The organism is Nonomuraea sp. B208 (assembly GCF_057536035.1).
Genome location: NZ_BAAJOU010000021.1, coordinates 949,316 through 1,006,986 on the forward strand (window position 1 = coordinate 949,316; position 57,671 = coordinate 1,006,986).

The following is a 57,671-nucleotide window of genomic DNA, read 5'->3' on the forward strand; positions in this document are numbered from 1 at the left end:
GGATCAGCGCGGGCGGGCGGCGGGGGAGCAGGCTCGGGCCTGAACTGGACGGCGGTGAGCGCTCTGGCGGGTTCGATCGCGGCCGTGGTCGCGCTCTTCGCCTACCTGATACCGCCCAATCCCACCCCGCCCAGCACAGTGGTCTCCAGTCCGTCCCCGCCCCCATCCTCGCCGGATCGGGTCACGACCCAGCCCTCACCAACTCCCGCGGAATCATCGCCTGAGCCCAGCACGTCCCCACCGCCGACCCGCACGCGAGTGGTCCAGGATTCCCCTCCACCGCTGCCGGAGGTCCGGGCCGCCGGCTGCGACGAGGCGGCGGCGGCCCTGACCGCCTACCGCAGGGACGCCGGAACCAGCAGCAGCGGCCAGGCGGCCGCGGCTCAGCAGACGTACCGCGACCTGATGGGCGCGGCCCTCAACGCGGAGGGAGCGGTAGGGGCGAAGATCAGGCGACTGGCCGCGGAGTTCCAGGAGCTGAGCTTCCGCCTGACCGGCATGACCGGTGGCGACCCCAACCAGGTGATCGCGGATATCAATACGGACGTCACGGAGTTCAACAGGTTGTGTGCCTTCGGCTGATCGCACGACACACGACAGGGGTATCACGCCGGGCGGGAGGCCGGCTGGGCGTGTTCGTTCATCGGGTGATGTCCCTCAGGTCGCGCAGGATCTCGGAGGTGGTGATCGGGTCGAGGCCGTCCAGCCCGAGCTCCACCAGGGTCTGCTCGTCGGCGAAGTCGAGGTAGCCGATCGAGATGCCCGGATCGAGGCCGATCGTGATGGTTCTGCCGCCGGGTACGTCCCGCTCGATCCAGCCCTGCCAGCCGGCGTCCTGGGGCGCGCCGCGCCGCCAGCCGCGCCGCTCCAGGCCGATCACCGCGCGGGTGGGGATCTTGGCGGCTTCGATCTCGGCCACCAGCACCGGATCCAGCTCGTACGTCTCCCTGCCCAACTGCGGGAACGGCTGCAGGATCTCGTAGTCGGCGAACACCTCGGACCAGGCGGCCAGGCCCTCTCCCAGCTCCAGCGGGTGCACCACGCCGACGAGGGCGTCTTCGGGCAACGTCAGCGTGTCGTCCTCGACGTCGGCGAAGCTGCGGTCCTCGGCCACCCGCAGGGTGCCCGTGAGCTCGCCCGACGGGTCGTACAGCCCCCATACGAGCCGCCGTACGATGTGCCAGAGCAGCGGGTGGCCGACCAGCAGCCGGCCGAAGTCGCCGGCGCTCCAGCGCCGCCGGTTCACCATGGCCTGCTCCAGCCGGTGGATGGTGTCCCCTGCCACCGAGCGCACGTCCTTCTTCAGCCCGGCGAAGCGCCGGTAGGCGGCGGGCGCGAGCTCCGGGTCGTCGTTGGCGCCCGGCTTGGGCAGGTTCTTCAGCCGCTTGCCCGAGGCGTCGGCCACGTACGGCTTGAGCTGCTCGTCGAAGCCCACCACGAACTGCCTGCGACCGTAGTCGAGCGTCAGGCTGCCGTCGGCGGACAGCCCGAAGTCGGGCACCAGCCGGTCGGCCAGCTCCTGCGGCGTCAGGCCGAGCTCGGCGGCGACCTCGTCCATCTTCAGCTTGGCCCGGTTCTTCAGCCCGCTGAACTTGCTCTTCTCGGCGATGCCGTGCAGATGCATCAGCGCGACCTCGGAGCCGATGGAGGCCAGCAGGTCCAGGCCGGTGACCGCGCGCGCGTGCCCGCCCTCACCAGGCCAGGTCCTGATGAGCGGGGTCAGCCGCCGTACGGTCTCGTCGTCGCCGAGCAGCGCCTGCGCGTCCATCACCCAGCTCTCCTTGGACGGGTAGCCGGCCGCCTGCCAGCACTGGAACAGCGCCCAGGCGAAGTCGGCGAGGCTGCGGCCGTCGCAGGTCTCCTTGATCACGGCGAGCCCGGCGTACGGGTTGCCGGATTTGGAGATCGCCAGCATCGTCATCACGTGGCGTACCGCCTCGGGAGGCAGCGCGCCCGCGCCGCCGCGCAGGTGGATCGGGGTCGTGATCGCGACCTCCGTCCACTCGGGCAGCACGGGCATCTTGGCGGGCAGCGCGTCGAGCGGGTCGGCCACGAGCAGGTCGGCGATCGCGGCCTCGGCGGCGGGCCCGTACCCTGCGGCGGCCTCGGCCACGGTGTCGCGGTGGCCGCCCGCGACCAGCGCCGCCAGCGCCTGCTCGGCCCGGAGCCTGGCCACGCCGGGCTTGCCGAGAGCCGCCGGGATCAGTGCCCTGGCGGCCGCTCCGGGGTGGCGGTGCAGCCAGGCCAGCGCGGTGGCACGTACGGACTTCAGCCGGGCCAGCCACTCGGCCATCAGCACGGCGACCTCCGGCGCCGCGTACGGCAGCAGCGACGTGGCGACCGAGCCGGGGGCGCGCCGGGCGCTGTCGAGCACCATGGGCAGCGCCGCCGCCCCGAACTCGGCCACCACGCTCGGCATCCAGTCGCCCGCCCCCCACAGGTCGCGAGGGCGCCACTTCCCGAGCAGCGGCGCGGCCAGTTCCTCGGGCCCGGCGACGAACAGGGCGATCTCTTCACGCCAGTGGCCGTCCTGGCCCTTGGCGATCCCGCGGGCGACGTCCTCCCAGCTCCGGCCCCAGGTCCGATCCCATGAACCTTCACCCGCCCGTGGGGAACGCCAGTTGTCCTGCTCGCCCGGCGCCCACACGAGGGCCGGTTCGTCGGTGCAGGCCAGGCCGTTCACCACGACCACCTTGCGTGCCTTGCGCGGCCGGGTCCAGGGCGGGCTGACCAGCACCTCGGGCAGGGCCTCCGGCGGAGCGGCGGCGACGGTCCCAACGGCCACGATCTTGTTGACGCGCTCGGCGGCGGCGTCGCCGAGGCCCGCGAGCACCTCGTCCACCAGGTCGGGATGGGCCGCCACATGGGCGCGCAGCAGCAGGTCCACGACCTTGCCGCCGGACTCGGCCAGCATCCGCATCGCGCGGCGGGGGAAGCGGGAGGCCGCGCGCAGGAAGGCCGGCTGGGTGTACTTCTGCTCGATGCGGTCGAGGAGCGCCCGCATCGCCGTGTCGTACGGCAGGTCGGCGAGCACGCTCAGCAGCCGCTTCCGGCTGTCCGCGCCGTAGGCGTGGTCCACCCAGACGGCCAGCAGCGGCACGGCCGCCTCGCCCATGCCGTCGACGACCGTGGCGGGCAGGGCGAAGGAGTCCCCTATGTAGTGACCGCGCGCATGGTCCGTGATCAGCTCGGCGTGCTCCGGCGTGCTGATGGCGGCGATCAGGCGGTAGGCGAGAGCCGGGAGGTTCTGGCTCACCTCGGCGCAGTCGGCCGTGACCCAGCCGGTCTCGGCAGGCGCCAGGTGGGAGGCCGCCACGCGGTGGTGGAGCCCGCCTTCGCGGCTCACCGCGAGCGCCGCGACGACCTTGGCGTACTCGGCGTCGGACGCGGCGGCCAGCACGGCGCGGACCCGGGCGTCGATCTGCTGAGTGGAGGTCCAGCCGTACAACTGGTTGGGGGCCTCGCCGTCGGCCAGCTGCCGGATCGTCCAGGTGCCGCCCCCGTCGTGGACGTGATCCAGCGAGGCCAGCTCGGTCACGGCCACCGCCGCGAACACCAGGCCGCGTTCGGTCAGCCAGGTCTCGGCGAACAGGGACAGCATCTCGCGCTCGGCCCACGACAGGGACACGGCCACCGCCTTGGCGACCACGGCTGCGCCCAGCGGCGTGCCGGCCGGATCCCCCGCCAGGTACGCCGCGCCCGCGGACGCGAGCTCAGGATCCGGGCACTTCGCCACCATCTCGGCGAGCACCTTCCGGCGTTTGTCCAGCTCGGCGGCCAGTTTCTCGGGCGCGTCGGCGTCCGGCTGCTTCACGGAGACCTTCGCTCCGCCCCGCCGGGGGTGGAGAGCGCGCAACCAGGCGGGCGGCATCGTCAGCTGGTCCTCGTCGTCAACGCCGCCGGCGGCCGCGGGCGAAGCCACCTGCGGCGCGGAGACCGTTTCGTCCTCCGTGTAGCCCTTGCGCAACTTCTCGGCCACCAGCTTGTCCGCGGCCGCCGTGGCGGCGGCGGCCGAGCCGAACGACTTGACCTGCGTCTGACCGGCCGCGCCCAGCCGCCCGTACCGGATGTGCAGCTCCGCGCCGTCCTGACGAACCGCCCAGAACTTGGCCGTACCCCCGCCGACGAACGTCAGCGTGCGCTCCACGCTCATGCCGATGCCTCCACCCTGGATCCTCTTGATCGACAGCGGCGAGTATGGCGAGAACGACCGACAAAGTCGGGCGGAAGGTCAGCCGGGGTGGCCTGACAATGCGTACGACTCCACGCTCCCGGCCATCAATTCCACATGTCTGGTCATTCTGTTCACGGCCGCATCGCGCTCTCGTACTGTCCCCGTCATGAGCGCCCCTTCGCCGACGGCCGGCCGCCGGCACGTCGTCCTGCATCGCTGGCCCACCGCACTGGGACTGGCGGTCGCCGTCCTCTCCCTGGTGACCGGCAGCAACCAGGAGTCCCTGGCCATCACCCTGGCCGTCGCCGCCACGTGCTATCTCGCCGCAGCGGCGCTGGGCCAACCCTGGACCGTGTGGCCGGCCGCCCTCGGCGTCAGCCTGGTCGTCGTCGTCAGCGAGCTGATCGGGATAGCTTGGTGGGCCGGCCTCGGCGGCACGGCCGTCGTCCTCGTCGTCGTCGGCCTTGCCCTGCGGGTGTCACGGTCCGCGCTCCTCGCCCAGGCCCTCGCCGTGGTCGGGTTCGGCGGTGCCGCCGTGATCGCGGTGTTCAGCACACCTCAGGCAGGCGTGGTCGTGGCCGGCCTCGCGCTCGCGAGCCACGCGATCTGGGACGTGATCCACCTCCGGCGCAAGCTGGTCGTGGCGCCGTCGCTGGCCGAGGCCTGCATCTTCCTCGACGTGCCTCTGGGCCTCGGGCTCATCGTTCTCGGGTTCGTGAACTGACCGCCGGTCGTCATGGTGCGGTTCTCTGGCCGGCGAGCCGGAAGCGGTGCCGGTAGGCCGACGGCGGGACGCCGAGCACGCGCAGGAACGCCCGCCGCATCGTCTCGCCCGAGCCGAAGCCGCAGGCGCGGGCGACGTCCGGCACCGTATCCTCGCCGGACTCCAGGAGGGCCTGCGCGGCTTCGACCCGGAGGCGTTCGATGAACTGGCCGCACGTCATCGCGAGCTCGCGGCGGAACAGACGGCTCAGGTGGCGTTCGCTGACCGCGAGCGCGGCGGCCATCGTGGTGAGGCGATGGTCGCCGGACGGGTCAGCGGCCACGAGGTCCAGCGCCCGACGCAGGGTCGCGGAGCGCGGGCCGGCCACGGCGTCGCGGTCACGGAACTGCGACTGGCCGCCAGGACGTTGCAGGAACACGACCAGGTACTTCGCGACCGCACGGGCCCGCTCCTCGCCCCGGTCCTCGCCGACGAGCGCGAGGGCGACGTCGATCCCGGCGGTCACCCCCGCCGAGGTGACGATCGAACCGTCCCGCACGTAGATGGCGTCAGGTTCTACGCGCACCTCGGGAAACGTCTCCGCCAACGCCGCACAGGCCTCCCAGTGCGTCGTGGCCCGCCGACCATCGAGCAGCCCCGCTCGTGCCAGGAGGAACGCGCCCGTGCACACCGAGACCACCCGCCGGGCACCGGCCGCCACCCGCCGCACGGCGTCCACCAGCTCCGGGGCAACGCCGGCGTACTCGTCCCGCGGGTATCCCGGCACCACCAGGGTGTCCACGTCGCCGTCCAACTCGGACAGCGCGAGGTCGACGCTCAGCGAGATGCCGACGTCGGCGCGAACGGGCCGCCCGTCCACCGAGGCCAGCCGGACCCGGTATCCACCGGCGCTGTCGAACACCTGCAGAGGTCCGGCCACGTCGAGCAGCAGAACACCGTCGGACACGGCGAAGACGACATCACCGGTCGCGCTCATCGCCCTCTCCGGGTCCGTCGAGTCCTCCGGCTTCTTGCCCGCCACCGCGGTGTCCTCCAGGTCGATCTCCGCCGATGCCTGGATCACAGTACTCACCAGGTGTGTGTCCTCGATGATCAGGAGGAGAGATCCAGCGCTGAAGGTGGCCACATCCGGGACGCTCAGGCGTTGTAGCCGCCGTGGGCGTCCAGTACGGCGCCCGTGACGTACGACGCCGCGGGGCTCGCCAGGAAGGCGATCGCCGCGGCGATCTCCTCGGGGTGTCCCAAGCGCTGCAGGGACAGCGAGCCGAGCAGGGCCTTGAGAGTCTCGGGGTCCGGCGGCTCCATGCCGCCCGTCATCAGCCCGGCTTCCACGACGTTGGCGGTGATGGCTCGGGGGCCGAGGTCGCGGGCGGCGCCCATGGTGTACCGCTCGATCCCTGCTTTGGTCGCGGCGTAGTCGGCCACGCCCGGGACGCCGGCTCGAGTGCCGAGCCCGGAGCTCACCGTGATGATGCGACCGCCCTCGCGCAGCACCCGGGAGGCGGCCCGGATGATGGCGATCACGCCGAGGTAGTTGGTGGCGTGCATGCGGTCCAGCGCGGCGGTGTCGGCATGCGGGTCGTCCACCGTGGCGTTGACCGAGATCGCCGCGTTGTTGACGAGGATGTCCAGGCCGCCGAAGTGCGCGACCACGTCGTCGATCAGGGCCGGCGCCTGGCGCGTGTCCGCCTGGTCGGACTTGAACGCGACGACCTTCGCTCCCTTGCCGCGCACCTCGTCGACGACGGCCTGCGCCTGCTTGTCGGAGCTGACGTAGGTGAACGCGACGTCGGCGCCCTGTTCGGCAAGCAGCCGTACGGTCGCGGCTCCCAGCCCGCGGGCCCCTCCGGTGACCAGGGCGACCTTGCCCGTCAGTGGCTTGTTCATTCTTCTCACCTCACTGGTTGTCCATCTCGACTGACGTAACAGTAATAGTTACGACTACTGATCGCAACCATGTGTGTTACGACAGGCGTGTCGTAACATCGAGAGTTGCGACCGAGAGGACGAGATCATGAGCGCCAACAGCAGGTTGACCATCGCCGCCCACGCGTTGGCCTGGATCGGCCTCTACCAGCGCCAGGGCCATGAGATCGCTACCTCCGAGCAGATCGCGTCCAGCGTGAACACCAATCCCGTGGTGATCCGGCGGCTGCTCGGCGACCTGCGCAGGGCGGGGCTCGTGGAGTCCAGGCGCGGAGTGGGTGCGGGCTGGTCGCTGGCGCGCGACCTGGAGTCCATGACGCTGCTCGACGTGTACGAAGCGGTGGAACCCGGCCCGCTGTTCGCCCTCCACCGCGCCACCCCGGACCAGGAATGCGTGGTGGGTTACGGCATCCAGCCGGCGATGCAGCGCATCTACGACGGCATCGAGGAGACCCTCCGGCGCGAGCTGGCCCACGTCACGCTGAAGGACGTGCTCCAGGACGTCCTCGCCGCACCTCGCTAGGCGGTCCTGCGCCGGGTCGCCTCGGCCCGGTCCTCCATCGAGCGGACCGCGCCGACAGGGCTTCCACGACGAACGGATCGTTCCATCCGAGATTAGAAACCGCAGGTCAGGGGGACGGGGCCACCATCGCCTCCGCTCCGGTGGCGAAGTGTCGCGCGATGATCCACGGTGAGCGAGGGTTGCAGTCATGCGGGGGCCGGCGGCGATGGTGCGCGACCTGGCGGCGCGTACGCCGGAAAGTCGTGAGCGCAGCGTCGACATGTGGCGCGCGCTGGCCATCTGCCTGGTGGTGTTCGGGCACTGGTTCGTCGTCGCCGTGACCTACCGGGACGGCAGGCTGTCCGGGTACAACGCGCTGGACACCCTGCGCTGGCTGGACCTGGTCACCTGGCTCTTCCAGGTGATGCCGATCTTCTTCCTGGTCGGTGGCTACGCCGGCGGCGCCTCGATGGCCTCGCATCGCGCCTCCGGAGGCGACGGCATCGGTTGGGTGCTGCGGCGGACCGACCGGCTGCTGCGGCCGACGACTGCGCTGTTCGTGGTGCTGCCGCTGGTATCGGTGGCGGCGACGGTAGCCGGGGTGGGCAGCGAGCTGCTCGGCCACGCGGCGTGGCTTGCCTCCATCCCGCTGTGGTTCCTGTTGGCGTACCTCGTCCTGGCGGTGCTCACGCCGTGGCTGCACGCGCTGCACCGCCGCGCGGGGCTTGCCGCCCCGCTGGCGACGGTGGTCATCGTCGCCGTCGCCGACCTGCTGCGGAGGGGCCTGCACGTGCCGGTCGTCGGTCAGAGCACCTACCTGTTCGCCTGGATGGCGATCTACCAGCTCGGCTTCTGCTGGCGGGACGGGCTCCTGCGGCTGAGCCGCGGCAAGGCGCTCGCGGTCATGGCCGGCGGCCTGGTCGCCCTGATCGGACTGACCGTGGTGGGCCCGTACCCGGTCGCCATGGTCGGGTACAACACGGCTCCGCCGACCCTGGCACTGATGGCGCTCGCCGCCACGCAGCTCGGATTGGTCCTGGCCCTTGCGCCCGCGGCCAACCGATGGCTCCGCCGGACCGGTCCGTGGCGTGTGGTGATCGCGGTCAACGCGGTCATCCTGACCGTGTTCCTCTGGCATATGACAGCGGCGGTGGTCGCGGCCGCTCTGCTGTTCCCGACCGGCGTACTGCGGCAGCCCCCGCCGCACTCCACGACGTGGCTGCTGTGGCGGGTGCCGTGGACAGCGGCTTGTGCCCTCGTCCTCGTCGTCCTGGTCGCCCTGTTCGCGCGGATCGAGCTGCGCCGGTCGGCGCTGCGTTCCGCCGAACGGCGCGGTCTGTGGCGGGATGGTGCGACTGTGCTCGGCCTGGCCGCCGTGCTGGCCGGGCTGCTCTTCGTCGCCTTCTCCGGCCCCGGCTACCACGGGCCGACCGGGCTGCCATGGGCCGGGGTGCTCTCGTACCTGTGCGGCGCCGCTGTGCTGCGCGTGGTACGAAACCGGCCCGCCCTGCAGGGCTTCGGTCGCTTATCGCCGCGCCAGGACTACGGAGTGGTGCTTCCCGGCATGGTGTCGTCGTCATCGCCGGTCGGCTGGTCGCCGAGCCGCCTGCGTACGGGGTCGTTCTCGGTGGGGGTGAGGTTGCCCGACGGGGAGGCGGCTGCGGGGTCGGGGCCTGGATCGCGGGGCCCGGAGTTGAAGAGCGACTCCAGGGGGCCAGGCGGGATGGAGGGCTTGAAGGGCGGGGTCCAGGCGGCGGTCGCCTCAGGGTCGGTGCCGGAGCCGGTCCCGGGCTGCTCCGGGTCGTGCGGCGCGCTTGGTTTGGCACTGTCCTGTTCGTCGAGGGCGGTAACGGCCTCAAGGGCTTCGAGGAGTTGCCGCGTCCACGGGTAGTCCTCGTCGGGCTTGGCGAAGCCGTGCTGGGGGACCGGAGCTACGGGGACGGGCTCGACGGGTACGGCGGTGGCCGGGCGCGTCCGGCGGGACCTGACCACGAGCACCGCGAGCACGGTCAGCAGGGCGACCACGAGCACCACGGCCGAGGTGACCAGTGTCGCTGAGGAGGAGCCCGCCTGCTCGGTGGACACCACGGCGTTGAAGTGTGCGGGGACGGTGGCGGAAGCCGTGGCGCTGGGGGCCGGCGGTGGGGTATTGGAGCCCTCGTCGGCTACGGCCTCCGGCGTGGAGGCCGGCGAGGTCGAAGGTGCCGTCGCCGCCGCTGAAGAGGAGGTGGTGGCCGGTTCGGCTTCGCTGGTGGCCGAGGCGGACGGTGACTCCGAGGTCGTGGCGGTGTCTGCGGGCGACGGCGACTCGGATGCCGTGGGGGTGGCTGAAGGCGACTCGGAGGTGGCCGTGGGGGTGGCCGACGGGGACTCGGAGGGGGAAGGCGTGGGGGAGGATGAATCCGACGTCGTGGGAGTCGGGGTCGATGACGGGGTCGCGGTGAAGGTCGGTGTACCCGAAGTGGGCTGCGGGATCATCGTGGGGGCAGGACCGCCTGACGTTGAGGTAGGCGTTGCCGCTGGTGTGCCGGGCGGCGGTGCGCTCTCGTGCGGTGGCGTGCTCTCGTGCGGCAGCGTGTCGTCGGAGGCGTGGGTCGGCTCTGGTGCAGGACGGGTTGCCACGGATGACGAGCCGGCACCCTCATGGTGGGAGCCGCCTTGGGGGGATCCGTTCTGGTACATGCCGTTCTGACCCGTGCTGTCCCGGTCGGGGCCCGAGGGGGTGTCCGGCCTCTCCGGAGAGTCGTGGCCCAGCTCTTGGGAGGCCGTGCCCTTCCCGTGCGCGCTCTGGTGCGTCGCTTGGGTGTCCTGGCGGCCGTCCGTGTCGGTGCGCGGCCCACCATGAGGTTCGTTCTGGATGTCTGAGGTCATGGAAGTGGGGGACCTCCCGGACGAGTCCGGATTTACCCATACAGATCCCTGACAATGGTGATGGCAAGTGATTTATGGGGACAAACCGGAAGCCTGTGGGTAGCGCGAGCGTACCGGATGTTCCCGCAGGTCAACGCTCCGGAAGGGGTGATCGACGGCTCTGGCCGGGGGTGAAGCCCAGGCAAAAGAGGCGCCGGCGGCATTTCGCTCGGACGCGAGAGCGTAAAAAGATCTACCAAAGTCCGCCATGGGAGCAGGAGTTTGCCACGGCAACCACACTGCGCGGCTTCCGCACCAACGGCCCCCGGAGCGGTTTCCGGGGGGCCGCGACAGCGGTGTTGACGCCAGGGCTACGGCGCCGGGATCTCGCGGACGAGCCTGGAGGTCCACGGGCACCAGACGAGGCCGGGCAGGAACGCTCCGCCGGCTTCGTCCAGGTGGTCTTCGACGTACGGGATGGCCGCGTCACAGACCTCGATCGCGACGTCGAAGAAGCTGATCGTGTCGGGGTTCAGCTGGTAGCTCCAGCGCGGGTTGTAGAGGGCGGGTCTCGTGATGATGCGTCCGAGGACGTGGGGCTTGTCCGTGGTGGTGCCGCTGATCAGGTCGCGGGCGTGCTGGATCTTGGCGGGGTCGGTCAGCTGGACGACGAAGTTCTCGCGGGTGATGTCGGTCATCACGAAGTAGGCCGCGACCGCCGCCTGGGCGGGGGCGGGGGTGGCGACGCTGAGCGTCGCCAGGGCGGCGAGTACCGCCATGATCTTGGTCAGGACGTGGTGCATGGAGACCCCTCTCGCAACCTGTGACTACTGTCAGTAGTCATTAACTACGCCAAGTAATCACGCCAAGATGAGAACGGCCTCTTGCGTCACGGTGACAACGTGGTCACCGACCGGCCGACCAGCAGGTCGTCGTCGGCTACGGAAGCTCTTCGGACGCTGGATCCGCGGCAGATGTCGTGTGGCGTCTCCTTGACTGATCTCCGGGCCGTTGCCGTCGGAAGGGGGCGAGTGTGGCGCGGACGATGTCGGCGGCGCCCCAGTCGGGCACGAATTGGGCGATCACTGCCAGGTGCTGGCGTAATTGGAGGATCGGCATGCGTTCGCGCCAGTCGCGATCGAGTCCGGTCAGCTCGGCGTACAGGTCGAAGAACACGTGTGACTCGGGTGGCGGCGCCGTGGTCCACAGGTGGGCCAGGTCGACCTCGGCCCATGTGTACGACACGGCCGGGTCGATGAGCGCGGGTCGCCCGTCGGGGGTGGCCATGATGTTCTGCGCCCACAGGTCACCGTGTGTCAGGCACGCGGGCCTGACCGGCAGGAGCTCGGGCAGCCGGTCGCACAGCCGCTCGAGTGCCGCTCGGTCCGCGGCGTCGAGTGCCTCCCTGACGCGAGGCTCGCCGAGCCAGCGCAGCAGGCGATGCTGGGCGAAGAACTCGTAGCCGTCGTCGTTCCAGGTGTTGACCTGCCGGCGACGGCCCAGCCAGTTGTCTCGGCGCCATCCGAATCGGGGGTGCCGGGTGGTGGTGTGCAGGTGGGCGAGCGCGTGAGCGAACTGCTCCCAGAATGCCTCGGTCGCCGGCCGGGGTTGCAGTGGGGACAGCACGAGCAGGGCGCGGTCCGCGAGGATGATCTCGGGTGTGGCGGCGCCGCCCGCCTCGCGCAGCACGGTGAGCCCTTCTGCCTCTGCGGCGAAGAGGTCGTCCGCTGGCGGCTCGGTCAACGCCTTGACGAATACCGACGTGCCGTCGCCGCGGCGGGCGAGCCCCGCGGTCGCGGCGAGGCCTCCGGTGACCGGCTCGACCGCGACGACGTCGGTCAGACCGGCCGCGTGCAGGCGTTCGAGCAAGAAGGACGTGGTTGATTCCGGCGCGGTGGGCATGAGGTCATCTTGCCTGGTTCCTGGCGCCAATCACCAAGAAGTCGTGTTCGGCCTGGCGTCGACCCATTGGTGGATGTCGAAGGATCGTTTCGAGTGACCTGCGCTCTGCATGACTGACTGGGGTGCGTCAATGTGGCTTAACGGGTGACGCCATCGCCGCGTTCAAGAACTGGCTGAGTGCCAAGGACCGGCTGAAGTTCGCCTCGAAGAAGGTGCAGGAGGCCACCGCCGCGCTCGGCCGCGCCTGTTCACGGCCTAAACGGGCGAACAGCTTCGTGCCCGGCACCCACGTGGTGATGGCTGTGACGGAAGCACCAAGCCGATCGAAAAGGTCCGGGTGGGCGATGAGGTGCTGGCGGCCGATCCCCGGACCGGTGAACGCGGCGTCAGGCGAGTCCAGGCCGTCATCGTGGGTGACGGCGCCAAGAACCTGATCAAGGTCTCGGTCGATACCGACGTGACCTGAGCACGGTCGAGGACACCGTCGAGGCCACGGCCGAACTGGCTGCTCACCAGCGGCCAGACCCGCGTCAGGGTCGCCGGCGTCGCCAAGCGCACGGCGGGTGAGCAGCGTATGCACAACCTCACGGTCGCCGGTCTGAACAGCTACCACGTCGTCGTGGGCGGGGTGGACGTGCTCGTCCACAACGAGGATAAGCGGCCCGGCGAGGACTGCGCGGCCACCGAGAGGGCCGCCGAGTTCAACAAGGTGAAGGAGCGGCGTCTCGAGCAGGAGTTGCGAGAGCGGTACGATCTCGATCCGCACGAGTTCAAGCGTGAAGAGCTCGGACGTGGCGCCAAGGTCTCGAGTTTCGACGTCTACAAGGGATCGGACGGCTACTACTGGCTCATCAGCAAGGACGCGTACAAGTGGAAGTAGCGCATGTTCAACGTGTACCTGCGCCTGGTCGCCGATGACGGTGACCCGGAATCGGTAACCCAGGCGCTCGGTATCGCACCCGACGAGTTCACCCGGCACGGCCTTCCGTCCCCTAGGACGGGCAGGCCGTACGGGTTCAGTTCATGGACCCTCGCACTCGGCCGGCAGGTGAGGTCGGACCAGTTGGAGGAGGTGTTCGGCAGGCTGACGGCGTGGGGTGACCGGGGTGCGCAGACGCTGCGCGATCTCGCCGGCGACCGGGGCTGGGAGGCGACGTTGATCGTGGTGCAGGAGTTCCGCGACGCCGAGGAGCCCCGGGAGAAGGGCATCTCGATCGGCGCGGACCTCATCGGCTGGCTGGCGGAGGCGCGGGCCGGTGTCGAGGTCGATCAATACCTCATGCTTTCGCCAGAATGAGCTTGATCGGCACGCGCGACGCTCGCGAGACCGCCGGGCGCAAGGCGTTGCTGTCCAGGAGGCACGGGAGGACGATGCCCAGCTCGCGTATCTGGAGCAGGTCCTGGTGAAGGACGGACGGCGTCCGAGTCGCCAGACCGGTGCTGGACATCAGCGCGGATTCCCGAGCCGCTCGAACCGCCTCTTCAAGGTCAGCGCCAGCGCCGGAGCCATTCGGAGGACCACCCTGTTTCCCGACCCGCCTCATCATCATCCCCGTCTGGAGGAACGTCTCCGAACGCTCCTGGGGCTGCACGCGATCGGCGTCGGCCGGGCACTGAACATGGGGATCATCGAATTCGACCCCGCACCGTCGAACGCGTTGGCCGACGACAGGTGCAGCGCCTTCGCGCTCCACCTCCAATGTCCCTTCCGCATCACCTACCAGAGCCGGGTGATCCTCGGTTCCGCAGACCTCGCCTGGCGCGAAAGCGAAGTCCGCGACACCGGCAGGCCCGACAGCGAACGAACCATGTACGACTTCATGGCGGACCGCGTCGACGCCACCTTCGCAGAACTCCAACCCACCGTGACCACCGTGCGCATATCCCCCTTCGGCGACCTCCACGTCGAACTGGACCAGGAATTCACCGTGGAGGCATTCCCCGTCAGCTCCGGCCGTGCCGAGGCATGGCGTTTCCTGCAAAGAAACGGCGAACACGTAGTGTTTCCGCCCGAAGAGCCGGCCCACGGCCGATGAGCTTCTCCCCAGGGCCTGACATACCACCGCAAACGCAGGACATCGACGCGACTCAAGCAGAACCAACCGTCCTGTCACCCCACCTTCCACGACGGCCAACACCGTCCGCCTGTGCTCTTGTTCGTCCTCCTCCCAGCGCGCCGCGCGCCCCGTAAGGGCGGCAAGGCCAAGATCAAGTCGGCGTACGAGTGGAAGTAGCGCATGTTCAACGTGTACCTGCGCCTGGTCGCCGATGACGGTGACCCGGAATCGGTGACCCAGGCGCTCGGTGTCGCACCCGACGAGTTCACCCGGCACGGCCGCCCGTCCCCTAAGCCGTACGGGTTCAGTTCATGGACCCTCGCACTCGGCCGGCAGGTGGGGTCGGACCAGTTGGAGGAGGTGTTCGGCAGGCTGACGGCGTGGGGTGACCGGGGTGCGCAGACGCTGCGCGATCTCGCCGGCGACCGGGGCTGGGAGGCGACGTTGATCGTGGTGCAGGAGTTCCGCGACGCCGAGGAGCCCCGGGAGGGCATCTCGATCGGCGCGGACCTCATCGGCTGGCTGGCGGCGGCGCGGGCCGGTGTCGAGGTCGATCACTGCGCAAGGAACTCGCCGAGCAGGGACTGGACGCCGGCCCGGACACCATCGCCCGGCACCTGCGCCAGCACCACGGGCGGACGGTGTCGCGGGCCACGATCAGCCGCTACCTCACTCGCCACGGCCTGGTCGCGCCCGAGCCGAAGCAACGACCCCGCTCGTCCTGCATCCGCTTCCAAGCCCAGATGCCGAACGAGACCTGGCAGGCCGACTTCACGCACTACCGCCTCGCCGACGGCAGTGATGCCGAGCTCCTGTCCTGGCTGGACGACCACTCCCGCTACGCCCTGTCCGTGGCGGCGCACGCCCGTGTCACCGGCCCGGCCGTGCGCGACACCTTCCGCACTGCGGTCGCCGCCCACGGCGTGCCTGCCTCCACCCTGACCGACAACGCCATGGTCTTCACCACCCGACTGGCCGGCGGCCGCAGCGCCTTCGAACACGAACTGCGCCGCCTGCACGTCCGGCAGAAGAACTCCACGCCCAACCACCCCACCACCTGCGGCAAGGTCGAACGCTTCCAGCAGACGATGAAGAACTGGCTACGCGCCCAGCCCGGCCAACCGGCCACCCTCGCCGACCTGCAAGCACTCCTGGACCGCTTCTGCGACGTCTACAACCACCACCGCCCGCATCGGTCCTTGCTGCACCGCGCTACCCCGGCAGCCGTCTACGCCGCCTCGCCCAAGGCCCTGCCCGAAGGCATCCGCGACGGCGACACCCACGCGCGCGTCCGCCACGACCGCATCGATCCCTCGGGCGTGGTCACCCTGCGCGTCAACGGCCGGCTGCACCACATCGGCATCGGGCGAACCCACGCCCGAACCCACGTCATCCTCCTGATCGACGACCTGCACATCCGCGTCGTCAACGCCGTCACCGGAGAACTCCTGCGCGAGCTGATCCTCGATCCCGCCCGCGACTACCAGCCCCAGGCAACCCCGAACAAGACGAACCTCCGAACCCGTAGGTTCGAGGGTTTCCGATGTCCCGAGACATCACATGAGTGCCCCCGGCAGGATCCGAACCTGCGGCAACCGCTTTAGGAGAGCGAGAGCAGTACGACAACATTATGGGGTCTGAGCTGCAGGAATGCCTCGCACATCTCGTAAAGCCTTCAAGATCATCCCGCGCATGTCCCATACGCGCGAGGCGGGCTGGCACCCCGTCCGGGGAAGCTTTCATGCCCTCGACGGCGACCTAACCCTGGACGAGATACGAGTCGCCATCCGCAAGCTTCACACCGGACTGACCCCGGAGGAGCAGGACTGCATAGTTGCGATGCTCCGGTTCATCGCTAACCAGGCGCAGGGTTCATAGATGAGTCAGGTGCCGCTGCAGAGGGGCAAGAAATGTGACGCACTTCACAAATAGGTTTTTGGCATCGTAGCGCCGCGGCATTATCCCTGGTAGATGACCTGTCGTTACACAGCCATTTCCAGTAGTTCCCTTAGCCAGCTAGACAACGGTGCACGATGTCCGAAAATGATCTCGATCGGCAACAATCTCAAAAGACGTGCTCTACTCTCGAACCAGGCTTCTTCTCAACCGTGTCGGCCAGATCCGCGCGGGCTCGACCGGCACGCCAGTCGATGTCCCGGTCCAACAGATGACCGAGAGGATCGAGATGGAAGAGAAGGCGCCATGGTACAGGCGTTGGGAGCCCCCTAGGCCGCAGGATCTCGCGACGATCATTGTCCGCGTGATCCTGATCCTGGTGGAGGTGATCCTCAGCGCAGGTCGCTGAGCCGGAGGCTGCAACCTCTCGACTCAGCGCCACTGCACCAGGGGCGGCCGTCGCGCAGACTGGTTGCGCAGCCGATGTGCGCGGCGTGCCGCCCTCGCCACTTCAGAGCTACGAACTCTGAAGCTGCTCGATTGCCTAATAGGCAAACGACTACTTGACGACTGTACCGCCTCGTAAGGAGAGTCGCACCATGCCTTACGCCGCGGGCTGTTATCGCGCGGCCTTCCGCAACAACATTTCTGCCCGAACATCGCGCACTCCCTTCCTCCCCTTCTATTGATGGACGGGCTGCCTGGCCTTGTAGCTTGTAGCCGGACACCAACTCGTCGCACGCCCACTCCCGGGCCCCATCGCGCTATACCGCCCAGAGTGACCTACTGGCCTGGTGGAACCCACGATCAGCAGTGGTCAGGTGGAGGGGAAGATCGCGGTTATGTCGTCGGCGGTAATAAGCTTGCCTTGGGTCGGCGACAGCAACTTGCCCAACCAGCCGTCCGGTGGCAGGAGTGCCTCAATCTTCGTGCGAGCTTCGCCCCGCGCTTCGGCGTTACCGTCGCCGCACAGCGCATCGTACTGACGGAGACGGCTAGCCAGCAGGTCATAGAGTTTGACTACGGCGCTGTGGTTGATCAGCGTGATTTTGTCGCGGGCGGCTTCCGCTGCATCGGGGTTCACGCTGGTGGCTGGTGTGAGCAGGCAGCCGTACACCAGCGTCTTGGCAGCGCGCCTGGTCTCGACTTCGATTTGCCCGAGGAGTTGGTTGACGTCGCCGCGAGCGAGCGGGTTGGGCTTGCCGGTTTTGACTTCCCAGACGCGGCGCTCGGCGCGCTTGACCGTGGACCAGGTCCAGCGGCAGTCCGTAGCGCTCTGCTCGGTCTTGGGTGGGCGTTCTCCACTTGCGCCAACGAGGCGGGAGAGTATCTTCAATCCTTCGCACTGCTGGTCATGGCTGCCGGTGAGCAGAGTGCGACCGTCGGAGAGCGCGCGGGCGAGGCGGGCACCGGCTTCGCGGCGCCACTCGTCCCAGGCGAGAAAGAAACGGTCGGTGTCGTCAGCGGTCTGTTCGTATCCTTCAAGGTCGGCGACGGTGCGGGCCAGCCGGCGGAACCAGGTAGTGCGCGGGCCGTTGTTGGTAGCGTCTTCCAGGGCCTTGCGTGCGGCGGCTAGGTCCTGAGGACGTCCTCGATCGAAGTGGGCGTGCGCCTCGATGTAGCGCCAGAACGCCGCGTGCTCGGTCTCGCCAGCGTCGCCGAGTTGGGTCGCGGCTTCGCGGGCCTTCTTGGCGGCTGCGGCCTGGTCGCCGATCCAGAGGTCGGTTGCGGCTGACACCTCGGCGTCGGCACTGGACACATCGCCTCGTCCGCCGGTGTTCCTGCCGGGGCGGGCCTTGCGTCGAGGGGTCGGGTTGGCGGGCTCGGTCGGTGCGAGGCCTTGACCGGCCGGTTGCCAGAAGGCGGCGCACTCGCGCAGGGTGCCCTCCCAGCCCTTGTCGTAGAGCTCCAGCGCGGCTCGAATGGTGGGTTCAGTGCCAGCGGGGATCGACCTGCGGACTGCTGGGTCGGCGAGAATCTGAGCGAAGGTGGGGTCCAGCCCCAGGTAAAGCGACCGATCTGTCGCCTCCCGATTGGCGCGCCCGAGGGCCTGGGTGACCCGCTGCCCGACGCGGTGACGCATGAAGCTGGCGTCGCCAAGGTAGGCAACCACGAACCGCTCAAATTCGCTGCTCGCCTGCGGGACCGTCGTGATAATGACGAGCTTGCAGACATCGCCCGCGAGGTCGAGCCCGTCGTAGCGGCCAGCGGTTACGAGGTGCCCGCTCGCGACCCGGCTCCAGGTGTCGACGATCGCGTCGTCGCCGGGGCGAAGCCGGTAGACCGGTAGTCCGTTGGCGGTCAAGACCTCTTGGAGGGTGTCGGCCTCTGCGTGGCTGGCGCACAACCAGGCGGCGCGCCCGCCTGCGGCCTGGGCTTGGGCCAACGCCCAGCCGAGCACGTTTTGATCGTAAGGCTGCTCTCCACTGGGGTTAAGCGCCAGAAGTCGCTCGCCGGTCGCCCCCGATGGAAGCGGTTGCGGGGTCTCGAGGCGGGTGACCGGCCCGCCGCCGACGCGCCGCTGCAGGTCGTCCATCGAGCCCAGCGTTGCCGACAGATAAATCCGCTGCTTGGCCCGGCTGTACCAGGAGTTGAGTGAGGTGGGCGGATGGTAGGGGCGGATCTCGATGCCGGACGGTCCGATGAGAACCCCGCAGCGTCCGAGGTGCTGCCGGACGTTCGGCCAAACGTGCCTGACCTCGTCGTCGCTGATGAGGGGCGACGCCTCGATGGCGTCGCGCGCCGGTATCACGATCGCAGCCCAGTCGCTGAAGGACAGCAGCTCCGGCGGGGTTCCAGGGCGCGCTGTGCCGTCCAGCATCGCTCTCAAGCCGGGGTAGGCGTCGGTGTGCGCGACCACGAGCTCGCAGATCGTGCGATAGAGCAGACGGGCCGGGCCGGGTTTGTCGGGAATGCGGAGGGTCTGCAGTCCGCTGAGAGGCTGCTCTGCAAGGTGTGCGTCATCGAAGATAACCAGGTCGGCAGGTTGCGGGACCGGTTTGCTGTTGAAGTAGACCCAGTAGTTCATGACGCCGACGGCGCGTGCCTGGTGGTAGTCATCGAGCTTGGCTCCCCCGTAGTCCCTCGCGGCGAAGCGGACGACCTCCAGCCCCAGCGCGGAGGCCTCTTCTTCGACGCGTTCGGCGAGTTGGCGCGTGCCAGTTAGGTAGGCGACTGAGCGGCCCTGGTCGAGGGCGTAGTCGGCGATCAGCAGAGCGAGCAGGGTTTTTCCCTCGCCAGTCGGCATCTCGATGGCTACGTCGGCCGTATTGAGATGGTGCTCGGCGTATGTGGCAAGGACCTGGCTCTGTCCCGGCCGCAGTCGAGTGAACGCTGCCGACTCGAATCCCGCGAGGCGCTGGTCGAAGTCGGGTACCGCCGCGTCTGCCACCATTCACTCCTCTCTTTGTGAATTGTGACTCTATGGTGCATGGCTTCGGCCTACTGGGTCGAACCGCCGATCTTCCGCCTTCACGCCGAGAGATCATCCTGCTCGGCTGATTGAGATGGCCATCAGGCACGTGTGGACGGTGGCGCGGATGCGCGGGTGGGGATGCTGCTCTCAGATGCCCTCTTGGTGTTCTGATCTTGCTTGTCTTCCTCGTAACTGCCCGACCAAAGCCGGGGCGCCGGAGGTCAAGACTCGGTTCGCCGACCGCGTAGCTGTCCCGGCCTTCGTGCCCGGTAGGTCGGATGGACACTCGCCTTGGAAGAACCGCCTCCGCGGGGACGGCCGGCAGATGGAGGTTGCTTGTGAACAGGCGACCGTGCTTATCGCGGACCTGGGGTCGGCCAGGCCGTCGATGTTCCCGGCCCCGCAGACAGCATCCAGGTTGTGGCGGCAACCCGAGAACGTCGCGCATGAGCTCGCAGATCGGCGGGCCGGCAGGACCGGGGAAGCCACGAGGCAACCATGTACGCCAGCTTGCCAGCTTCGATCTCTCGGCTCAGAGCCTCCACTGGTATTCGGAAGTGGCCTCGTATCTGCAGAAACCTCACTTCTCAGGCGCTCAAGGTGGTCGCTGACCCAAATGGGTGAGGGCACGGTTACCCCAAGGGACTTGGGTCTCAAAGCAACCATGTCCTTCTGTCGGGCGTGCGCAGTATGATCGGGCCCCTGCGTGGGGGTGCTCGGAGTCGGCCCCTGCAGCTGGACCATGCTTCGGGAGGCGGCAGACATGGACGACTTGCGCGATCGAGTGCGCAACACACTTGTGTCGCTCGACGGACACTTTTCCCAGCCTGTGCGAATCGAAGACCTTGAGGAAATCGCGCCGGGTTTCGTGCTGCTTCGAGTCCGTCACAAATCAGGAGCACCCGATGAAACCCAAATCGCGGTGACTGAACTAGAAGCTGCTCTCGCAACAGCAACGTCTATTGGTCAGGAACTCGTCTCACCCCAAGACATGTTCCTGTGGGTGGAATCCCAACGTATTCACCTCGCGTATGCACATGATCCCTTGTTTGCTGTCTCGCTCAGCGGCGTTAGAGGACTGCCACATCAAATCGAGGCCGTATATCGAAACATGCTCCCGCAGCCACGGCTGCGTTTTGTACTTGCTGACGATCCGGGTGCAGGTAAGACAATCATGGCCGGGCTCCTTCTCAAGGAGCTACGGTTGCGCGGTGCGGTTGAACGATGTCTAATTCTATGTCCAGCTCCACTCACGACGCAGTGGCAAGACGAACTCCTCGATAAGTTCGATGAGCATTTTGAAATCATTGGCAGCGAACGCATGGTTAATCGGTCTGGTCGCAACCCCTGGGATAGATACCCACTTGTCATCGCCAGCATAGATTTCGCCAAGCGCGATTCAGTGCGAGATGATCTACAGCGCGCCGACTGGGACCTGGTAATTGTCGATGAAGCGCATAAAGCCTCAGCGTACACGAAGAGCGAAAAAGACGATTCGGTAGTTAAGACAAAGCGATACAGCCTCGTAGAATCTGTGTCGGAGCGTGCCGAACGGGTACTACTACTCACTGCCACGCCGCACTCTGGAGATGAGGATCGATTCACACGCTTTCTCGCACTACTTGACCCGGATCAGTTCGCCACCCCCGAGTTGGTCAAGAAACAAATAGGAGACGAACATAGTCAGTTTTTCCTAAGACGGCAGAAAGAGGATCTTCGCGATGAACGCGGTGATCTCCTATTCGTCGAGCGCCATGTGCGTACGCAACCATTTCTCCTATCGCCAGCCGAGCACGAGCTATATGAAGATGTCACGGAATACGTGAATAAGTTCCTTGGGGCGACGAGCGGCAGGCGTGGCAACGCGGTAGCATTGGCTCGCACTGTGTTGCAGCGTCGACTCGCGTCTAGCATCGGCGCCATCCATTCGTCGCTAGAGAAGCGTGCTGAGCGGCTAACGGAACTGGCTAACAGTCTCGAAGGGATGAAGCCTGGAGAACGCCGGCGCAGGCTGGAGTCTTTGGGGCGAATGCCAGCCGATATCGACATAGACGAGGCAGAAAGCGGATCTGAAGACGTCGACGAACGTACCGATGAACTGCTCGCAACACAGGTTAGTGGCGCCCGCCAACTTGCTGAGCTCCGAATGGAAATCACGCAGCTGAGAAGGCTTGCCGCCAAGGCATCTCGACTTATGAACCAAGGCGAAGAACGTAAACTCGCCGCGTTGCGTGGCTGCCTAGAGCGGGCTGAGTTTGCCGAGTTGCGGGACGGCCGCGGGAAGCTGCTTATCTTCACGGAACACCGCGACACACTGCATTATCTCGATCGACACCTCCGTGAATGGGGGTATAGCGTATGCACGATCCATGGAGGTCACAATCCCATGGAGCGCAAGAAGATCCAGCACGACTTCCGTGCGAACAAGCAGATATGTGTGGCTACTGAAGCTGCCGGTGAGGGCATCAATCTTCAGTTTTGCCACCTAATGATCAACTACGACCTGCCTTGGAATCCCGTGCGCCTGGAACAGCGCATGGGGCGAGTCCACAGAATCGGACAGACTGCCGACTGTTGGATATTCAATTTCTGTGCGGTAAACACCGTAGAGGGGCAGCTCCTTGAACGCCTAATGGCCAAGCTTGTCGACATGGCAACAGCTCTTGGAGGCCGTATATATGACGTAATAGGAGACCTGCTTGCGCTAAATGGTGTGGACTTCGAACGACTCGTGCGAGACACACTGTCAAACCCGACTCAAGCGAACCGCAACCAGGCATTGGATGCGATCAGTCAATTGGACCCTGAAAGGCTCCGGGAGTACGAGCGAGCTACAGGAATCGCCTTGGCGAAGAAGTATGTCGATGTGGAATGGGTGCGCGGCCAAAGTTTCTTGTCCGAGGAACGTCGGCTGATGCCCGAATACGTGGAAGCCTTTTTTGTTGCAGCTGCGCAACGACAAAAAATGCGGGTCGAACGGCGTGCAGATTCTCTCCTTCGCCTTGAGCACGTTCCAGCTGCCCTTCGTAGTGACGATCTAAGTTCTGTACGTCGAAAAGGGCGTCCCGAACTCGAATACAGGAAAATCACGTTTCGCAAGGAGCAGAGGAATCGAGTGGAGCACGAGGACGCTACCTTGCTGTCTCCGGGGCATCCCCTGTTCAGCGCGCTCACGGAGGTTCTGGAACGAGACCTAGCAAGTGTAGGAGTCCCCCAGGGGGCGGCGGTCTTCATTGATCCTGCTACAGCGCACTCCTATGCAGTCCACTTCTTTGCGTTTGAGGTTATTGGAGAAACCACACAAGGGCAGGTAGAGACAGCATTTGCCGAGATCGTGGCAGTAATCGATGACGTTCACGGTTTCGAGCAGGGACCCGCTGATATCCTTCACACTCTCACCGCGGCTGCAGACCGTGATGCTCAACCACCTAGCACCGAACAGATTTCCTCTGCAATCAATTGGGTTCGTGCGAATATTCAGCTGCAGCGAACAAATATCGAGAGAACTAAGCGCCTAGCGCAGGCCGAGCTCAGTTCAACATATCTCCAGGAAGCACTAGCAGCGCAGGAGCGACGTCTCCAGGATCGCTGGCTGGACTACAACATGCGTGTTGCCGGCGGCGACGATTCATATAAACTGCTGCGGGACAATGCAGAACGTGCACTGGCTGAACTAAAGCATCGGCGAACCTCAAAACTGAACAGCTTGCGTCGCCTTGGGGTCATCCGGGCTGGCAAGGTAACACACATCGGAACCGCCTGCGTGGTGCCCCCCACGGCATCATCGGATTCCGACGCGAATCTCATGCGTGCGAGCAAGGAAGTAGAAGACGCAGCTGTCGCAGTTGCGATGGCATATGAGCGTGCTCAAGGCTGGGAGCCCGAGTATGTGGGCGAGGCACGCGATGGCTCCGGGTTTGACATTCGGTCCACTCGTGCAGGCACCGATGGTGTCTTGGAAGTTCGCCGAATCGAAGTTAAGGGCCGGAGCACGCCAACTGGCGACGTTGGACTGTATCGAACTGAGTGGTACGCGGCTCAACGATGGGGTAAGGCGTTCTGGTTGTATGTCGTCTACAGTGCCACAGGAGAGCAGCCAAACTTGATATGTATCCAGGACCCGTATCACACTCTTCCAAATGTGAGTGAGATACACGAAATCACCGGATACAGGGTGCCGTCTGCTAGCATTAGGGCTCGGGCATGAGGGACAAGGAAAACGGCGTGAACGAGCCAACCAGGCTGATAGAAGACGTGATACCCATTGACGTCATTGGCCGTGCCTGCTACGACGAGAAGCAAGGCGGGAGAAAAGGCCACCCGGCTTCACTACATCTGTGGTGGGCTCGTCGGCCACTGGCGGCTTCACGTGCTGCGGTCTACTCAGCACTAGTCCCAGCGGATAAGCGAGTCAGATCCTTGCACGAAGAGCGAGATTTTTTTGCCGCACTCTGCAAGTGGGATGCTTCCGCGAACATCGTGGCTAGCGCGCGAGATGCAGTCCTGGCGTCGAATGATGGTATTCCACCGCGAGTGGTGGATCTGTTTTCGGGCGGCGGTGCCATCCCTCTTGAGGCAGCACGATTGGGTTGCGAGGTCACAGCCAACGAGCTTAATCCGGTCGCACATCTAATCGAGAAAATGATGCTGGATTATCCCCAGCGGTTCCCGGGCCTCAGCGACGACATCCAAAAGTGGGGAACCCTCTGGGTCGAGCGTGCCTGGGAAGAACTATCTGATCTCTATCCGCCAATACAGGAAGACTCGGAAGATTCCAGTCAACAGGCTTTTCCACTGGGCCTCAGTGATGAACCTCCTACGGGAAGAAGGCGGCCATTCGCCTATCTCTGGACCCGCACCGTGCGCTGCCCCAATCCAGCCCGAGAGCCACATCAAGTTCATCTGATACGTCAAACGTGGCTCGCCCGGAAGGTTCCTACCGCGCTGCGACCAGTAGTTGATCGCCAGAAGCAGACTATACATTATGAGGTTGTAAAGGCATCCTCGGCGGCCGAACTGGGTTTTGACCCATCCGAAGGAACGAGACGCGGGAACACGGTATGCCATATATGTGGCGCCACTGTTGATGATGAGCACATCAAGGAAGAAGGGCGAGCTAAGCGGCTTGGGGTAGCCCCTCTGGCGGCTGTCGTACTTCGGAAACCCGAAAAAGGGAAAAACGGTCGCTGGAAGAAGCCTAAGGGGCGCGAATACCTGCCTGTTGGTAAATACACTCTTCCGGACGATGACTATTGCAAGCAGCGATTGTCGGCGTTGGGGGTCAGCGCCCCGGACGAGCGTATTCCCGACGGCGACACTAGATGGTTCGCCCCGCCCGATTATGGGATGCCAACTTACAGCGATATTTTCACGCCCCGCCAGCTGCTGGCGCTGATGACGCTGTCAGTTGGCGTGCGGCGTGTCTATGGCGCCATGCTAGAGGGCGGTATGGCCGAAGAACGAGCCAAGGCAGTTGCCACGGCATTGGCTATGGTTATCAGCAAGGTGGCCGATCACTGTAGCAGTCTCTGTCGCTGGATTGCTGCCGAGACCTACGAGGGCGCAGCCAACACCTTTTCCCGTCAAGCACTGCCAATGGTATGGGATTTTGCAGAAACTAATCCGTTCGGGGGCAGTAGCGGTGATGTCCGTAAGTACCTGAATGAGACAGTAGAGCTTATCGAACGACTATCCGGGATAGGCAGATCAGTCACCTGTATTAGAGGGTCAGCTGGAGATCTTCCGCTTGCTTCGAACTCGATAGACGCAGTTATTACCGATCCTCCGTATTATGACAATATTTCCTATGCGGACCTCTCCGACTTTTTCTACGTGTGGCTAAAACGGTCACTAGGCGAGCTGTATCCTCTTGACCTCGGGGGCCATGTCACGCCCAAGAGAAACGAGGCTGTTGTATCGCCTTATAGGCATAACAATCAGAAAGATAAGGCGCGTGGCCATTACGAGTCCCTGATGGGCCAGGCATTCGACGAGGCTTATCGTATTCTTAAGCCTGGCGCACCAATGGTCTGTGTATACGCTCATAAAACTACGATGGGGTGGGCTAGTCTCGTAGACTCCCTGCGCGGTTCCGGGTTTATGATCACAGAGGCGTGGCCGATAGATACTGAAATGAAGCAGCGTGCTGTTGGGCAGGATACAGCCGCGCTGGCTACGTCGATCTTTCTGGTGGCCCGTAAGCGATCGTCAGAGGCCGGGGTCGGAATGGAAGCCGACGTACTCGAGGAACTTGACTCGATCATCGAATCTCGGCTAGAGCGTCTGCAACAGCTTGGCATTACCGGTGCCGATCTCGTGATTGCCACCGTAGGTGCTGGCCTCCGAGCACTTACCCGCTACGACCGCGTGGAGCAGGACAACGGGGAGGTGCTCCCGTCAGAACGCTTCCTCGAAATTGTTCAGCTGAAAGTGCTGGATGCCATCTTTGGATCTATTGGCGCGGTGGACTCAGCCACGAGGTTTTATATCGCGTCTCAGTACTCGTACGGCTACTTTTCCGTGCCCTTCGATGAGATGAATAACCTGGCTAGGATGTGCAGCGCTGACCTTGGGAGTACAGCCGGGTTGATGGCCGGGCACAACCCGCTTGTCAACAAGGTCAAAGGTACTGTTGCCCTTCGTGACTATACCGACCGAGGATCTGACGAAAGGCTGGGACTGCCTAACGCGGAGACTGGTCGACCAGCCCCCTTGATAGACATTGTTCATGGCATGCTTTGGCGTGCTGAACATAAGCCGAGCGATATGCGAGCCTATCTTCTCCAGGTACAACCCTACCTCCAACAGGTGCGTCAGGTCGTGCAAGCACTGGCTGGCCGAGCACTTCGTTCAGCCGGTCAAGGGGCAAAGGGACGTGAGGCAGGGGCCGCTGAGACACTGCTAGTCTCCTGGCGAAGCCTAGTTGACAGTAACGCAATGCTTTAAGCAGGATGCTAGCCACAGTCACTAATTAGGAGTCTCCGTGGCCACCCCCGCCTACCACCTGAAGCCGTGGACTCACGTTGTACGGCCTCACGAGGACGTGACTTCTGGCGCATTGGACATGGGCGTCTACGCGGTCAACTTGGCTCGCGTCTTCCGTGAGAGTCCCCAGACGGCGGCCGTGTACCGCGATGCTAGGCAGTTTCACGCGGCAACATATCTTACGGAGAAGATGCACGAGCTCTTCGCCGACGTCACCGGGGCTTTGGCCGGCCAGCCTGGATCGCGTGTGCTGCAGTTGCGCACACCATTCGGCGGAGGGAAGAGCCACAGCTTGGTAGGGCTACTGCACCTTGTTCGCGACCGAGCTGGCTCTGTCGCAGGCAACCCCGAACTGGCCCTCCTCCCTGACCCAGGAGACGTGCAGGTGGCAGTGCTGTCAGGGGAGGAGCTGGACCGCAATACGCCTATTCGGACGGCCGGAAGCATCACGCACACGCTATGGGGAGAGCTTGGGGCTCAGCTCGGTCGCTATGAGCTGGTAGCCGAACATGACCGGACCGGAGCTGCCCCGGGCGGAGCTGTCTTGCAGCAGCTCTTTGGGGAAAAGCCGGTGCTCATCCTGCTGGACGAGGTGCTCGTCTACGTTGAAAAGGCTATGGCTGTAGTGGAAGGCGATTCCACCGCAGGCCGGCAAGCCATGCTGTTCGTTCAGGCACTTACGGAGGCTGTAAACAATCGTCCCAAGGCCGTCATGGTCTACAGCCTCCAGGCAAGTGTCGGGGAGGCAATCGGAGCAGAGGGACTTCTCACGCAGCTCGATCACCTTGTCGGGCGTGTGGACGCGAAGCGGGAGCCCGTATCGGGAGAAGAAATCCTTCGAGTGGTGCAACGCCGTCTATTCGCCGAGCTAGGTGATGAGGAAGTCCGAGCAGAAGTCGCGAGGGCGCACGCTGAGCTTCTGGAGAAGCATCTAGTCTCGAGAGCGGAGACGGCCCAGGCGCGGCGTGAGGCAGTTGAGGCGGCTGAGCACCTGCGTCAGCGGATCATGATTGCGTATCCGTTTCATCCTGAGCTGCTCGATCTAATGAACTTCCGATGGGGATCGCTCCCCAACTACCAGCGCACCCGCGGAGCGCTGCAATTCCTAGCATGTGCAGTTCACGCTCTTTGGAGCAAGGGTTCGAATAGTGCACTGATCGGGCCGGGAGACGTGGATCTCTCGGATGAGGCGACAAGGGGTGCATTTTTCACTCAAGTCGGCGAGCGTGAGAGATACGCTGCGGTTCTGTCGGCGGATGTCACTTCGCCGGAGTGTGGAGCTACGATAGTCGATCGGAGACTAGGCGCAGATAGTCCAGTTGTAGCGCAGCTTACTGTGGGCACTCGCGTGGCCACCGCAGTCATGCTGTACAGCTTTGGCGCCCGGGACGGGGAAGAGCGAGGTGTATTGGAGACCGATTTGGTATCCAGCTTGCTGGCTCCCGGGCTGGGCGGGAATATCCTCGCCGCCGCACTGCGCGACCTTCGCGAAGAGGAACTCTATCTGCATCACGCGGGACGCCGTTACCGCTTTGAGCCTATACCAAACCTGACCAAGTTGGTGCGAGATACGAGTAACTCCTTTCATGGGGAGGAGGTGCTTGCGCAGATCCGCATCGAGTTGGAAAAGCAGCTTCGAGGGGCGCAGGGTGTGCAGCTGTGGCCTTCAGACCCGGGCGCGATAGCTGATAATCGGCCCATCTTCACGGTTAGTTACCTGCATCCTGACTGGTCAAATGCGCGGCAACCAATTAGTCGTTTCATCGAGTATGTAGGTAATGGCACTCCTCGTCGATACCGGAATGCCTTGGCGCTGGTCTTGCCCGATGATACACAGTTTGATCAGGTCCGTCAGGCTACGAGAGTCCGGATGGCCGCTACTGCGCTATTGGACAGCAGTAAACACAACTTCAATTCTGAACAGATAGAGGAACTACAAGAGAAGCAAGCGGCGGCACGACGTGATGCGGCTGCTGGTCTTGCACTGGCGTATCGTACGGTGGTGCTTCCTGTGCGCGACCGTAGTGGTAATGAGCCTTATAAACTCGAGGAATTCGACCTCCGCTCACTCGTGGCAGCGGGAAAGTCGCTGCATGAGCGTGTCATTGACGCCTTGAGTACAAAAGTATTTAGTCGGGTTACCTCTGCCAAGCTGCTGGCGTTGGCTGGACTTAGCGATGGTAAGAAGGTCGTAGTATGTTCGGATCTCGTTGATTGGTTCTATAGCTACTTTGAATTCGTAAAACTGTGGCGTCCGGCTCCCATTGCGGATGCCATCGCGCGTGCTGTTGCAAATGGTGAAGTGGGCTACGTTGTAGGCCTCGTGGCTAACGGCGATAGCGAGATTACGCCTCGCGACGTACGATCTGTGCGATTCGCGACACAGCTGTCTGTCGACGAAATAGACCTATCTGACGACGCTGCCTTGCTCTGGATGGACTACGCTAGCCAATTGGTTGGCGAGGTTGATTTGGAGCAGGCAGAGGGCAAGGGAAGTGCAGATCCGGTCGGTGGTCAAGGCCAGCAGGGTACGGCTCCTCCTGGAAAGGCTTCTGGGGGAAGTGGCCCTATAAATGGTGGTGATGAGCCCACTGGATCCAAGGGCACTACGCCTCCTGAGCTGATCCGGAGCGCTCATGTGAGTGCGCGATTCAGTAAATATGGTCTGTTCGGCCTAGTGCGCGCCTTGTCCAAGCTGCGTGAACTCGATGGAGAGGTCGAACTCGAGGTTAATTTCCGAGTTCGGGGCGAATTTGATAGAACGTTGTTCCGCAACGCCATCATTGAGCCGATCGATGAAGAAGGACATGACGTAAACGTAGAGACTGCATAATTTCATGGGCCTGGCTGGCCTATGGGGTTCGTTTGGTTGCCGTCTCACGGGTCCACGTCGCAACCTCCGCCCGTTTTGCGATGGCAAGGGCCGGCAAGGCCGGTCCGCGGCAGCCGATCGCCCCGACCCCGTGCGTCGAGTACCGAAGTGAGCGATCGTCACGGCCGGACTGAACGATTGGGTAACAGGATCAGCCGGCCGAGGCCCTGCCGGTCGAGGGGAAGGCCATGGCCATCCGTCGAAGTTGGCCGCCACCTACCCCGACTTTGCCAACTCCTTGCCCAACCTCGGCGTAACGTTCTTGGAGTTGGGCCGCTCGGTTGAAGCAGAAGAGATGCAACGAGAAGCCGAACGGATCCGCGTGGGCTTTGGCGATTCCTGATCGCTGCACGTCTGCGGGTCTGGCCCGCCGGAGGTCTATGTGCGCGTGGGCGGTGCTGGCCTGGACCGGCCGAAGAGCCGCAGCCGGGCCAGCTTGCCGTCCACGCGCGGCCGAGGCGCTGCAGGCGGCTCGGCCCTTGAAGACGTGGAGATAAGTCTCATCCGGTGATCTTCCTGTAGGGCGATCACGTATTTGAGCTGGGGATATGTCCCTAGAGTCTGAGCGACTGCCGCGGTCGACGCTCGGCTGTTTGAGGTGGGGGCGGTTCCGTCAAGCGTCTTCGGCTGACGTTGTTCAGAGATCCCCGACATCGCGGAGGGGTGGGTTCACAGAGTCGGCTGAGCTGTCGCAGCAGCCGATGGACTGACACACGACGTCGGAGGTGCTGCTACCTCGTCAGGGTTGCTCCGCGGAAGGCGCGTCGTTGGCCGCGCTGGGTTCAGTGCGTTGGCCGACGAAGCTGCCCAGATTGGGGATCGTGTAGATCAGCTTTTCGTCCCGTAGGCGTTGCATGGCCTTGCGGAGGGTGCCGCGGGCTACGCCGAACTCCTGCATGAGCTGCACCTCGGACAGCAGGTGCTTGGGCCGATAGGTGCCGTCGCTGATGCGCCGGCGGAGGACGTCGGCGATCTGCTCCCACCTGAAGCGATCGGGCTCGAACTCAATCACGCTCTAACCATAGGAATACCTGAACATACACCCCGTACCAGCCCATGTTTTGTCATGGCATGGACAGGGGTGAACAGGGCTTCTACAGTGGCGTTATGGCGACGCTTCCCTGTGACCTCGACGTACTTCGCGCCGCGTTCCCGGACTGGTCCCTGTTTCGCAGTGACGCAGGTGCCTTCTACGGGACGCGGCGCGGTGTCCGCCTTCGGGATGCCGACATCGACAAGGGACTCCTGCAGACCGTGAGCGCGGACGATCTGGACACCTTCGTGTCCTTGCTGCGCGATCAGGGACGAATGGCGGTGGAGCGGTGAGGTATCCGTCTTCGGGCTCGGACCGTCACGGCAATCATCCCGCCCGCTCCCATGACGGGGCGATAAGAGTGCGCTGGCAGGAGAGCCAGGACCGCTGCACTCGGGTGCGGATCAGGGAGCACACGTGCACGTGCTCGCTTCCGCTGTACGAGCTGTGTACGGCGGGTGGCGCATGGTTCGTCCGGCGCATCACCGGCGAGAACCTGGAGATCGTGTCCGAAAGCCCTCGGACACCCGCGAAAGCGGCTCACACCCTGTGGATGCAGATCCTCTCCGGTCAAGCGTGCTGATCGCCGGCTACCGCCTTGAGCTCGGCGTGAGCACTGGCAATCCTTACGGCGATCTCGTCCGGCGTGACGAGGTCGGTCTGGAAACGGTGGCGGAAGGGCGGCTCGGCGTGCGTGTGCAGATCCGCTAGGGTCTCATCCCACGCTTTCAGCCGTTGTGGGGTGTCGTGGTCGCCGCGCTGCCGGGAACGGTGCTCGCACACCTGGCGTGGGATCCACAGGAGGACGGTCATCCAGGGGCCGGCCTCGGTCAGGCGGCGAAGGTCCGCGATGTTGCCGAGGTGGACGACGGGGAGATGCCCAGCGGTGATGAGTCCACTGACCTGGTGGCGGTCAATCGCGTAGGTGTTGCCGTACCGATGAGTCTCCAACAGGAGACGCCCGGCGGCGCGCAGCTGGGCCAGCTCCTCGACGGTGACGAAGTCGTATTCGGTGCCGCGGCGGTCGCCGGCCTTCAGCTTGCGTACGAGGACGAACCGGGGATCGAGCCGGCCGAGGGCGGCGGTGACGGTGCTCTTGCCGCTGGCGGGTGGCCCGTACAGTACGACGCCCATCATGTGAGGATCCGTTTCAGCGTTTCGCGGGTCTGGTCGGCAAGGCTGATCGCGGCGCCGAGGCGGTTGTCGACGGTGATGTGCGCGGTCGGCGGGCTGGTGTCGGTGTTGAGGCCGCTGACGTACGTTGGCCAGTTGGCGAGCTTCCAGGCGTCGCGCGCCGCGCTGCGGAACTCGATGTACTCGCGCATCGACTCGGGATCACAGCGCACCCACACCACGGCCACGTCGATGCCTCTGGCCGCGCAGCGGTTGGTGAGGCGAGAGACCCAGTCGGCGTCAGTCAGCTCAGCGATGAACGGGGCAGCCAGGATCGCCGAGGTGCCGACCTTGAGATTGTCGAACGCGGTCTCCATCAGGCACCGGTACTCCAGCGGGCGGACCTCGCGCAGGTACAGCTCGGTGTGCCGGTCGTGGGGGTCGCCGCCGAGGGAGATGAGTAGACGTTCGACTATGTGGCGGGTCAGAGAGTCTTTGTCCAGGAAGGCCCATCCGGTGATGTCAGACAGGAAGCGGGAGAACTCTGTCTTGCCGGATCCGGCGTAGCCGCCGATGAGGGTGAGGATGGGCTTGGGGCTGCCCTGTCCGTGGCGGCGTCGCCAGGCGTCCACGACGCGGTTGAGAAGAGCGTTCTGCTCGGCGTTGGCGGGGGCGCCGGAGACTTTGATCAGGGCTTGCTCGATGACATCGGCGGCGGCGTTGTCGGCGGCGGGATCGGTGGGCTGAGGCAAGTCCGAGATGGAATTTTCCACTTCGGTTATTTCGCCGGGTAGGGGCAGGCGGAAACCGAGGGTCGGCTCATTCGCCTGATAGAGCAGGCAATAGGCTCGCCGGTAGTGAGGACCGGGATATACCGATCCCTGTTCGTGTGCCCAGAGTGTCTGGAAATTGGCGGCCGGCGCGGTGAGGCCGTGCCGCTGGGCGACCTGGCGTAGTTGGTCACCTGCGGCTTCGAGGGTGAGGCCGTGGGCTTCCCGGTGCTGGCGCAAGCGCAGCGGTTGCCATCCGGGGCGGTGAATTGTCTTCATCGCATCCTTTTGTGCGCTTGAGGGAGCGGGCGCGTGTAAGCGCATGTGTAACCGCCGTGCAGGCAGCAATGCAGAAGCTTAGCTAACGCTCCGTGATACTCACCAGCGCCGATACGCGATGAACTAACGGCATCCCCGCCGGGATAACGACCGACCAGAAAGGGGTGCCGCAGTGACCACAAACGAACGGATTCTGGCCGAACTTCAGGCGATAAGGGAAGAAATGGAGGAGTTGGCGTGCCGGGTCGGCGAGATCACTTCGGCCCTCGGAACACAGCCTTCTCCAACTCCACGATCCTGTCGCCGAGAGCCGCCAGGGTGCTCCGCATCTGAGCGAGCTGATCCATGATCTCCGACGAGGCCGGCTCTTCGGGCGATGCCGTCACACCCTCGCGTACGAACACGCCCTTGCCCTGCTGGCCGACGATCAGGCCTTCGGTGCGAAGCACGCTGATGGCCGCTTTGACCACGCTGGCGGACACGTCGTAGCGCTGGCCTAGCTGGGCGGTCGACGGCAGCGCGGTACCGGGCGCGAGCGAGCCCGTCCTGATCTGCGTACGGAGGTCGTCGGCGATCTGGAGGTAGCCGGGGCGACCGGTCTTCTCGACCATCCCATGCCTTTCGCGAGGTCAGTCTGACCTCTACTTCAGCACACCCCGCACGACATGCCAACCAAGTCCTCGTGGAATCCCTTGACAACTTAGAATGCCAAGTGTTCTATGAATACGAAGAGTCACTTCGCGACTACCAAAGGAACACGCACCATGCGCACCCTTCCCATCCCTGTCGACACCAGCAAGCTCGCCATCACCTGCGTCAAGGCCCCTCGGCCTCGCGTGCTCAACAAGGACACCGGCGAGATCAAGACCGACAAGCACGGCAACACCGTCTACGAGGTCACCGTCTCCGTGGAGGACGAGTTCGGCCGGATCGAGCTCGTCAAGATCGGCATCACCGGAGAGCCGCCCATCAAGGCCGGCGACGCCGTCCACGCGGTCGGCCTTCTCGGCTACGTCTGGGAGATGGCCGGCCGGTGGGGCATCTCCTACCGGGCCACCGCCCTGCTACCGCAGCAGGAGGCCGCCGGTGTCTGACCAGTTCTACCCGCTGCTCGCAGTCCTGGCCGCCTCGGCGGCCGGGCTGTGGGCCTGGCGCCGCTGGCACTACCGCTCCTTCTGGCTTCTGATCGGCTTCCCGATCACCGCCATCAGCGTGTGGACGTCCTGGCGCAAGATCGCCCTCGGCTGCGGGCTGACCAAGAAGCGGCAGCGCTTCTGGTTCACCACCGTTCCCGGCCTGGTCGCCTCGACCGGCGTCGTCCGCGTCAAGCGCAAGTTCCAGCGCGTCGCCGTCGACACCAAGCCGTTCATGTGGCTGCCGCTGCCGACGATGAACGGCTGGCGGGTCACCCTGCACACCCTGGAAGGACAGATCCCGGCCGACTACGCCGCCGTCGCCGAACGTCTGGCGCACTCCTGGGGCGTCCACGCCGTGCGCGTCTCCTCCGACAAGCCCGGCCGCGTACGCCTCGCCGCGACGATCCGCGATCCGCTCGTCCGGGTCGATGACCTGCCGCCCTCGACCGAACTGCTCAAGGTCACGGTAGGACGGTTGGAGACCGGTACGCCGTGGATGATCGACTTCCGGACCGTGCCGCACTGGATCAACGCGGGGGCCACACAGTCCGGCAAGTCCAACCTGGCGAACGCGCTCATCGTCGGCCTGGCGCCGCAACCGGTCGCCCTGGTCGGCTTCGACCTCAAGGGCGGGGTGGAGTTTACTCCGTACGGGCCGCGGCTGTCCGCGCTGGCCACCACTCGCGCCGAGTGTGGCGGCCTGCTGGATGACCTGGTGGCGCTCATGACCGACCGGATGGGCGTGTGCCGGATGGCCGGCGCCCGCAACATCTGGCAACTCCCGCCGAACATGCGGCCGGTGCCCATCGTGGTCCTGGTGGACGAGCTGGCCGAGCTGTACCTGATGGCCGACAAGTCAGAGAAGGACGAGATCGCCAAGACCTCGACCGCGCTACTGCGGATCGCGCAGCTCGGGCGGGCGTTCGGCATCTACCTGTTCTGCTGCGGACAGCGGATCGGCTCGGACCTCGGCCCCGGCGTCACGGCGCTTCGCGCCCAGTGCTCGGGCCGGATCTGCCACCGGGTCAACGATCCCGAGACAGCCACTATGACCCTCGGCGACCTCGACCCCGCCGCGCTCGACTCGGCCCGCGCCATCCCGGCGCAGACACCCGGCGTCGCCATCGTCGCCAACCAGGACGGCCAGTGGTACCGCGCCCGCTCCTTCTACGTCAGCGAACAAGCCGCGGAACACGCCGCCCACACCTACGCCGACCGAGCACCCACCTGGGCCGACGTCATGGCCGCCCAGACCCATCACCTGCCCGACTCGCAGTCCGCCTGAGCGATCGAGAGGAGGAACGAGATGCGCCGCTTCGCCGCCTGGCTGCTCGACACCGGTCCCGTCGTCGTCCTGGCCCTCATCGCCGGGGCCGGCTCCTTCACCCACATCCGCGACACCGCCACCGAGAACGGCCAGGCCGGCTGGATGGCCTGGGCCATAGCCATCTGCATCGACCTGACATGCGTCATGGCGGCCCGCGAACGCCAGCGCGACCGCAAGACCAGCCGAACCCGGCGCGGCCCGATCTCCTGGCCCGTCCTCGTCCTGACCGGAGGCGTCGTCCTGTCCCTGGCCGCCAACCTCGCCCAGGCCACGCCGACCCTATGGGGCTGGATCACCGCCGGGACTCCGGCCGGCGCCTTCCTCGTCGCGGTCTCCATGCTCGAACGGCGCGCTGCCACGACCCGTACTGACCCGTCCCCGGACGTCCTACAGCCGTCCCCGTCCTGGGCCACCGCGTCCCAGGACGTCCCGGAGCAACCCGCAGCCGTCCCGTACGAGGACCGCCCCGCCCTCGTCCCCGCCGACGAGGACGGTCGGAACGAGGGGCCCGCTCCCGCCCCTGCGCTCGTCGACTACGCCCGCCGCGTGGCCGCCGAACACCAGACCAAGCACGACAAGCCCATCACCCGCGACCTACTGCGCGCCCGCCTGGGCGTGTCCGACCAACTCGCCGCCGACCTGCTCCGCACCTTGCGGGCCTCATGACAAGGAGCATCACCATGCGCGACCGCCGCCGAGAACTCATCAACGGCCTGCTCAATCTGGCCGTCTTCCTGGAGAAGCACCCCGACCTGCCGGCCTCGTTCAACGTCACCCTCTACCACTTCGCCAGCAGCGAGACCGACGATGACCTACGCGCCGAAATTGACCAGATTGCCGCCCGGGTCGGCTCCTCGATCGACTTCGACGACTCCCCGAACGGCCACTACGCGACCTCCGTGCACTTCGGGCCCGTCGAGTACCGCGCCGTGGCGATTCTCGCCGCGGCCCGCGCCCGCCACGAGGCCGTCAACAGCTACCGCGACTGCATCCAGCCCGACGCCAACTAGGAGCCACTACATGCGTATCCGTCTCGAAGGCAACCGCGCCGAGATCACCCTCGGCCTGATCCACCTGCGTGAGGTCTTCACCGTCACCGCGATGTCGCGGGCGTTCCCGAACCGCGCCCACCCGCGCAAGTACCGCGTCTACGTCCGCGTCGTCCCGCGCGACAACCGGTGAACACCATGATCGTCCATCACTACAGCTGCTGCACCTGTAGCGGCACCGGCCTCAACGACGACCAGACCTGCGCCGACTGCCACGGCACCGGCATCGACAACCACGGCGCATAGCCGTAGCGCCCCCCGCCTGGCCACACATCCGCCAAGATCCGCGCCAGGCCGGGGGCCATCCACACCAGCGTCACTGGATAGGACGGAACCCATCTTGCCCCGCCTTGCCCATTCTCACGCGGTAGCCGGGATGATCGCCCGGCTCCATGACCCGAACTACGACCGCTGGGCCTGCCAGATCAAGCGCACCGGCGGTTGCCGTCAGCCCATCCACCTGCGCGGCAAGGTCGAACACTACGACCAGGCCACCGGCGACCTCCTGCACCGCTACAGCACCAATCAGGAGCCGGACGGCGTTCTGCGCGTCCCGTGCAAGACCCGCCGCGCCTCCCGCTGCCCGGCCTGCGCCGAGGTCTACCGCGCCGACACGTACCAACTGATCCGCGCTGGCCTCGTCGGCGGCAAGGGCGTCCCGGAAACGGTCTCGGCGCACCCATGCCTGTTCGTGACCCTGACCGCGCCGTCCTTCGGGGCCGTCCACGCGCGGCGGGAGAAGAACGGCAAGGTCCTGCCCTGCCACGCCCGTCGCGACGCCGAGACCTGCCCGCACGGCCAGGTCATGTCCTGCACCAACCGCCACAGTGCTGACGACCCGCGCCTCGGCGAACCGCTGTGCCCTGACTGCTATGACTACGACGGCTCGGTCCTGTTCAACGCCATCAGCCCCGAACTCTGGCGCCGCTTCACCCTCGCCCTGCGCCGCCGCTTCGCCCGCCTCAACGGCCTGACCGTCAAGGCCCTGCGCGAACACGTCAGCATCGCCTTCGCCAAGGTCGCCGAATACCAGCGGCGTGGCGTCGTCCACTTCCACGCCGTCATCCGCCTCGACGGACCCGACGGTCCCGACTCGCCACCGCCGGCCTGGGCGACAGCCGACGATTTGTCCCAAGCCGTCGATCACGCCGCAGCCGTGGTCACCGCCGAGGTCAAGCCTCTCAATCGGTCCTTCCACTGGGGCGCCCAGCTCGACGTCCGCCCCATCACCATGGACGGCGACCTCACCGAACAAGCCGTCGCCGCCTACATCGCCAAGTACGCCACCAAGGCCGCCGAATGCGTCGGCACCCTCGACCGCCGCATCCAGCCACTGGACAACCTAGAAGCACTGCCCGTCCAGGACCACGCCCGCCGGCTGATCGCCGCCTGCATGCGCCTGGGCAGTGAGCCCGGACTGGCTGACCTGAGGCTCATCCACTGGGCTCACATGCTCGGCTTCCGCGGCCACTTCTCCACCAAGAGCCGCCGCTACTCGACCACCCTCGGCGAACTCCGCGCCGCCCGCGAAGAACACATGCGCGCTGAGGCGATCAGCCTCGGACGGCTGCCTCTCTTCGACGAGGACACCATTCTCGTCGTCGCTCACTGGGAGTACGCCGGACAAGGCCTCTCCCTCGGAGACCAACTCCTCGCCGCTGCGCTCACCGGCACGCCGCTCGCGACACGGGCGGTAACCGCCGATGAGTAGGCGCGACGAACTGCTGACCATCCCGCAGGTGCTCGCCGAGTTGGGCGGCGTCTCCCGGCGCACCTTCTACCGCTGGCGCGAGCTCGGTCGCGCGCCGGTCTGCATCCAACTGCCCAACCTCGAACTCCGCGTCTGGCGGAGCGACCTCAACGCCTGGCTCGACTCGCGACGGGAGGCCGCGTGAACACCACCTACGACGTGAAGCTCGGCGTGATCCAGCACCGTACGGACCGCGAGACTCCTACGTTCATCGCCCGCTGGCGGGTCGCGGGCAAGCCCAAGTCCAAGAGCTTCCGGACCAAGGGCCTCGCCAACGCCTTCATGTCCGACTTGCGCCAGGCCGCCAAGATGGGGGAGGAGTTCGACATCGCCACCGGCCTGCCGGTGTCGATGCTCGCCGCCAAATCCTCCGGGCCGTCGTTCCTGGAGTTCGCCCAGACGTACGTGCTCGACCGCTGGGGCACCTTGGCGGCCCGCACTCGGGAGACGGACGCCTATGCGCTCCTGACACTGGTCCCTGCTCTGGTGGCCGACGCGCCGCGCCGGCCCAAGGACGAGGAGCTGAGGGAAGTCCTCCGGACGTACGCGCTCATCCCAGAGAAGAGACGCCCTGCCCTGACCGACGCCCAGACCGCGGCATTGGGCTGGCTGGAAAGGGCGTCGCTCCCGCTGTCCGAACTGAAGGAGCCGCACGTCCTTCGTACGGCGCTTGCCGCCATCTCGGTCACCTTCGCCGGTGCTCCGGCCGGAGCGAACACGGTACGGCGCAAGCGCGCTGTCCTACACCACCTGCTGGAACACGCAGTCGAGCAGAAGGTGTTCGGCACCAACCCACTGGACGAGATCAAATGGACGGTGCCGAAGGCCGTCACGGTCGTCGACCCGCGCACCGTGGTCAACCCGGCCCAAGCCCGGCGACTGCTCGACGCCCTGCCCAAAGTGGGGCGCAAGCGCGGTCCTCGCCTCAAGGCGCTGTTCGCCTGCATCTACTACGCGGCGCTGCGGCCCGAGGAGGCGGCGGACCTGCGGCTGACGAACTGCACGCTGCCCGAGACGGGATGGGGCCTGATCGTCCTGGAGACGGCGCGACCGCAGGCCACGAAGCGCTGGACCGACTCCGGCCAGACTCACGAGTCGCGCAGTCTGAAGCATCGCGCGGACAAGGAGACCCGCGAGATCCCGATCCCGCCCGTCCTGGTGGCCATGCTCCGTGAGCACGTCGCCAAGTTCGGCACCGCCAAGGACGGGAGGATCTTCAGCACCGGGACCGGCGGCACGTACTCCAGTTCGGCGCACTCGTACGTCTGGCAGGAAGCCCGCAAGCTCGCGTTCACCCCTGCACAGGTCGCCTCGTCGCTGGCCGCCCGGCCGTACGACCTCCGTCACGCGGCGGTGTCGCTCTGGCTGAACGTCGGTGTTCCGGCTCCTGAAGTCGCCAAGAGGGCCGGACACAGCGTTGACGTCCTGCTGCGCGTCTATGCCAAGTGCATGGACGGCCAGCAGGAACAGATCAACGGCAAGATCAACGCCGCCCTGGACATATAGCCCGGACTCCATCCGCTGCCGGCCTCGCTCGTTGCGGGGCCGGTTCGTGTTGCACCGCTGTCTTTGCCAAGTCATTCCCGCTGGATGCCGTTGCCCTGCGGCACCCTGACAGGCACGGGCGGCCATTAGGGAGGATCATGCACGAAGACCCGAACCACTGCACCCCCCCGGCCGAAGAACTCCGCTCGCGGCGACGACCGCCGTACGGCCTGCCGCTCCGGGACCGGCGCTGGCCCGGCCTCGACTCTGACTCCTTCGGCTGGCGGAGATACTCGACCCCCACCCCACCGAGGCGATGGGCGTTGCGCGACCGGCGTCGACTGACTCAGCAGGCGCTTGTCGCCGCTCTCCTGAGCTGCGTGGCCGTCAGCATCTGGACGAGTCCTTGGGGAGACGACAGCGCCGCGTCACGATCGATCGCCGCTTCGACGCCGACACCCGTCCCGAGCGTCGCCGGGCGCTCGATCGCGTCCACGCCTTCACCATCGCCACGAGCGCTGCCCTCGATGACACCTCGGTCAAGGCCCCACGTGTTGAAGAGCAAGGCGACGTCGACAAAGCCGCGTCGTCGAGCAGCGCTTCCGGTGGTGCCACACCCGCGTCATCGACATGAGCAGGTGACTCCGCCCATGAAGACCGTGATTCCCACGGACCGCTCGAGGAAGAGCAGGAACACCGAACGACGAGTCAGAGACAGAAGGCCGGCGGAACCGTGGATCGCCGCGCAGTGTGACGAGCGGTTCCCGCCGTCTCGTTCCGAGCTTCGAATCCACAACTGGGCCTGCCGCTCCATTCTCAGCTGAAGGCCAACATCAAGGGGAAGCGCACCCGGCCTTACTGCGAGGTCCGCCCTGAAATCTGGCCTTCTCTCCAACAACGCGTGTAATTCCGGTTGCTTATAGCGATGTATGAGGCATTTACCGGGATTAGCCGTTGTGCTTGACTCCTCCCTGATAGTCACACCCTCGGGGAGGGTACATGGGGGAGTTCGTCGGGATCGACCCCAGCCGGGCGGAACAGCTCATACGCGAGATGGAGGGCGGCAAGGACGTCCTGGGGCGCACTCGGCACGGGCTGGAGGCGGCGATCGCCGAGGCGGGCGCGTCATGGACCGGCCATCCAGGAGTAACGGCCATGCACCGGTCCTGGTCCTTCTTCGACGACACCCAGCGTGATCTCAAATGGCGGATGGACACGCTCAAGCAGATGGTTCCGACTTCCGGGAACGGCCTGCTGACCGTGTTCTTGCCCTTCGACAGCGAAGCCGAGGCCGCGCGCCAGGGAAAAACCGACGCGAGACCCATTACAGAGGCGCTCAAGCGGCATGAGATCGAGAACTCGGTGGAGACCTGGCGGAAGGTCACCGCGGCTACGGCGGCGACGAAGGAGAAGCTAAAGGATCCCGCGTACGCCGCCGCTCTGTTGGCCGCCCTAGGGCCGGACAAGTTCCGCGCGCTCTTCATGCACTGGATGAAGGACAAAGGCCCAGCCATGGACAGAGGTATTCCGCCCGGCCTGCTCCAGCAAGGACGGGAGACCCTGGGGCCGCTGGCCGAGGCGTACGCCAATGCTGAACGCGCCGGGCGGCTGGGGGAGGAGTGGCGCGGCAAGTTCCTGGAGTCCACTCAACCGGGTGTGCTGACTGCACTGATCGCGATGTCCAAGCCGTCGGACAGACTCCTCAACCAGGTGGCGTCGCGGGTGCTGGGCCGTCCGTTGGCGGCCGACTTCCCGACGAGCCCGAACTGGAATCTGCATGCCCTGGTGGAGGCATACGACGCCAACCCGCAGGCGTTGCAGACGTGGCTGGCCGACAATAAGGACGCCGCAGGCTGGCTCCTGCATCCCCAGCGTGCCCGGCTGAGCGGCGTCGCCGAAGCGAAGCTCGCGGGCGCGCTGGACAAGGCATTGAATCCCAACGCTGGAACCGCCGACGTCCGCGATCGGGCGTGGTTCAACATCATCCGGGGGATGGGCGCCGAGAACAGCCCGTGGGTCGGCGGCTCGTGGGGTGTGATCGATGACTCTCCGATCAGCGAGACTCTGGCCAAGAACGTGGCGCCCTACCTCGACCAGCTCGCCCGCGGCCAATCCAAGCGAGACTCCCCCGAATTGGAGGCGGCCTTTCCCGCGTCTCCGTGGGACACCCTCGCCCCCGACGACGCTTCCCGGTTCATGGGCGGTCTGATGCAGGACAAGGACGCGGCGAAGATTCTGATGAAGGCGTCGCAGGACTACACCTTGAGCCTTGACATCGGCCGGTTCCGGCCCTTCGGGGACGAGGCGATTCAGGATCAGTACACCTACCGCGCGGCACTCGCTGGAGGAGCGGCGAACCTGATGCTGGCCGGCTCGACCTATGCCGAGTGGACCGACGACGAATATGCCGACTGGCTCGCAACCGTCGCGCTGCTGCCCGTCGCGTGGCTCTCCAACAAGTATTGGCCTATCCAGGACGTCAACCTGGCCACTGCCCGAGACGCCGGGATGGACGAGGCCAAGGACGGTCTCAAGGGGGCGATCACCGATTACTTCGACAAGAAGACCCCGGCGACAGCAGAGGACGTAGCGAAGCGCATCGTGGACCGGCAGGCTGAGTGGGTGAACTCGTCCCTGAACGAGCATGGTCAGAAGCCGTTGACGGAAGCTCAGCAAAATGAGGTCCGTATGGCGTTCCGTGGGCGGGTTTATGACGCCCTGGTCAAAGCGCTGGAACAGCGGGGAGGTTGAACATGACCATCCCCAGCCAGAGCCAACTACTGAGGCAGGCCGCAGAAAAGGAATTGCTCGCCACAACCCTTGCTCGATACGCCGAAGAGCTGGACAAGGTCTTCGCCGGGACGCTGGCACGGCCTCAGGAAGTCGATGCGTTCTGGAAAGGGCCGGCTGCAGGACGCTTCACCCATCAAGCCGGGCAGCTACGACGCGAGATCGGCGCACTCCGGGAAAGCTGCCTTGCCACGGCGGATCGTCTCCGCAAGCAGGCCCAGCTCGTGCGTACCGAGGCAGCTCAGATGCCGAGCTGATCACGTGGTCATCAGCTTCGTTCGTAACAGCTGGTCTTGCCGACGATCATGATGTTGGGCTTCTGTCCGTTGCGCACAGTTATCAAGAAGGTGATCCCGGACGTTGGATGCCGCAGCACGGCTGTGCCTAAATTCTCGTCGGCAAGGTCCGAGGTGTCCACGATCGTGTCGTAGCCCTGCAGCCCTAAGCCACTCGCCATCAGACCTGCCGAATTACTCGGCGAGTGCTGGGATGGCGAGCCTTTGAAGTCGCCCTGAGCACGGTATAGACGCTGCACCTGTCCTTTCAGGCACCCTATTTCGCTATCCCGATCGGCTCGTTCGGTCGCGCTGGCTGAGCCCGTGGCAGCCAGGTCCTGAGAGGCCAGGAGTTTATCGCCGTCCGCGATGAGCTGCTTCGACGCCTCATCCAAGGAGGGTCTGTCGGAGTCCGCTGAACAGCCTGTCATAGCGGCGAGAGAGACGAGCACCGAGACAACCACAGGCAGTTGGCGGGTAACTAGGCGCACGCCCCGGACACTACCTAACCTCAACAGCCGCGTACACCATGTATGCCTGCTACGCACAACACTTTCAGCCGTGTCCCCCGAACGTAGACCGTCGTCAGCGCGTGTCCCGCATGATGACGAATGCTTCTCCGATATCGGCAATTACGTGGTCGGCGCGGTGTCTGTGCCCTGGCCACGTTCCCCGGTCAATCCAGATCGTGCGAAGCCCGGCGGCCTGCCCTCCTTCGACGTCAGCAATGAGACTGTCGCCGACCATCCATCCGCCCTCGGCAAGGCTGGCCCCGCACCGCTGAGCGGCGATCTCGAACAGACCACTCTCCGGCTTCCGGATGCCCTCGACTCCGGAAACGGCGTAGCCGTCGACCGCATCGGCGAGGCCGGTTCGGCGGAGCTTGCCGAGTTGGTTGTCCGCCATGCCGTTGGTGACGATCCCCACCAGCCAGCCGGCGCTTCGCAAGTCGGCTATGCCTGCCAAGACGCCTGGGTAGCACCGTACGAGGTGGGGCACCCGCCGGCGGTAGCTGGCCCAAAGTTCCTCAACCGGTTCCGGCAGCGCGAAGTGCTCGCGCACCTCGCTGAAGAAGACCTCTCGGTGAGGATGCACGCCTTGGTCCAGGGCGACGAGCCAGGCGACGTCTTCGGAGTCCAAATGATGCTGCTCGGCGAACTCCTCGACCCAGCGTAGAAACGCGTCGTTGAGGTCGATAAGTGTCCTGTCTAGGTCGAAGAGGACGAGGCGCTGCACGATGACACCTTAGGCATGAACGTCTCGACGGCAACAGACGATTCGAGGTCGCCGCACACCTGGCCCAGCGCCGCCCGAATCACGATCTCACATCAAGTGATTCGAATCCTCGTGTCGCATAGGGCTTTCGCCGGCTGCTCAGGCCTGGTTCTCGTTGGGTCATCGGTGACTGGAGCGACGGTGATCCAGGTAACCTTCTGGACGTATCGGTGATGCGGCCCGACGGGCTTCCGCCTCGGTAGCGGACACGCCCCCATACCGCACGAGTCTTTCGTGCTGCCTGGGGGTACATCCGTGGCCGTTTTCCGGCATTCGGCGGAAAGCCTGGTCCAACTGGTGTCTGAGTCGGTGCCCGAGCGCATCCTCAGCGATGTGATCGCTGAGAACCTGCGGGCAACCCAAGGCATCAATCCGGGCAAGAGCGAACGCAGGTCCTGGGACCGGAGCATCCCGATCCTGGCCCGCGATCTGGTCGAAGCCGGGCTGGGCGGCGTCGAGATGCTCATCGAGTACCAGCTGCCGTTAACCAGCAAGCGGGCGGACGTCATTCTCGCCGGACGCGACCGGCGGACGGGAGCCGACTCCTACCTGATCGTCGAGCTCAAGCAGTGGAGCCAGGCCGAGCTGTACGAGGACGACGCTGAGCTCGTCCTGGTGTCGGGGATGGGCAATCGGCCCAAGCTTCACCCGGTCGTGCAGGTGCGTGGCTACTGCGAATACCTGGCTGACTTCGTCGGAGCCCTGGACCAGCACAGGAACGCGGTACGTGGGGTGGCCTACCTGCACAACGCCAACGACCTGGACATCCACGATCTCTACGACCACGTCGAGGACGAACGCACCCGGCTCTTCAGCAAGACACGCCGCGGTCAGTTCGTCGACTACCTCAAGGCGCAGTTTGCCCCCGAGCCGGGAGCCGACGCGGCCGATCGGCTGCTCTCGAGCTCCATCCGGCCGTCCAAGCAGCTGCTCAAGGCCGCTGCCGGGGAAATCAAGAACCGCGACCAGTTCGTCCTGCTGGCCGAGCAGCGCCTGGCCTTCGAGATGGTCATGCACGCAGTGGAGAAGGCCCATGCGAGCAATTCAAAGCAGGTCGTGATCATCACCGGCGGTCCTGGCTCCGGCAAGAGCGTCATCGCGCTGTCCCTGCTCGGCGAGGTCTCCAACCGTGGCTACTCGGTCCTGCACGCCACTGGTTCACGGTCCTTCACCGAGACGATGAGGCGGGTCGTCGCCAAGGGGTCGACCCGGATGAAGGCCATGTTCAAGTACTTCAACAACTTCATGGCCGCCAAGCCCAACGATCTGGACGTCCTCATCTGCGACGAGGCACACCGTATTCGCGAGACCTCGGAAAACAGGTTCACCAGATCAGCGCAGCGAACAGGCCGGCCACAGGTGGACGAACTCATCCACGCAGCCAGAGTGCCGGTCTTCCTGCTGGACGAGCATCAGGTCGTACGACCGGGCGAGATGGGGCGCGTCGCCGAGATCACCGCCCACGCTCATTCCCTCGGCCTCGACGTGCACCAGGTCGATCTGGACGCGCAGTTCCGCTGCGGCGGGAGCCGCAAGTACGAGGAATGGGTGCTACGCCTGCTGGGCTTGGACGGCGAGGCTCCAGAGGTGTGGAAGGGAGACGACCACTTCGCCGTCTCCCTGACCGAGTCCCCGTATGAGTTGGAGGCCCTGCTACGGGCCCGGCTTGAGGCCGGCTACTCGGCACGGATCACGGCGGGGTTCTGCTGGCCCTGGAGTAGCCCTAACGACGATGACAGCCTGGTCGCCGACGTCCGGATCGGCGACTGGGCCCGACCGTGGAACGTCAAGGGCGACAGAGCTGTGGGGAACGCACCGGCCAGCGCCTTGTGGGCTTCCGCACCGGGCGGCTTCGAGCAGGTGGGGTGCGTCTACACCGCGCAGGGCTTCGAGTACGACTGGAACGGCGTGCTCTTCGGCCCGGACCTCGTCTACCGCGACGGCAGGCTGATCACCGTAGGCAGCGCCAGCAAGGACCCAGCACTGACACGTAGGGGCGTCAGTGACGAACGGGCGGACGAGTTGATCCGCAACACCTACAAGGTGCTGCTAACTCGCGGCATGATGGGCACCGCCTTGTACTCGGTGGATCCCGAAACGCAAGAGTTCCTCTCGGGACTGCTGGAGGCGGGTGCATGAGCGACCGGGCAGAGCTCGAAGCTGCCCGGTAACGCCGAAGCGCTCTGGTCGTGTTGACCGGCCCGGCTGAGAATGAGCCGAGCGTGTTGATCTCCGGCCTCCCTCGAGATCATCCCCCGTATGTCCCCAGAACGCTGTCCTACGGCTGCATTCGGGTGCCCGCGGCGGCCTACGAAGGGTCTGGACAGCAAAAGACCTGCGGCTGGGAAACCGCAGGTCAGAGGCCGAATTGCCTGGTCGAGATGAGTGCCCCCGGCAGGATTCGAACCTGCGGCACCCGCTTTAGGAGAGCTCCAGCAACTACGAGCCCAGTTTGGCTACTTATGTGGGGATATGTGGGTGCTGCTCGACAAGTATCGGGCTCTTCGGTGTAGGCCTCCTACGGCTCGCTGCAAGACAGGCGTTCGAGCTGGTCAGGGCCATATTTGTAGCTGGCAGACCGTAAGACACTCCCGCTCTTCAGATGCGGGCGCCTGTTGCGAGTAGTGCTGCGCAGTCCTCCACCGACGCGACCGGGGGCTGGGGCGGGCCGCGTGCTGTTACAGCATCACTCTCGGTGGCGTGGCCTTATGCCAAGTCGCGGTCCATATCGTCTGCGCCATTCCACGTGGACGCCGGCTTGCCTGCCCGCCTGTCACCGTCTGGCCCGCGACTACTAACGGGACCTGAAGGTCTCTGAGGCCGTCATCCGCTGGGCTGCCATCGCCGGCATGGCCCCGTCTCACCCATAGGGGCCCCAAGTTCAACATCAGCGACCCGGTGCTGCAGGGCGCCACCGTCAACGACGCCGACCTGCGGATCTGGAACTACAAGTCCGGCGGACCCTTCGGCGGGCGCGGCGCCAAGCAACTGGTGTCCGCGCCGGGGAAGCTGTTCTTCCGGCAGCGGCCGACCGCCCCGGTCACCGTACGGCTGCCGCTCCCCCTGCCTGAGGGCACCCCCTTAGGAAAGACACTGCGGGGACTGCCGCAACTTAAGGACGCCAAGGGCAAGGCCAAGGCCGCGCCGATCGTGCTGACCGCGACGGACGCCAAGGTCGAGGCCGCCCCCGAGCAGGGCCGAACCCACCCGGCAAGGCGCAGGTCGAGAGCACCGGAAAGACCTCGGAGCTGGTGTTTACCCCGGACGAGAAGTTCCTGGCCGATCCGGCGGTGACCTACCCGGTGACCGTCGCCGCGTCCTCCACCTGGTTCGGCGGCGGCGCCCCCGACGACGCCTGGATCAGCAAGAACGACCCCTGCAACAACTCCGCAGCCGGGTACCTCCGCGCGGGCACCACCTCCACCAGCGCCGACATCGCCCGCGTGTGTAACGGACAGCTGTGCGGGGAGACCATGGGCGCGGGCATCCGGGCCGCGCGCGTCACCGGCGAATGGCCTCTCGGCGGCACGATCGACAGCCTGGACTGGTACAACCAGCCCTCGAGCACGGCAGCGGGTGGATGACGGTAGCCGGGGTAAGGGTTGCCGCCGCCGAATTGGCTGGAGTAGTGCTGGCGCCAGTTGATCGCGGCGGTCTCGCTGGCCGCCAGCCGTACCGGCCCACCCCGGTATGCACCGTTTTGGCGATCTTCCCGTTGCGGGCGTTCCCGGTCACCGCGCCCGCTCCCTGCTCGTGCCGCTTATAGCCGAGATGCGTGGTCAGCTCGGTCTCCGGCGCGCCTTCCAGCACCGCCTTGACCACCTGGCCGAGCAGCGAGCCCTCGCCGGTCAGCCGCAGCGCGCCGCCGCCGTCCCGCGAGCCGGCCAGCAGCAGATCCAGCACCTCATCGCCGAGCACCTGCCGTAGCGGCACCCCCACCGGCGCCGCCGGCGCCGTGGGAGCAGTTTTCCCCGCCATGATGAGCGGCGGCGGCCACCCTCAGGCCGTGGTCGTCAGCTGGAACCGATCCGCGCGTGGCGGCCAGGGCCGCGGTTCCCCGTGTGGTAGGCGTGATCACATTCCCCCGAATGTCATGTGGTCGATCTTTACTTCCGATCATCTATCCATGGTGATCGTTTCCGCACCTACAGTGAGCCCCCAAAGATGCCTCGTCGATCCCAGGAGTGGGACCATTGTGGGCGCTTCCCCTCTGCATGGTGACCTGGTGAACCACGAGGTGGTGGCCGGAGCGCCGGTGGTGGGGTTACGGCCGACCATCGCGCAGGTGTCTGGGAGGCTGAGGCGATGGCTGCGAACCGATTTCGTCGGCCCTTGCCATCGAACTCTTCCCACTGGCGCCACTTCAGCTGAAGGGCTTAGCCGAAGATCGTGTGAATGAGGGCGGAGCCGAAGATGTAGAGGAGCGCCAGTCCGATCGCAAGCATAATCAAGGACGGAAGGAGCATGAGGAACATCAGTGAGAGTGCGGACACCGTATAGAGCGCAGTATTGATGATGCGCCAGCAGATGCATGAGATGCCGGAGAGAGCACGGAAAATAATCATTCCGGCGCTGCCGCTCCATCGATGGCCCCATAGTGGCCGTCTCCAGCCCTGAACCACGACGTCGACCCATCGACCCATTAACAGTGCTAGGCCTTCTAGATCCTCATTGCGGACCTCCACCGATGCGCCGGCCGATCCGCCCACGCGAAACGGGCCGGCGCCGACGCTCCCCGATACCCGCCCCTTGCTGGAGATACCAAAACGAGCCGGGCCGATACCGAGTGAGAACCACATGCTGGTGCACCTCCGATGGGGTAGTCCGTCAAGCACTTAGATGCTCGGCATCACATGAAGGTTTGCGTGAAAGATTCGTAGATTGATGGCCGGCTTTGGAGTTTGGACATCAATAGCAAATAGTGCAAAACGGTTCCGTCGAACCTCTCATGGCAGGGGTGCTTGGACCTTCGGTATCCCGTCGGCTTGGAGGCAACTTCGATGCGTCAGGAGCGCTGGTGACAATGGGGGAGGCCGCGCTGCCGCGGGGCCGGTTTGGCGTCCGATGCCACGGATGGCACTCCGAGCCCGCCGCCGCGCGCCTGGTCCCGGATAGCATGTCGACCATCGTGGAGCTCCTCCAGGCCATCACTGAGCCCGCAGATCGCGTCATCGTTAACACCCCTGGCTACCGTATTTCGACACCATGAACGGCCCATGTCCTGGAGGAGGGGTGAGCGTGCGGCCAGAAGTACGGCGATGGTCTGCTTCCCGGTTTTCTGGAGCCAGGACCGTACGCGGTGGCCCCTGGAGACGGCCGGCCTTGGCAACCATTGCTACCCGAGCGGAAGAGCATGGCGTCCGATTACAACGATCTCGTGGGCTACCGCGAACGCGCCGAGGTGGGTGGCTGTGGGGCGGACGCTGTGGACAACCTTTCTGCGTTAACGGCCCGCAGTCGGTACCGCCTCCATTTCGTGCAGATGCGTCGAGCGCGTTCGCGGAGCATGCGCACGGTGTGACGAAGTTGGGTCCACTCTTCTTCAGCGTCGAACGGGAGAGGGGTTGCCCGTGCGTCAGGGCAGCGTCTTTACGCGGCGGTGGGTGCCGATGCGGCGATCCATGTGGAGGTGACGTGCCGCGTAACGCACTATGTATGGCGCGATGAGGAGGGTGGTGGAGTACGGGCCGATGTGGGGCCAGAGCAAAACCGTGGCCAGGCTGAGGGCGTTGCCGCCGAGATAAATCAGCATGAAGGGCGACATGTGGCGTGCGCAGGACCAGACGGTCAATCCCGGTCCGGCAGCGAGCTTCACCATGACGGCAACCAAGAGGGTGTTCACCATGATGAAGATCACGGTGGCGATGGCGTAGAGAATCACCAGCGGCATTGCCTTGGTCGCGTCGAGGGCCTGGTAGACGGTTCCGGCGAGATAGCCGGCGAGGGAGACCTGGGCTCCGTTGTACAGCCGTTTGATCCAGGGCAGGCTGGGTCGTATGCCCAGGGCGCAGGACAGGCCGACCAGCGCGGCGGCCTGCGGTCCTCCGAGGGAGGCGGTGACCAGGACCGACATGGATGCGGTGGACATCGCCATGTTGTTGGCGACCAGTGGGGGAAACGATTCGCAGGCCAGGCAGATGAGTGCGGTGAGGAGGAGTAGCCCCCAAGGAAGGGTTACGACGCTTTTCGACAGTGCGATGCTTGCGAGGACGGCCCCTGCGATCATTACGACGGTGGCCAGGTAGAGCCTCGCCCACCACGTCAGTCCGGTGCCGTGTGTCTTTGATGGGGAGCCGTGTACAGCGCGGTGCGCGTACCTGCGGAGTTCTGTGGCGATGGCGGCGCAGGTGAACCCCATGGCCGTGCACAGCTTCCCCAGCATGCCGGGACGGTTCGCGATCAGTGCGCTGAGTTCTTCGGCCCGTGCCGCCGCCCGTGCTGGGTCGTTGTACTGATGCCGGGCTGACCAGACCACGAGCTTGCCTGCCAGCCAGGGCGATAAGCTGCTCATTTCGTTGACGATCAAGCCGCTCACGACGCTGAGGATGATCTCCCACGTGCTCACGGCGTGTCACCTCTTAGCTCGCGCAAGGGTGTGGTGTTCAGTGCTGGTCGTGGTGCGGGCCGCCGCTGCAGGAGGAGTGCCCGGGCTGCTGCAACGCCCTGCCCGGTCAGCCTGTAGAAGCGCCGCCGGGGACCTGGCTGATCGTTGGCGAGTTGCTCCCACTCGCCCTCGATCCAGCGGGCGTCTTCGAGTCGGTCGAGGACCTTGTACACGGTGGGACCGGCCCTGCCGGTTGTTCTCATGATCACCCATCCGTGGATGGGTTCGTCGTCGTCGAAGGCTTTCACCAGCGTTTCAAGGACATCCAGCGTCGGTTGGGTGATGCGTTTGAGAGCCGCCACCCTCTTATCGTAGCTAAGTGAAATAAGGAGCGGGGCAGACTCGGTACACGAGAATGGCTGAGCCTCCCCGAGAACGGGCCCAGCCAGACGCGGGACGGAGGATTCAAGGTGTTCAGGGACAGCGTCTGCTCCAGGCAGTCCTGCGCTGATGCCCTTGATCAGTTATTTTTCATCTCCGGAGCAGCGTGCCGCGAGCGCAGGGGAGCTGCTCCCGAAACCGTCCATGGGCCTCCCGTGGGCCTCCGGGGACGAGGCGGCCCGGAGTCCTCCGGACCGCTCGGACAGTGCGCCTGCCGATGATGACAGCCACCCATGTCGTGGCGATGCAGGGCACACGCGTGAACGTCAGGACCTGTTAGAACGTCAAGCGTTCCACGCGCCCATCGGGATGACGTATCGCGTGTGCTTAGCCCGCAGCCAGTCCGCGCTCAACGGCTCGCCGGTTATTCTGCCGATGAGAGCGAACGCGGCGTCCGAGATGGTGTCCGAGTTGTTGCCGGCTCCCAGCGCGAGCCCCTCCATGTGGGCGTTGAGGGCGTCCGGTTCGCGGCCGGCCCGCACGTCGGGGGCGACGAGGCAGACGCTGGTCTGCGGCCGGCCATCGACCACGTACTCAAGGTCCTGTGGGCCTTCTATCTCATACAGGGGCCAGCCGAGATAGATCAGCTCGCCGCCGTTCGCAGTCAGTGCCTGCTGCGGCTCGGGAAGCGCCAGGTGGTCTCCCTCGAAGGCGATGATCAGCACCCAGCCCGGCGCCTGCGCGCCGATCCACACGACTCCTTCCCGCGGCGAAGTCGGATCAAGGCCGTCCTCGATACGCTCCCACGTGCATGGCGTAGCCGAAGCCAGGTCGGTCCGTAGCCGCGTCGCCGCCTCCTCCACGGTCAGTCCCTTGCACCACGCGCTGACGAGACTGTCGTCCATGCCGTAGGCGCGCAGCAGTTCCCAGCTTTCCTCGGAGAGGTTCATCGACATCCAATCTGTTGGGGCGGGTGGCCGCCAGCGCGGCTCATCGATGCCGTGGGCCGCGCCGGCGATTCGTCACAGGGCGCTGAGCTCGGTGTTACTCGACGATCCGCACCCAGAATTTGTTGTCGGTGCCAACCCGATAGCGCGAGTAGAACGCGGACAAATAGCGTCCGTGCATGTTGTTCTCGCCCGTCGGGATGTATTTGATGGAGAAGTGCCCGTTGGCGTCCTTGGCGCCTTGCTTGCTGCTCGCGTAGGGAAACTCGTCGCACTGCATACCGGCGACGCTGCCGCCCTCATTCTCGATGCGGGTCCGTTCATGGCGGCACGGCGCGGCAATTTTATTGCGGTTCGCGTCTGCCCAGGCTTTAGCCTCCGCCGCCGGCGAGGCCGTTCCGCGTTCGAGATGGTCGCCCGCAGGACTGTTGCCGGGGCCGTAGTTCCCCGGGATCTGCTTCCTCAGCTCATTACCGTTGCCGTCGAGCAGCTTTGGCACAGTCAGTTCCGGGTTGTGCAGCGCAGTGGAGTTGTGGTGGGCCGCCCCGGTGATCTGCCTGTCGGATAGCGACAGCGTGAGAATTCGGTTGGCGGAGCCGAAAATGCACGCCTTCTTGTGACGGTAGTCGTTGGCTTGGCCGACCTTGTTACCCATCTTCTTGTCGTCGCAGCGCACCCGCGGAACCTGACTGTAACGGTAGGGACGCCTCTCGGGCTTGTTCCACAGCGCGATCTCACCGTCGATGGGGCCCCAGCGGTCCTCGTAGATCAAGATGGGAGAGATCTCGCAGACGTCGACGGAGTCGGGATCATTCGCCTTGGGCTTCGACTCGAAGACGTAGGTTTCAGTCATCGTTGCGTTTTTCCAGTTTCTGACCTGCGTGCGGCGGTCGTCGCCATCGAGCTTCACGCACGGCCCGCTGTCCTTGTCCTCGGCCGCCGCCGCAGTGACCTGCAGCTTCATGTAATCGCTGTCAAAAGCGGTGGTCGGCTCTCCGTCGTCGAAGGCTCGCACCTCCTTGACTTCGGTGAAAACGGTGATCTGCCGCGGGTCGTACTTGTCGTCGTCGTCGCCGATGACTGCGCTACCGTCGGCGTTGCCGAGGTAGGTATGCATGACGATCGTCACCTCGGCAACGACTGCATCGTCCACATCGGGCACCGGAATCGGACGGCCGGCCGCGATACTCTTCTTGCGGTCGATCTCCCATTCACCCCACCCTAGCCACTTGGTCCAGCAGCCACTGTAGGGACGCAGTTCTCTGAAGCCTTCGGCCGTATAGAACTTGCCACTGGGAATGAGCTTCGCGTTGCAGGTCTGCAAGTTGTGGCGCTCATAGTCGAACCCGGGAATCGCCCCAGCTGAGGTCGCCTGCGCCGCTGGCGCGGCCGACGAAAGGGTTTCTGTCTTCGCCGGGGCCGCCGGAACGGCGAATCCGCTCGCGTGCAGCGCTGCGATGTCGCCGACCGACAGCGTCCGCTGATAGGCCCGCGTCTCATCCAGGTCGCCCCGCATGCTCGTGCCCAAGGTCATGGGGGCGTCGGCATGCCACGGGGACACCGTGAGCGACTCCGACTTGATCAGGCTTCCGTTCAGGTACAGCGAGGCGGTCTTGGCCGTGGCGTCGTACACGCCGGCCAGGTGGAACCACTCGCCGACCGGAGGTTCGACGTCGGACAGTACGCCCTCGACCGTCGCGTCGACGGTGTCCGCGTCAGTGAAGGTGAACACCAGTCCGCGGTCCGGGGTGTTGCCGAGCCGGAAGGGAGCTTGATGGGTGGCCTTCTGCTCTGCGACGGTGTAGTCGCCGTCCTTGTCGCTCCATCGCAACCAGGCGGCGGCGGTGAAGCTCTGGTCGGTGCGAATCACCGGTCCGGCGGTCTGGGCCAAGGGCTCCTCACCTGGTTGTGTGACGTCGACGGTGACCTGCTGCCAGTCCGACCAGGCCGAGGGCGCCTGGTCGGTGACCGCGCGGAGGCGCCAGCGGATCTTCCAGCCGTCGGTCAGCTTCCCGTCGGGGACGGTAAGGCCGGCCTGGGTGCCAGAGGCGATGTTCTCCATGGCCCCGGTCCAGATCTGGCCGTCGCCTTGCCCGGCGGGTGCGGCAGGATCGTGTTCGATCTCGGCTTCGGCGCGTAGCGGCTGACCACTCGGGTGGGTGACGGTGGCCCTCAGCGTGGGGGTAGACGTGGTGGTCACTGTCACTCCGTCCACCACTTTGGACGGGGTGATGGTCAGGCCCGTGGCGGTGGGCTTGGGCAGGCCGACGGTGAAGGACTGCCAGTCCGTCCAGGCAGAGGCGGCAGTGGCTGAGACCGCGCGGGCTCGCCAGCGGGCCTTCCACCCGTCGGTCAGCGTGTCGACCGGGACGGGGATGGTTGCCTGGGCGCCGGCCGGGACGTTGTCGGCGCTGCCGGCCCAGATCTGACCGGTGCCCTGTCCAGCAGGTGCGGCGGGGTGGTGTTCCACTTCGGCTTCGGCGCGCAGTGCGCCGCCGGCCGGGTCGTTCACCTGGACCAGCAGGCTGGGGGTGAGCGCTGGGACGACGGTGGTACCGTCCACCTGCTGGGACGGGTTGATCTGCAGCGCGCCTACGGTCGGTTCGGAGACCGGGTCCGGCACGTCTATGGTGAGGTTCTGCCAGTCCGCCCATGGTGAGCTGACCGTGGTGGCGGTGTTGACCACGCGGATCCGCCAGCGTACCTGCCAGCCGTCGGTGAGCTTCCCGTTGGGGACGGTGGCCGCGGCTTGGGTGCCGGAGGCTACGTCGTCCACGGCGCCGGTCCAGATTTGGCCGCTGCCCTGCCCGGAGGGAGCGGCCGGGTCGTGTTCGACCTCGAACTCGGCGCGCAGCGCCTGCGCGGCCGGGTCGGTGACCGTCGCGCGCAGGCCTGGGGTCAGGCTGGTGGCCACGGTGACTCCGTCGACCACCTGGGAGGGAGTGACCTGAAACGCACTGACCGTCGGGTTCGGCACATCGACGGTGGCGCTCTGCCAGTCCGTCCACGCCGAGGTGGTCGAGGCGGTGGCATTGGCCGCGCGGGCGCGCCAGCGGATCTTCCATCCGTCGGTGAGCTTCCCGGCGGGGACGCTGACGGTGGCCTGGCCGCCGGCGGGGGTGGCGGGTGAGGTGCTGGCCCAGATCTGGCCGCTGCCTTGAGTGGTGGCGGCCGGGTCGTGCTCGACCTCGAACTGGCCGGTCAGGTTACCGCCGGCGGGGTCGGCGACCGTGGCGGTCAGTTGCGGGGTGAGCGAGCTGGTCACCGTGGTGTCGTCCACGGTCTGGGCCGGGGTGATGGACGGGGCGGAGACGGCCGGTTGCGAGGCCGGTCCGCTGGTGGTGACGGTCAGCATCGGCGGCTGGGCGAAGTCGGTGTTCTCCGAAGAGGTGAACACCCGGTAGTTGTCGACGTCCGCCTCATTGGGCGACTTGAGCACCAGACCGTGGTTGGCGGCGCCGGCGGCCCAGTCCTGGACGATGCCGGTGACGCTCCAGTCCATGCTGTCCGGCCAGGTGGCGCAGTCAGAGTTGACGCCCTTGAAGTTGGTGGAGGCGTCCTCGGTGGTGAAGGCGGGCTTGTTGGCCCAGTACAGGTTGTCCGGGTCCCACGCACCGGTCAGGCGGGCGACCTGGATACCCCGGGCGAGTGCGGCACCGCAGTTGTGGCTGTCGATGGTGTTCATCGACAGCGTGGCGTCGGTCACCGTGCTGCCCTGTAGAGCCGCGGTGTCGAACCGCAGGTGCACGCGGGCCTTGGTGCCGCCCGTCATGGTGCCGGCCAGCATGTACTGGTTGCCCGGGTACGCGGGCGAGACGTCCGAGTCCAAGGTGCTGACATCGACGTCGGTGCTGAGCGGCAGCGTCACCGCGGCGGCCACCCGGACTGGGTAGGTCGTGGCGGCGTCCGCCAGGAACGTCTGGTCCGGCTTGACCACCAGCTCCGTACGGCCGTCCTTGGTGACCACGTCCGCGCCGGTCTTGCCGTGCTTGACCGACGCAGGCCGGTCCTCGGCGCCGCTGTCCGACACGGTCGGCCGCGTCCCGGCGGCGATGAGCTTGTTGTTCTTGCCCTTCAGCAGCAGCTGGCCGCCCTTGCCCTCCGACAAGGTCAGGCCGCCATCTTCGACGCCGATCCGCAGCTCAACCTGCTTGGCGGGCCGCTGCCGCAGCACCACCTCATGCCGGAACCCGGCCGGCAACGCCGTCACCACCAGGTCCGCGCCCACACCCCCGGCATCGATGTAGGTGGCCACACTGCCCTTGACGGTCGGCTTCGGCAACGGCGTCGGCCAGCGCAGCGCGTACGACTTGCCGTCCGCCGCCATCTTCACGAACGGATCCGTGCCACCAGCGGAGATCTCCACGACTGCGCCGTCGGCGAGGTTCTTGGGCCGCAGCTTGCCGTCCTGCTCGACCAGACTCGTGTCGATCGGCGCCCAGCCGGACCCCTGCCTGGTCCGCACCGGACCGGCCGTGACCTCGGTCTTGAACGCCTTGCCGTCCGGCTGAGCGTAGGTGACGCTGGTCGCGGTCGTCTCCTCGGCTACCTCGACCGCCTTACCCTGCTTGACCGCCGCCGCTGAGGCGGCGGCGCGTGCCGCTGAGGGAAGGTTGGACACGGCTCTGTCGATCTTGCCCTGGACCCACTGCGCCGAGGTGGCGAGAGTCGCGTCGTGCTTGTGAGATGAGGAGTCGGCTGCGACCTCGCCGGTGCCTTCGTCGAAGGTCCAGCGCCCGCGCTCTCCAGAATCGACGGTGGTGAAGGTCCACGTGTGGGCGACCATCTCGTTCTCCCACAGGTCAAGCGCCTTGCTCACCTCGGCGGTGTACGTGGTGCCTTCGGCCAGCGGTGCGCTCGGCGCAAAGCTCAGGATTCGCTTGTCCGAATCCATGCTCGTGGTCCCGGCAACCTGCGCGCCGACGGCGTTCTTCACGACGAGCTCAGCATTTTCGACAGGTTCGCTGAAGGTGACCTGGATCTGCTGGTACAGCGGCACATGGTCGGCGCCGGCGGCAGGCTCGGTGGCGGTCACGGCCGGAGGCTCGTCGTCATGCACCTCCGGATCCGCCGCGGTCCAGGTGCTTCCGTCCAGAGGCTGCAGCTTGTCAACCCGAACCTCGTAGGGAGCGCCCGTGGAGCCGTCGTAGGCCAGGGACTCCGCCACGGTCATTGGCGGCAGTCCTTCGGTACCCGGCTCGATCTGGGCCGCGGCGGCCTCATCGTACGTCGGCATCGACGCTGGCCGGTGATCGAAGCCGAACGCCATGCGGACACGCTGGGCGGGCATGAAATCGACCGTGAGCCTGGGGCCGTGGGCGGGGTAGCCGCTGGTCTGCTCGCGGGTGCGGTAGCGGCGCCAGTTCCGCAGCTCTGATTCGTCACCGGCGCGAAGTTGGAACCCGTAGTTCGTCTCACCGTCTGCCCATTCCTGGACGATGGTGTCGACCGAGTGGATGAGATCGTGCTCGTAGTTCATCGGACCGGAGCAGTCGGTACTGTAGGCCCCGTACTCGGTGTCGGCGCCCAAGTTGGTGACCGACGGTTGATCGTTCCACTGCAGGGTCAGATGGTCCCAGTCGGACGTGACCCGCCGAGCGGTGATTCCGGAACCGACAAACTCGCCACAGTCATTGGACAGGTAGTTCCACAGCTCCAGGTCGGCGTTCTGGATGGTGGAGTTCCAGAACGGGTCGCTTTCCCGGGGGAGCGGGAACTGGATGTAGGCGCGCCAGCGTTTGGCGATACTACTGGAGTAGGACTTGCCGACCCACATCTGGTCGCGATAGTGCATGTCCCAGCTGTCGGTGAGGTCCACGTCATTGATATACGTGTCCATCGACTCGCCGACTCCGTCGGGACAGTCTCCAAGAGTGCAGTCCCACCAGTCGTCGTCGGCTGCGGTCATGGTCACCGGGAACGTCGTTGCCGGGTCGGCGAGGAAGACCGGGTCAGGGCTGTACACCAGCGCTGAGCCGTCCAGGCTCACCTGCGCCCTGCCGACCTTGACGGCGCCGAGGTCGGCGTTCGTGTCGGCTGCGGCCGCGTCCAGCAGTGCCGCGGGTCGGATGTCGAGATGATGCTTTCCGTTGTCGCTCTCCAGCGTCGGCTGCCCCTTGGTGTTCTTGCCGAAAGAAATGCCCTTGGGCAGATTCATGGGGACGCGGAATGTCACTGGCCCGGCGGGGCGTTGCCGGATGACGATTCGCTGGCGG

At 65.6% G+C, this 57,671-nt stretch carries 46 protein-coding genes and 2 pseudogenes (1 of these 48 cut by a window edge); 29 read left to right on the top strand and 19 right to left on the bottom strand.

All coding sequences use genetic code 11. The annotated features are described in order from the left end of the window. Positions 1–258: 258 nt before the first annotated feature. A complete protein-coding gene (locus AC27IY_RS21470) occupies positions 259–582 on the top strand; it encodes a hypothetical protein (protein ID WP_487178977.1) in 324 nt (107 codons plus the stop codon). A 58-nt stretch (positions 583–640) separates the two neighbouring features. Here AC27IY_RS21470 and AC27IY_RS21475 read toward each other — a convergent pair whose 3' ends face one another. Next, positions 641–4,153 carry a WGR and DUF4132 domain-containing protein gene (locus AC27IY_RS21475; protein WP_487178978.1) on the bottom strand — a complete coding sequence of 1,171 codons (3,513 nt, stop codon included), beginning with the start codon at positions 4,151–4,153 and terminating at the stop codon, positions 641–643. A gap of 187 nt (positions 4,154–4,340) precedes the next feature. Here AC27IY_RS21475 and AC27IY_RS21480 point away from each other — a divergent pair, with 187 nt between their 5' ends. Continuing rightward, positions 4,341–4,898, top strand: coding sequence for a hypothetical protein (locus tag AC27IY_RS21480; RefSeq protein ID WP_487178979.1), 558 nt, complete (start codon positions 4,341–4,343; stop codon positions 4,896–4,898). Positions 4,899–4,908: 10 nt separating this feature from the next. Here AC27IY_RS21480 and AC27IY_RS21485 read toward each other — a convergent pair whose 3' ends face one another. Both AC27IY_RS21485 and AC27IY_RS21490 read right to left on the bottom strand, forming a co-directional pair. Next, on the bottom strand, positions 4,909–5,970 hold the full coding sequence (locus AC27IY_RS21485; RefSeq protein ID WP_487178980.1) for a GlxA family transcriptional regulator: 1,062 nt from the start codon (positions 5,968–5,970) through the stop codon (positions 4,909–4,911). 65 nt (positions 5,971–6,035) lie between these two features. After that, positions 6,036–6,785 (bottom strand): SDR family NAD(P)-dependent oxidoreductase, encoded by a 750-nt coding sequence (locus AC27IY_RS21490; protein WP_423452354.1) that lies wholly within the window; start codon positions 6,783–6,785, stop codon positions 6,036–6,038. A gap of 127 nt (positions 6,786–6,912) precedes the next feature. Here AC27IY_RS21490 and AC27IY_RS21495 point away from each other — a divergent pair, with 127 nt between their 5' ends. From AC27IY_RS21495 to AC27IY_RS21505, 3 genes are all read left to right on the top strand, one after another. After that, a complete protein-coding gene (locus tag AC27IY_RS21495; protein ID WP_423476937.1) occupies positions 6,913–7,347 on the top strand; it encodes an Rrf2 family transcriptional regulator in 435 nt (144 codons plus the stop codon). Positions 7,348–7,534: 187 nt separating this feature from the next. Then, positions 7,535–9,217, top strand: a complete 1,683-nt coding sequence (locus AC27IY_RS21500; protein ID WP_487178981.1) for an acyltransferase family protein — start codon at positions 7,535–7,537, stop codon at positions 9,215–9,217. Positions 9,218–9,403: 186 nt separating this feature from the next. Further along, positions 9,404–10,018: a hypothetical protein gene (locus tag AC27IY_RS21505; protein ID WP_487178982.1), complete on the top strand. Its 615-nt coding sequence runs from the start codon at positions 9,404–9,406 to the stop codon at positions 10,016–10,018. Between the two features lie 529 nt (positions 10,019–10,547). On the opposite strand, the gene AC27IY_RS21510 is transcribed toward AC27IY_RS21505, so the two are convergent. Both AC27IY_RS21510 and AC27IY_RS21515 read right to left on the bottom strand, forming a co-directional pair. Further along, complete coding sequence (locus AC27IY_RS21510; RefSeq protein ID WP_423452357.1) at positions 10,548–10,979, bottom strand: BP74-related protein; 432 nt, start codon at positions 10,977–10,979, stop codon at positions 10,548–10,550. Between the two features lie 136 nt (positions 10,980–11,115). Continuing rightward, complete coding sequence (locus tag AC27IY_RS21515) at positions 11,116–12,078, bottom strand: fructosamine kinase family protein (protein WP_487178983.1); 963 nt, start codon at positions 12,076–12,078, stop codon at positions 11,116–11,118. A gap of 337 nt (positions 12,079–12,415) precedes the next feature. Between AC27IY_RS21515 and AC27IY_RS21520 the strand changes: the two genes are divergently transcribed. From AC27IY_RS21520 to AC27IY_RS21550, 7 genes and pseudogenes are all read left to right on the top strand, one after another. Further along, on the top strand, positions 12,416–12,544 hold the full coding sequence (locus tag AC27IY_RS21520) for a hypothetical protein (protein WP_449950788.1): 129 nt from the start codon (positions 12,416–12,418) through the stop codon (positions 12,542–12,544). A gap of 108 nt (positions 12,545–12,652) precedes the next feature. Next, positions 12,653–12,958, top strand: coding sequence for a hypothetical protein (locus AC27IY_RS21525; protein ID WP_487178984.1), 306 nt, complete (start codon positions 12,653–12,655; stop codon positions 12,956–12,958). 3 nt (positions 12,959–12,961) lie between these two features. Next, on the top strand, positions 12,962–13,375 hold the full coding sequence (locus AC27IY_RS21530) for a DUF4279 domain-containing protein (protein WP_487178985.1): 414 nt from the start codon (positions 12,962–12,964) through the stop codon (positions 13,373–13,375). Further along, positions 13,335–14,114, top strand: coding sequence for a hypothetical protein (locus tag AC27IY_RS21535; RefSeq protein ID WP_487178986.1), 780 nt, complete (start codon positions 13,335–13,337; stop codon positions 14,112–14,114). Before AC27IY_RS21530 ends, AC27IY_RS21535 begins: the two co-directional genes overlap by 41 nt. 201 nt (positions 14,115–14,315) lie before the next feature. Continuing rightward, positions 14,316–14,672, top strand: a pseudogene (locus tag AC27IY_RS21540) (DUF4279 domain-containing protein); the annotation flags it as partial. Between the two features lie 104 nt (positions 14,673–14,776). Next, positions 14,777–15,739 carry an integrase core domain-containing protein gene (locus AC27IY_RS21545; protein ID WP_487178987.1) on the top strand — a complete coding sequence of 321 codons (963 nt, stop codon included), beginning with the start codon at positions 14,777–14,779 and terminating at the stop codon, positions 15,737–15,739. Between the two features lie 470 nt (positions 15,740–16,209). Then, the gene (locus tag AC27IY_RS21550; protein WP_487178988.1) at positions 16,210–16,440 is read left to right on the top strand and encodes a hypothetical protein; all 231 of its coding nucleotides are present in this window, start codon (positions 16,210–16,212) and stop codon (positions 16,438–16,440) included. 408 nt (positions 16,441–16,848) lie between these two features. On the opposite strand, the gene AC27IY_RS21555 is transcribed toward AC27IY_RS21550, so the two are convergent. After that, the gene (locus AC27IY_RS21555) at positions 16,849–19,425 is read right to left on the bottom strand and encodes a DEAD/DEAH box helicase (protein WP_487178989.1); all 2,577 of its coding nucleotides are present in this window, start codon (positions 19,423–19,425) and stop codon (positions 16,849–16,851) included. Between the two features lie 784 nt (positions 19,426–20,209). Between AC27IY_RS21555 and AC27IY_RS21560 the strand changes: the two genes are divergently transcribed. The 3 genes from AC27IY_RS21560 to AC27IY_RS21570 all read left to right on the top strand — a co-directional run bounded on the left by AC27IY_RS21560 (position 20,210) and on the right by AC27IY_RS21570 (position 29,263). After that, the gene (locus tag AC27IY_RS21560) at positions 20,210–23,653 is read left to right on the top strand and encodes a helicase-related protein (protein WP_487178990.1); all 3,444 of its coding nucleotides are present in this window, start codon (positions 20,210–20,212) and stop codon (positions 23,651–23,653) included. A 17-nt stretch (positions 23,654–23,670) separates the two neighbouring features. Then, positions 23,671–26,391, top strand: coding sequence for a DUF1156 domain-containing protein (locus AC27IY_RS21565; protein WP_487178991.1), 2,721 nt, complete (start codon positions 23,671–23,673; stop codon positions 26,389–26,391). Between the two features lie 424 nt (positions 26,392–26,815). Next, positions 26,816–29,263, top strand: a complete 2,448-nt coding sequence (locus AC27IY_RS21570; RefSeq protein ID WP_487178992.1) for a DUF499 family protein — start codon at positions 26,816–26,818, stop codon at positions 29,261–29,263. A 778-nt stretch (positions 29,264–30,041) separates the two neighbouring features. Here AC27IY_RS21570 and AC27IY_RS21575 read toward each other — a convergent pair. Next, entirely contained in the window at positions 30,042–30,314 is a 273-nt protein-coding gene (locus AC27IY_RS21575) for a GntR family transcriptional regulator (protein WP_487178993.1), read from the bottom strand. A gap of 95 nt (positions 30,315–30,409) precedes the next feature. Between AC27IY_RS21575 and AC27IY_RS21580 the strand changes: the two genes are divergently transcribed. Beyond that, on the top strand, positions 30,410–30,628 hold the full coding sequence (locus tag AC27IY_RS21580) for a hypothetical protein (protein WP_487178994.1): 219 nt from the start codon (positions 30,410–30,412) through the stop codon (positions 30,626–30,628). 277 nt (positions 30,629–30,905) lie between these two features. Here the strand turns inward: AC27IY_RS21580 and AC27IY_RS21585 are convergent, their stop codons facing one another. From AC27IY_RS21585 to AC27IY_RS21595, 3 genes are all read right to left on the bottom strand, one after another. Then, a complete protein-coding gene (locus AC27IY_RS21585) occupies positions 30,906–31,469 on the bottom strand; it encodes a guanylate kinase (protein WP_487178995.1) in 564 nt (187 codons plus the stop codon). Continuing rightward, complete coding sequence (locus AC27IY_RS21590) at positions 31,469–32,497, bottom strand: P-loop nucleotide/nucleoside kinase family protein (RefSeq protein WP_487178996.1); 1,029 nt, start codon at positions 32,495–32,497, stop codon at positions 31,469–31,471. The genes AC27IY_RS21585 and AC27IY_RS21590 overlap by 1 nt, the downstream gene beginning before the upstream one ends. Before the next feature lie 254 nt (positions 32,498–32,751). Next, positions 32,752–33,108, bottom strand: coding sequence for a winged helix-turn-helix domain-containing protein (locus tag AC27IY_RS21595; protein WP_363949036.1), 357 nt, complete (start codon positions 33,106–33,108; stop codon positions 32,752–32,754). A gap of 153 nt (positions 33,109–33,261) precedes the next feature. On the opposite strand from AC27IY_RS21595, the gene AC27IY_RS21600 reads away from it, so the two are divergent. From AC27IY_RS21600 to AC27IY_RS21635, 8 genes are all read left to right on the top strand, one after another. Beyond that, the gene (locus AC27IY_RS21600) at positions 33,262–33,591 is read left to right on the top strand and encodes an SCO3933 family regulatory protein (RefSeq protein WP_487178997.1); all 330 of its coding nucleotides are present in this window, start codon (positions 33,262–33,264) and stop codon (positions 33,589–33,591) included. Next, a complete protein-coding gene (locus tag AC27IY_RS21605) occupies positions 33,584–34,918 on the top strand; it encodes an FtsK/SpoIIIE domain-containing protein (protein WP_487178998.1) in 1,335 nt (444 codons plus the stop codon). Before AC27IY_RS21600 ends, AC27IY_RS21605 begins: the two co-directional genes overlap by 8 nt. Positions 34,919–34,939: 21 nt before the next feature. After that, entirely contained in the window at positions 34,940–35,626 is a 687-nt protein-coding gene (locus tag AC27IY_RS21610) for a DUF2637 domain-containing protein (protein WP_449950837.1), read from the top strand. Positions 35,627–35,640: 14 nt separating this feature from the next. Next, on the top strand, positions 35,641–35,970 hold the full coding sequence (locus AC27IY_RS21615; RefSeq protein WP_487178999.1) for a hypothetical protein: 330 nt from the start codon (positions 35,641–35,643) through the stop codon (positions 35,968–35,970). A gap of 10 nt (positions 35,971–35,980) precedes the next feature. Then, complete coding sequence (locus AC27IY_RS21620; protein WP_350776349.1) at positions 35,981–36,142, top strand: hypothetical protein; 162 nt, start codon at positions 35,981–35,983, stop codon at positions 36,140–36,142. 243 nt (positions 36,143–36,385) lie between these two features. Further along, complete coding sequence (locus tag AC27IY_RS21625; protein ID WP_487179000.1) at positions 36,386–37,720, top strand: replication initiator; 1,335 nt, start codon at positions 36,386–36,388, stop codon at positions 37,718–37,720. After that, positions 37,713–37,904, top strand: a complete 192-nt coding sequence (locus AC27IY_RS21630) for a helix-turn-helix transcriptional regulator (RefSeq protein WP_106253235.1) — start codon at positions 37,713–37,715, stop codon at positions 37,902–37,904. Before AC27IY_RS21625 ends, AC27IY_RS21630 begins: the two co-directional genes overlap by 8 nt. Next, a complete protein-coding gene (locus tag AC27IY_RS21635) occupies positions 37,901–39,265 on the top strand; it encodes a tyrosine-type recombinase/integrase (RefSeq protein WP_487179001.1) in 1,365 nt (454 codons plus the stop codon). The genes AC27IY_RS21630 and AC27IY_RS21635 overlap by 4 nt, the downstream gene beginning before the upstream one ends. A gap of 325 nt (positions 39,266–39,590) precedes the next feature. On the opposite strand, the gene AC27IY_RS21640 is transcribed toward AC27IY_RS21635, so the two are convergent. Then, positions 39,591–39,740 (bottom strand): hypothetical protein, encoded by a 150-nt coding sequence (locus tag AC27IY_RS21640; protein WP_487179002.1) that lies wholly within the window; start codon positions 39,738–39,740, stop codon positions 39,591–39,593. A 503-nt stretch (positions 39,741–40,243) separates the two neighbouring features. Between AC27IY_RS21640 and AC27IY_RS21645 the strand changes: the two genes are divergently transcribed. Next, positions 40,244–41,995: a hypothetical protein gene (locus AC27IY_RS21645; RefSeq protein WP_487179003.1), complete on the top strand. Its 1,752-nt coding sequence runs from the start codon at positions 40,244–40,246 to the stop codon at positions 41,993–41,995. Positions 41,996–41,997: 2 nt separating this feature from the next. Next, positions 41,998–42,291 carry a hypothetical protein gene (locus AC27IY_RS21650; protein WP_487179004.1) on the top strand — a complete coding sequence of 98 codons (294 nt, stop codon included), beginning with the start codon at positions 41,998–42,000 and terminating at the stop codon, positions 42,289–42,291. A gap of 11 nt (positions 42,292–42,302) precedes the next feature. Here the strand turns inward: AC27IY_RS21650 and AC27IY_RS21655 are convergent, their stop codons facing one another. Together AC27IY_RS21655 and AC27IY_RS21660 are read right to left on the bottom strand one after the other, a co-directional pair. Continuing rightward, positions 42,303–42,704, bottom strand: coding sequence for a hypothetical protein (locus AC27IY_RS21655; protein ID WP_487179005.1), 402 nt, complete (start codon positions 42,702–42,704; stop codon positions 42,303–42,305). Between the two features lie 190 nt (positions 42,705–42,894). Continuing rightward, positions 42,895–43,545: an HAD family hydrolase gene (locus tag AC27IY_RS21660; protein WP_487179006.1), complete on the bottom strand. Its 651-nt coding sequence runs from the start codon at positions 43,543–43,545 to the stop codon at positions 42,895–42,897. A gap of 294 nt (positions 43,546–43,839) precedes the next feature. Between AC27IY_RS21660 and AC27IY_RS21665 the strand changes: the two genes are divergently transcribed. From AC27IY_RS21665 to AC27IY_RS21675, 3 genes are all read left to right on the top strand, one after another. Next, positions 43,840–45,723: a DNA/RNA helicase domain-containing protein gene (locus AC27IY_RS21665; RefSeq protein WP_487179007.1), complete on the top strand. Its 1,884-nt coding sequence runs from the start codon at positions 43,840–43,842 to the stop codon at positions 45,721–45,723. Between the two features lie 759 nt (positions 45,724–46,482). Next, entirely contained in the window at positions 46,483–46,878 is a 396-nt protein-coding gene (locus AC27IY_RS21670; protein ID WP_487179008.1) for a hypothetical protein, read from the top strand. Continuing rightward, the gene (locus AC27IY_RS21675; protein WP_487179121.1) at positions 46,875–47,168 is read left to right on the top strand and encodes a hypothetical protein; all 294 of its coding nucleotides are present in this window, start codon (positions 46,875–46,877) and stop codon (positions 47,166–47,168) included. The genes AC27IY_RS21670 and AC27IY_RS21675 overlap by 4 nt, the downstream gene beginning before the upstream one ends. Positions 47,169–47,262: 94 nt before the next feature. Here AC27IY_RS21675 and AC27IY_RS21680 read toward each other — a convergent pair. From AC27IY_RS21680 to AC27IY_RS21705, 6 genes and pseudogenes are all read right to left on the bottom strand, one after another. Beyond that, a pseudogene (locus AC27IY_RS21680) lies at positions 47,263–47,581 on the bottom strand (transposase); the annotation flags it as partial. 379 nt (positions 47,582–47,960) lie between these two features. Beyond that, the gene (locus AC27IY_RS21685) at positions 47,961–48,383 is read right to left on the bottom strand and encodes a hypothetical protein (RefSeq protein ID WP_487179009.1); all 423 of its coding nucleotides are present in this window, start codon (positions 48,381–48,383) and stop codon (positions 47,961–47,963) included. 776 nt (positions 48,384–49,159) lie between these two features. Then, positions 49,160–50,149 (bottom strand): hypothetical protein, encoded by a 990-nt coding sequence (locus tag AC27IY_RS21690; protein WP_487179010.1) that lies wholly within the window; start codon positions 50,147–50,149, stop codon positions 49,160–49,162. After that, complete coding sequence (locus AC27IY_RS21695; RefSeq protein ID WP_487179011.1) at positions 50,146–50,490, bottom strand: PadR family transcriptional regulator; 345 nt, start codon at positions 50,488–50,490, stop codon at positions 50,146–50,148. Before AC27IY_RS21695 ends, AC27IY_RS21690 begins: the two co-directional genes overlap by 4 nt. A gap of 363 nt (positions 50,491–50,853) precedes the next feature. Further along, entirely contained in the window at positions 50,854–51,459 is a 606-nt protein-coding gene (locus AC27IY_RS21700; protein WP_487179012.1) for a DUF6461 domain-containing protein, read from the bottom strand. 94 nt (positions 51,460–51,553) lie between these two features. Further along, positions 51,554–57,671, bottom strand: partial view of a DNRLRE domain-containing protein gene (locus tag AC27IY_RS21705; protein WP_487179013.1) — the 3' portion only. Its footprint extends 494 nt past the window's final position; the window shows 6,118 of its 6,612 coding nt (coding positions 495–6,612); its start codon lies beyond the right edge, outside the window — the gene reads right to left on this strand; the stop codon is at positions 51,554–51,556.

What these genes read in the sequence shown, in the direction of transcription:
- AC27IY_RS21585 (WP_487178995.1), bottom strand. Translation starts at nt 31,469, where the DNA reads ATGGGCGTCGTACTGTACGGGCCACCCGCCAGCGGCAAGAGCACCGTC.
- AC27IY_RS21650 (WP_487179004.1), top strand. Translation starts at nt 41,998, where the DNA reads ATGACCATCCCCAGCCAGAGCCAACTACTGAGGCAGGCCGCAGAAAAG.
- AC27IY_RS21480 (WP_487178979.1), top strand. Translation starts at nt 4,341, where the DNA reads ATGAGCGCCCCTTCGCCGACGGCCGGCCGCCGGCACGTCGTCCTGCAT.
- AC27IY_RS21580 (WP_487178994.1), top strand. Translation starts at nt 30,410, where the DNA reads ATGGCGACGCTTCCCTGTGACCTCGACGTACTTCGCGCCGCGTTCCCG.
- AC27IY_RS21625 (WP_487179000.1), top strand. Translation starts at nt 36,386, where the DNA reads ATGATCGCCCGGCTCCATGACCCGAACTACGACCGCTGGGCCTGCCAG.
- AC27IY_RS21600 (WP_487178997.1), top strand. Translation starts at nt 33,262, where the DNA reads ATGCGCACCCTTCCCATCCCTGTCGACACCAGCAAGCTCGCCATCACC.
- AC27IY_RS21645 (WP_487179003.1), top strand. Translation starts at nt 40,244, where the DNA reads ATGGGGGAGTTCGTCGGGATCGACCCCAGCCGGGCGGAACAGCTCATA.
- AC27IY_RS21615 (WP_487178999.1), top strand. Translation starts at nt 35,641, where the DNA reads ATGCGCGACCGCCGCCGAGAACTCATCAACGGCCTGCTCAATCTGGCC.
- AC27IY_RS21560 (WP_487178990.1), top strand. Translation starts at nt 20,210, where the DNA reads ATGGACGACTTGCGCGATCGAGTGCGCAACACACTTGTGTCGCTCGAC.
- AC27IY_RS21555 (WP_487178989.1), bottom strand. Translation starts at nt 19,425, where the DNA reads ATGGTGGCAGACGCGGCGGTACCCGACTTCGACCAGCGCCTCGCGGGA.
- AC27IY_RS21700 (WP_487179012.1), bottom strand. Translation starts at nt 51,459, where the DNA reads ATGAACCTCTCCGAGGAAAGCTGGGAACTGCTGCGCGCCTACGGCATG.
- AC27IY_RS21685 (WP_487179009.1), bottom strand. Translation starts at nt 48,383, where the DNA reads ATGTGGTTCTCACTCGGTATCGGCCCGGCTCGTTTTGGTATCTCCAGC.
- AC27IY_RS21530 (WP_487178985.1), top strand. Translation starts at nt 12,962, where the DNA reads ATGTTCAACGTGTACCTGCGCCTGGTCGCCGATGACGGTGACCCGGAA.
- AC27IY_RS21595 (WP_363949036.1), bottom strand. Translation starts at nt 33,108, where the DNA reads ATGGTCGAGAAGACCGGTCGCCCCGGCTACCTCCAGATCGCCGACGAC.
- AC27IY_RS21630 (WP_106253235.1), top strand. Translation starts at nt 37,713, where the DNA reads ATGAGTAGGCGCGACGAACTGCTGACCATCCCGCAGGTGCTCGCCGAG.
- AC27IY_RS21590 (WP_487178996.1), bottom strand. Translation starts at nt 32,497, where the DNA reads ATGAAGACAATTCACCGCCCCGGATGGCAACCGCTGCGCTTGCGCCAG.
- AC27IY_RS21515 (WP_487178983.1), bottom strand. Translation starts at nt 12,078, where the DNA reads ATGCCCACCGCGCCGGAATCAACCACGTCCTTCTTGCTCGAACGCCTG.
- AC27IY_RS21525 (WP_487178984.1), top strand. Translation starts at nt 12,653, where the DNA reads ATGCACAACCTCACGGTCGCCGGTCTGAACAGCTACCACGTCGTCGTG.
- AC27IY_RS21610 (WP_449950837.1), top strand. Translation starts at nt 34,940, where the DNA reads ATGCGCCGCTTCGCCGCCTGGCTGCTCGACACCGGTCCCGTCGTCGTC.
- AC27IY_RS21475 (WP_487178978.1), bottom strand. Translation starts at nt 4,153, where the DNA reads ATGAGCGTGGAGCGCACGCTGACGTTCGTCGGCGGGGGTACGGCCAAG.
- AC27IY_RS21490 (WP_423452354.1), bottom strand. Translation starts at nt 6,785, where the DNA reads ATGAACAAGCCACTGACGGGCAAGGTCGCCCTGGTCACCGGAGGGGCC.
- AC27IY_RS21500 (WP_487178981.1), top strand. Translation starts at nt 7,535, where the DNA reads ATGCGGGGGCCGGCGGCGATGGTGCGCGACCTGGCGGCGCGTACGCCG.
- AC27IY_RS21620 (WP_350776349.1), top strand. Translation starts at nt 35,981, where the DNA reads ATGCGTATCCGTCTCGAAGGCAACCGCGCCGAGATCACCCTCGGCCTG.
- AC27IY_RS21510 (WP_423452357.1), bottom strand. Translation starts at nt 10,979, where the DNA reads ATGCACCACGTCCTGACCAAGATCATGGCGGTACTCGCCGCCCTGGCG.
- AC27IY_RS21495 (WP_423476937.1), top strand. Translation starts at nt 6,913, where the DNA reads ATGAGCGCCAACAGCAGGTTGACCATCGCCGCCCACGCGTTGGCCTGG.